At 70.0% G+C, this 56152-nt stretch carries 60 protein-coding genes and 1 pseudogene (2 of these 61 cut by a window edge); 33 read left to right on the top strand and 28 right to left on the bottom strand.

Translation table 11 applies throughout. The features are described 5' to 3' along the window. From AB0383_RS18605 to AB0383_RS18595, 3 genes are all read left to right on the top strand, one after another. Nucleotides 1-874: the 3' end of a BTAD domain-containing putative transcriptional regulator gene (locus tag AB0383_RS18605; protein ID WP_366187983.1), read on the top strand. The gene continues 2231 nt to the left of window position 1, outside the view; 874 of the gene's 3105 nt are visible here — the last part of the coding sequence; its start codon lies off the left edge, out of view; it ends in the stop codon at nucleotides 872-874. 539 nt (nucleotides 875-1413) lie between these two features. Next, entirely contained in the window at nucleotides 1414-2298 is an 885-nt protein-coding gene (locus tag AB0383_RS18600; RefSeq protein WP_366187982.1) for a LysR family transcriptional regulator, read from the top strand. A 108-nt stretch (nucleotides 2299-2406) separates the two neighbouring features. Continuing rightward, on the top strand, nucleotides 2407-3153 hold the full coding sequence (locus AB0383_RS18595; protein ID WP_364180798.1) for an SDR family oxidoreductase: 747 nt from the start codon (nucleotides 2407-2409) through the stop codon (nucleotides 3151-3153). Between the two features lie 68 nt (nucleotides 3154-3221). Here the strand turns inward: AB0383_RS18595 and AB0383_RS18590 are convergent, their stop codons facing one another. The 3 genes from AB0383_RS18590 to AB0383_RS18580 form a co-directional block, all read right to left on the bottom strand. Further along, nucleotides 3222-4136, bottom strand: a complete 915-nt coding sequence (locus AB0383_RS18590) for a DJ-1/PfpI family protein (RefSeq protein ID WP_364180795.1) — start codon at nucleotides 4134-4136, stop codon at nucleotides 3222-3224. A 108-nt stretch (nucleotides 4137-4244) separates the two neighbouring features. Beyond that, nucleotides 4245-5237 carry a glutathione S-transferase C-terminal domain-containing protein gene (locus tag AB0383_RS18585; protein ID WP_364180792.1) on the bottom strand — a complete coding sequence of 331 codons (993 nt, stop codon included), beginning with the start codon at nucleotides 5235-5237 and terminating at the stop codon, nucleotides 4245-4247. 28 nt (nucleotides 5238-5265) lie between these two features. Beyond that, complete coding sequence (locus AB0383_RS18580) at nucleotides 5266-5745, bottom strand: MarR family transcriptional regulator (protein ID WP_364180789.1); 480 nt, start codon at nucleotides 5743-5745, stop codon at nucleotides 5266-5268. Nucleotides 5746-5855: 110 nt separating this feature from the next. Here AB0383_RS18580 and AB0383_RS18575 point away from each other — a divergent pair, with 110 nt between their 5' ends. After that, nucleotides 5856-6416, top strand: coding sequence for a YceI family protein (locus AB0383_RS18575; protein WP_364180786.1), 561 nt, complete (start codon nucleotides 5856-5858; stop codon nucleotides 6414-6416). Between the two features lie 87 nt (nucleotides 6417-6503). Here the strand turns inward: AB0383_RS18575 and AB0383_RS18570 are convergent, their stop codons facing one another. From AB0383_RS18570 to AB0383_RS18560, 3 genes are all read right to left on the bottom strand, one after another. Continuing rightward, nucleotides 6504-7388: a TIGR03620 family F420-dependent LLM class oxidoreductase gene (locus tag AB0383_RS18570; protein ID WP_364180784.1), complete on the bottom strand. Its 885-nt coding sequence runs from the start codon at nucleotides 7386-7388 to the stop codon at nucleotides 6504-6506. A gap of 67 nt (nucleotides 7389-7455) precedes the next feature. Next, entirely contained in the window at nucleotides 7456-7770 is a 315-nt protein-coding gene (locus tag AB0383_RS18565; protein WP_354881496.1) for a metalloregulator ArsR/SmtB family transcription factor, read from the bottom strand. Nucleotides 7771-7813: 43 nt separating this feature from the next. Then, entirely contained in the window at nucleotides 7814-8407 is a 594-nt protein-coding gene (locus AB0383_RS18560; RefSeq protein ID WP_364180781.1) for a TetR/AcrR family transcriptional regulator, read from the bottom strand. A gap of 85 nt (nucleotides 8408-8492) precedes the next feature. Between AB0383_RS18560 and AB0383_RS18555 the strand changes: the two genes are divergently transcribed. Beyond that, on the top strand, nucleotides 8493-9263 hold the full coding sequence (locus AB0383_RS18555) for an SDR family oxidoreductase (protein WP_364180778.1): 771 nt from the start codon (nucleotides 8493-8495) through the stop codon (nucleotides 9261-9263). Between the two features lies 1 nt (nucleotide 9264). On the opposite strand, the gene AB0383_RS18550 is transcribed toward AB0383_RS18555, so the two are convergent. The 3 genes from AB0383_RS18550 to AB0383_RS18540 form a co-directional block, all read right to left on the bottom strand. Continuing rightward, a complete protein-coding gene (locus tag AB0383_RS18550; protein WP_364180775.1) occupies nucleotides 9265-9816 on the bottom strand; it encodes a hypothetical protein in 552 nt (183 codons plus the stop codon). Between the two features lie 71 nt (nucleotides 9817-9887). Continuing rightward, on the bottom strand, nucleotides 9888-11438 hold the full coding sequence (locus AB0383_RS18545; protein WP_366187981.1) for an alpha/beta hydrolase: 1551 nt from the start codon (nucleotides 11436-11438) through the stop codon (nucleotides 9888-9890). A gap of 14 nt (nucleotides 11439-11452) precedes the next feature. Next, nucleotides 11453-11752: a hypothetical protein gene (locus AB0383_RS18540; RefSeq protein ID WP_364180771.1), complete on the bottom strand. Its 300-nt coding sequence runs from the start codon at nucleotides 11750-11752 to the stop codon at nucleotides 11453-11455. 359 nt (nucleotides 11753-12111) lie between these two features. Here AB0383_RS18540 and AB0383_RS18535 point away from each other — a divergent pair, with 359 nt between their 5' ends. From AB0383_RS18535 to AB0383_RS18520, 4 genes are all read left to right on the top strand, one after another. Further along, a complete protein-coding gene (locus AB0383_RS18535; RefSeq protein WP_366187980.1) occupies nucleotides 12112-13512 on the top strand; it encodes a sugar porter family MFS transporter in 1401 nt (466 codons plus the stop codon). A 163-nt stretch (nucleotides 13513-13675) separates the two neighbouring features. After that, nucleotides 13676-14086: a DUF742 domain-containing protein gene (locus AB0383_RS18530; protein ID WP_364180765.1), complete on the top strand. Its 411-nt coding sequence runs from the start codon at nucleotides 13676-13678 to the stop codon at nucleotides 14084-14086. A 22-nt stretch (nucleotides 14087-14108) separates the two neighbouring features. Beyond that, nucleotides 14109-15320, top strand: a complete 1212-nt coding sequence (locus tag AB0383_RS18525) for a monodechloroaminopyrrolnitrin synthase PrnB family protein (protein WP_366187979.1) — start codon at nucleotides 14109-14111, stop codon at nucleotides 15318-15320. Nucleotides 15321-15437: 117 nt separating this feature from the next. Next, on the top strand, nucleotides 15438-18065 hold the full coding sequence (locus AB0383_RS18520) for a PKD domain-containing protein (RefSeq protein WP_366187978.1): 2628 nt from the start codon (nucleotides 15438-15440) through the stop codon (nucleotides 18063-18065). 340 nt (nucleotides 18066-18405) lie between these two features. On the opposite strand, the gene AB0383_RS18515 is transcribed toward AB0383_RS18520, so the two are convergent. The 4 genes from AB0383_RS18515 to AB0383_RS18500 all read right to left on the bottom strand — a co-directional run bounded on the left by AB0383_RS18515 (nucleotide 18406) and on the right by AB0383_RS18500 (nucleotide 22355). Beyond that, nucleotides 18406-19260, bottom strand: a complete 855-nt coding sequence (locus tag AB0383_RS18515; protein WP_366187977.1) for a hypothetical protein — start codon at nucleotides 19258-19260, stop codon at nucleotides 18406-18408. 173 nt (nucleotides 19261-19433) lie between these two features. Further along, nucleotides 19434-20630, bottom strand: a complete 1197-nt coding sequence (dinB, locus tag AB0383_RS18510) for a DNA polymerase IV (RefSeq protein ID WP_364180754.1) — start codon at nucleotides 20628-20630, stop codon at nucleotides 19434-19436. A 56-nt stretch (nucleotides 20631-20686) separates the two neighbouring features. After that, on the bottom strand, nucleotides 20687-21682 hold the full coding sequence (locus AB0383_RS18505; RefSeq protein ID WP_366187976.1) for a HEAT repeat domain-containing protein: 996 nt from the start codon (nucleotides 21680-21682) through the stop codon (nucleotides 20687-20689). After that, complete coding sequence (locus AB0383_RS18500; protein WP_366187975.1) at nucleotides 21669-22355, bottom strand: HEAT repeat domain-containing protein; 687 nt, start codon at nucleotides 22353-22355, stop codon at nucleotides 21669-21671. Before AB0383_RS18500 ends, AB0383_RS18505 begins: the two co-directional genes overlap by 14 nt. A 102-nt stretch (nucleotides 22356-22457) precedes the next feature. On the opposite strand from AB0383_RS18500, the gene AB0383_RS18495 reads away from it, so the two are divergent. Continuing rightward, complete coding sequence (locus tag AB0383_RS18495) at nucleotides 22458-22829, top strand: hypothetical protein (RefSeq protein ID WP_366187974.1); 372 nt, start codon at nucleotides 22458-22460, stop codon at nucleotides 22827-22829. 9 nt (nucleotides 22830-22838) lie between these two features. Here the strand turns inward: AB0383_RS18495 and AB0383_RS18490 are convergent, their stop codons facing one another. Next, nucleotides 22839-23399, bottom strand: a complete 561-nt coding sequence (locus AB0383_RS18490) for a helix-turn-helix domain-containing protein (protein WP_364180743.1) — start codon at nucleotides 23397-23399, stop codon at nucleotides 22839-22841. A 68-nt stretch (nucleotides 23400-23467) separates the two neighbouring features. Here AB0383_RS18490 and AB0383_RS18485 point away from each other — a divergent pair, with 68 nt between their 5' ends. From AB0383_RS18485 to AB0383_RS18475, 3 genes are all read left to right on the top strand, one after another. Further along, complete coding sequence (locus AB0383_RS18485; RefSeq protein WP_366187973.1) at nucleotides 23468-23770, top strand: hypothetical protein; 303 nt, start codon at nucleotides 23468-23470, stop codon at nucleotides 23768-23770. A 103-nt stretch (nucleotides 23771-23873) separates the two neighbouring features. Next, a complete protein-coding gene (locus tag AB0383_RS18480) occupies nucleotides 23874-24224 on the top strand; it encodes a hypothetical protein (protein WP_366187972.1) in 351 nt (116 codons plus the stop codon). An 82-nt stretch (nucleotides 24225-24306) separates the two neighbouring features. Continuing rightward, complete coding sequence (locus AB0383_RS18475) at nucleotides 24307-24948, top strand: HAD family hydrolase (RefSeq protein ID WP_366187971.1); 642 nt, start codon at nucleotides 24307-24309, stop codon at nucleotides 24946-24948. A gap of 3 nt (nucleotides 24949-24951) precedes the next feature. On the opposite strand, the gene AB0383_RS18470 is transcribed toward AB0383_RS18475, so the two are convergent. Continuing rightward, nucleotides 24952-26439 (bottom strand): serine/threonine-protein kinase, encoded by a 1488-nt coding sequence (locus AB0383_RS18470; RefSeq protein WP_364180737.1) that lies wholly within the window; start codon nucleotides 26437-26439, stop codon nucleotides 24952-24954. Between the two features lie 173 nt (nucleotides 26440-26612). On the opposite strand from AB0383_RS18470, the gene AB0383_RS18465 reads away from it, so the two are divergent. From AB0383_RS18465 to AB0383_RS18440, 6 genes are all read left to right on the top strand, one after another. Beyond that, nucleotides 26613-27815, top strand: a complete 1203-nt coding sequence (locus AB0383_RS18465) for an MFS transporter (RefSeq protein ID WP_364180734.1) — start codon at nucleotides 26613-26615, stop codon at nucleotides 27813-27815. Between the two features lie 1130 nt (nucleotides 27816-28945). Continuing rightward, nucleotides 28946-30184, top strand: coding sequence for a GGDEF domain-containing protein (locus AB0383_RS18460; RefSeq protein WP_366187970.1), 1239 nt, complete (start codon nucleotides 28946-28948; stop codon nucleotides 30182-30184). Nucleotides 30185-30242: 58 nt separating this feature from the next. Beyond that, nucleotides 30243-31085 carry a heavy metal-binding domain-containing protein gene (locus tag AB0383_RS18455; RefSeq protein WP_364180728.1) on the top strand — a complete coding sequence of 281 codons (843 nt, stop codon included), beginning with the start codon at nucleotides 30243-30245 and terminating at the stop codon, nucleotides 31083-31085. 10 nt (nucleotides 31086-31095) lie between these two features. Continuing rightward, nucleotides 31096-31914: a heavy metal-binding domain-containing protein gene (locus AB0383_RS18450; RefSeq protein WP_364180726.1), complete on the top strand. Its 819-nt coding sequence runs from the start codon at nucleotides 31096-31098 to the stop codon at nucleotides 31912-31914. Continuing rightward, nucleotides 31914-32330 (top strand): hypothetical protein, encoded by a 417-nt coding sequence (locus AB0383_RS18445; RefSeq protein WP_366187969.1) that lies wholly within the window; start codon nucleotides 31914-31916, stop codon nucleotides 32328-32330. Before AB0383_RS18450 ends, AB0383_RS18445 begins: the two co-directional genes overlap by 1 nt. Before the next feature lie 61 nt (nucleotides 32331-32391). Further along, nucleotides 32392-32808 (top strand): VOC family protein, encoded by a 417-nt coding sequence (locus AB0383_RS18440; RefSeq protein ID WP_364180723.1) that lies wholly within the window; start codon nucleotides 32392-32394, stop codon nucleotides 32806-32808. 6 nt (nucleotides 32809-32814) lie between these two features. On the opposite strand, the gene AB0383_RS18435 is transcribed toward AB0383_RS18440, so the two are convergent. From AB0383_RS18435 to AB0383_RS18420, 4 genes are all read right to left on the bottom strand, one after another. Next, a complete protein-coding gene (locus AB0383_RS18435; protein WP_364180721.1) occupies nucleotides 32815-33570 on the bottom strand; it encodes an SDR family oxidoreductase in 756 nt (251 codons plus the stop codon). A 52-nt stretch (nucleotides 33571-33622) separates the two neighbouring features. Next, a complete protein-coding gene (locus tag AB0383_RS18430) occupies nucleotides 33623-34582 on the bottom strand; it encodes a zinc-binding dehydrogenase (RefSeq protein WP_366187968.1) in 960 nt (319 codons plus the stop codon). Between the two features lie 116 nt (nucleotides 34583-34698). Further along, nucleotides 34699-35553 (bottom strand): hypothetical protein, encoded by an 855-nt coding sequence (locus AB0383_RS18425; protein WP_366187967.1) that lies wholly within the window; start codon nucleotides 35551-35553, stop codon nucleotides 34699-34701. A gap of 65 nt (nucleotides 35554-35618) precedes the next feature. After that, nucleotides 35619-36635: a S1 family peptidase gene (locus AB0383_RS18420; RefSeq protein WP_364180716.1), complete on the bottom strand. Its 1017-nt coding sequence runs from the start codon at nucleotides 36633-36635 to the stop codon at nucleotides 35619-35621. 270 nt (nucleotides 36636-36905) lie between these two features. Here AB0383_RS18420 and AB0383_RS18415 point away from each other — a divergent pair, with 270 nt between their 5' ends. Both AB0383_RS18415 and AB0383_RS18410 read left to right on the top strand, forming a co-directional pair. Continuing rightward, nucleotides 36906-37166, top strand: coding sequence for a hypothetical protein (locus AB0383_RS18415; protein ID WP_366187966.1), 261 nt, complete (start codon nucleotides 36906-36908; stop codon nucleotides 37164-37166). 9 nt (nucleotides 37167-37175) lie between these two features. Next, nucleotides 37176-37340: a hypothetical protein gene (locus AB0383_RS18410; RefSeq protein ID WP_366187965.1), complete on the top strand. Its 165-nt coding sequence runs from the start codon at nucleotides 37176-37178 to the stop codon at nucleotides 37338-37340. A gap of 13 nt (nucleotides 37341-37353) precedes the next feature. Here AB0383_RS18410 and AB0383_RS18405 read toward each other — a convergent pair whose 3' ends face one another. Beyond that, complete coding sequence (locus AB0383_RS18405; protein WP_366187964.1) at nucleotides 37354-37665, bottom strand: GNAT family N-acetyltransferase; 312 nt, start codon at nucleotides 37663-37665, stop codon at nucleotides 37354-37356. Nucleotides 37666-37918: 253 nt separating this feature from the next. Here AB0383_RS18405 and AB0383_RS18400 point away from each other — a divergent pair, with 253 nt between their 5' ends. The 7 genes and pseudogenes from AB0383_RS18400 to AB0383_RS18370 form a co-directional block, all read left to right on the top strand. Then, nucleotides 37919-40153, top strand: coding sequence for a germacradienol/geosmin synthase (locus AB0383_RS18400; RefSeq protein ID WP_366187963.1), 2235 nt, complete (start codon nucleotides 37919-37921; stop codon nucleotides 40151-40153). Between the two features lie 910 nt (nucleotides 40154-41063). After that, complete coding sequence (locus tag AB0383_RS18395) at nucleotides 41064-41852, top strand: MBL fold metallo-hydrolase (RefSeq protein WP_366187962.1); 789 nt, start codon at nucleotides 41064-41066, stop codon at nucleotides 41850-41852. Next, on the top strand, nucleotides 41849-42442 hold the full coding sequence (locus tag AB0383_RS18390; RefSeq protein WP_364180706.1) for a VTT domain-containing protein: 594 nt from the start codon (nucleotides 41849-41851) through the stop codon (nucleotides 42440-42442). Before AB0383_RS18395 ends, AB0383_RS18390 begins: the two co-directional genes overlap by 4 nt. Continuing rightward, the gene (locus tag AB0383_RS18385; protein ID WP_366187961.1) at nucleotides 42439-44559 is read left to right on the top strand and encodes a phage holin family protein; all 2121 of its coding nucleotides are present in this window, start codon (nucleotides 42439-42441) and stop codon (nucleotides 44557-44559) included. The genes AB0383_RS18390 and AB0383_RS18385 overlap by 4 nt, the downstream gene beginning before the upstream one ends. Continuing rightward, a complete protein-coding gene (locus AB0383_RS18380) occupies nucleotides 44556-44780 on the top strand; it encodes a glutaredoxin domain-containing protein (RefSeq protein ID WP_364180702.1) in 225 nt (74 codons plus the stop codon). Before AB0383_RS18385 ends, AB0383_RS18380 begins: the two co-directional genes overlap by 4 nt. Further along, complete coding sequence (locus tag AB0383_RS18375) at nucleotides 44777-45013, top strand: ferrous iron transport protein A (protein ID WP_364180700.1); 237 nt, start codon at nucleotides 44777-44779, stop codon at nucleotides 45011-45013. The genes AB0383_RS18380 and AB0383_RS18375 overlap by 4 nt, the downstream gene beginning before the upstream one ends. 21 nt (nucleotides 45014-45034) lie before the next feature. Then, nucleotides 45035-45288: pseudogene (locus AB0383_RS18370) on the top strand (SAM-dependent methyltransferase); the annotation flags it as partial. Nucleotides 45289-45334: 46 nt separating this feature from the next. On the opposite strand, the gene AB0383_RS18365 reads toward AB0383_RS18370, so the two are convergent. The 5 genes from AB0383_RS18365 to AB0383_RS18345 form a co-directional block, all read right to left on the bottom strand. After that, entirely contained in the window at nucleotides 45335-46120 is a 786-nt protein-coding gene (locus tag AB0383_RS18365) for a TetR/AcrR family transcriptional regulator C-terminal domain-containing protein (protein WP_366187960.1), read from the bottom strand. Nucleotides 46121-46165: 45 nt separating this feature from the next. Continuing rightward, on the bottom strand, nucleotides 46166-46687 hold the full coding sequence (locus AB0383_RS18360) for a hypothetical protein (RefSeq protein WP_364180697.1): 522 nt from the start codon (nucleotides 46685-46687) through the stop codon (nucleotides 46166-46168). A gap of 124 nt (nucleotides 46688-46811) precedes the next feature. After that, nucleotides 46812-47006, bottom strand: coding sequence for a ferredoxin (locus tag AB0383_RS18355; protein ID WP_366187959.1), 195 nt, complete (start codon nucleotides 47004-47006; stop codon nucleotides 46812-46814). A gap of 24 nt (nucleotides 47007-47030) precedes the next feature. Next, a complete protein-coding gene (locus tag AB0383_RS18350; protein ID WP_366187958.1) occupies nucleotides 47031-48269 on the bottom strand; it encodes a cytochrome P450 in 1239 nt (412 codons plus the stop codon). A 154-nt stretch (nucleotides 48270-48423) separates the two neighbouring features. Further along, the gene (locus tag AB0383_RS18345; protein ID WP_364180691.1) at nucleotides 48424-49050 is read right to left on the bottom strand and encodes a TetR/AcrR family transcriptional regulator; all 627 of its coding nucleotides are present in this window, start codon (nucleotides 49048-49050) and stop codon (nucleotides 48424-48426) included. 116 nt (nucleotides 49051-49166) lie between these two features. Here AB0383_RS18345 and AB0383_RS18340 point away from each other — a divergent pair, with 116 nt between their 5' ends. The 3 genes from AB0383_RS18340 to AB0383_RS18330 are packed head-to-tail and all read left to right on the top strand — an operon-like array spanning nucleotide 49167 to nucleotide 52574. Continuing rightward, nucleotides 49167-49826 carry a YbaB/EbfC family nucleoid-associated protein gene (locus AB0383_RS18340; protein WP_366187957.1) on the top strand — a complete coding sequence of 220 codons (660 nt, stop codon included), beginning with the start codon at nucleotides 49167-49169 and terminating at the stop codon, nucleotides 49824-49826. 16 nt (nucleotides 49827-49842) lie between these two features. Then, complete coding sequence (locus AB0383_RS18335) at nucleotides 49843-50160, top strand: type VII secretion target (RefSeq protein ID WP_366187956.1); 318 nt, start codon at nucleotides 49843-49845, stop codon at nucleotides 50158-50160. Next, nucleotides 50157-52574 (top strand): hypothetical protein, encoded by a 2418-nt coding sequence (locus tag AB0383_RS18330; protein WP_366187955.1) that lies wholly within the window; start codon nucleotides 50157-50159, stop codon nucleotides 52572-52574. The genes AB0383_RS18335 and AB0383_RS18330 overlap by 4 nt, the downstream gene beginning before the upstream one ends. Before the next feature lie 667 nt (nucleotides 52575-53241). Here the strand turns inward: AB0383_RS18330 and AB0383_RS18325 are convergent. Beyond that, a complete protein-coding gene (locus AB0383_RS18325; protein ID WP_364180684.1) occupies nucleotides 53242-53946 on the bottom strand; it encodes an SDR family oxidoreductase in 705 nt (234 codons plus the stop codon). A 99-nt stretch (nucleotides 53947-54045) separates the two neighbouring features. Here AB0383_RS18325 and AB0383_RS18320 point away from each other — a divergent pair, with 99 nt between their 5' ends. Next, on the top strand, nucleotides 54046-54534 hold the full coding sequence (locus AB0383_RS18320; RefSeq protein ID WP_364180682.1) for a helix-turn-helix domain-containing protein: 489 nt from the start codon (nucleotides 54046-54048) through the stop codon (nucleotides 54532-54534). A 142-nt stretch (nucleotides 54535-54676) separates the two neighbouring features. After that, nucleotides 54677-55255 carry a snapalysin family zinc-dependent metalloprotease gene (locus AB0383_RS18315; protein ID WP_364180680.1) on the top strand — a complete coding sequence of 193 codons (579 nt, stop codon included), beginning with the start codon at nucleotides 54677-54679 and terminating at the stop codon, nucleotides 55253-55255. Nucleotides 55256-55298: 43 nt separating this feature from the next. Here AB0383_RS18315 and AB0383_RS18310 read toward each other — a convergent pair whose 3' ends face one another. Together AB0383_RS18310 and AB0383_RS18305 are read right to left on the bottom strand one after the other, a co-directional pair. Next, on the bottom strand, nucleotides 55299-55976 hold the full coding sequence (locus AB0383_RS18310; protein ID WP_364180678.1) for a GntR family transcriptional regulator: 678 nt from the start codon (nucleotides 55974-55976) through the stop codon (nucleotides 55299-55301). Further along, nucleotides 55973-56152: the final stretch of an alpha-galactosidase gene (locus AB0383_RS18305; protein ID WP_366187954.1), read on the bottom strand. It continues 1980 nt past the right edge of the window; only the last 180 of its 2160 coding nucleotides appear in the window; the start codon falls outside the window, past its right edge; it ends in the stop codon at nucleotides 55973-55975. Before AB0383_RS18305 ends, AB0383_RS18310 begins: the two co-directional genes overlap by 4 nt.

Below are 56152 nucleotides of genomic sequence, written 5' to 3'. Positions count from 1 at the left end.
GGACACCCTCCTGGCCGACGAAGACCCCTGGCTCCGCGCCCACGCCCGCCTCACCCGCGCCCGCCTGCAGTTCAACACCAGCCACGGCCGCGCCTCCACCGAAGCCGACCTCGAAGAATCCGTGCGCTTGTTCCGCCTCACCGGCGAACGCTGGGGCCGCTCCCTCGCGCTGAGCAGCCTCGCCGAACTCATCGCCCGCAACGGCGAACTCCAGCGAGCCCTCGGCCACTACTCCGAAGCCATCGACGTCGTCACGGAAATCGGCACGCTCGAAGACGTCCTGTACATCTGGGGCCGCCAAGCCCAACTCTTCTGGCTAGTCGGCGATCCCGCTTCTGCCGAAGCCGCCCTCGCCGCCGCCGACCGTGACGCGGCGATGGTGGTCTCTCCGGACGCACTCGCCGGACTGGCACAGGCCAAGGGCGACCTGGCCCGGTGGCGCGGAGACCCCGGTGCCGCGGTGAGGTTCTTTGATCGAGCCGAGGGCTTGGTTCAGCACCTTCCCCTGCACCCCCTGTTCCAAGCAATGATGGCTCAGTCGCGAGCATTCGTGGATGCGGACACCGGCGACCTCGCCAAGGCCGCAATCCGACGGCGCGCCGCGTTCGGCCTGACCACCAAAGCCGGCGACGCGATGTATTTGTCACAAGTGGTTGTCGGGATCGCGGACCACGCTCTTCGCATCGGCCAACCGGAAAATGCGGCACACCTACTGAAGACAGCCTACGAACTGAGCGGCGGCCCAGACCACAGCTCGCCCGACGCAGTGCGGTTGGGCCACCTGATCACCGTGGCTGACGTGAATGACGTGAATGACGTGGTACCGATGACCATCGATGAGCTGGGAGCAATGGTCACCTCGGTTCTCGAGTAACACCCAGGTTCACCCGTCGCCGCGCGAACCCGCAATAACCCTCCACCGACGGCCGACCACCACGTTCCGCCAGCCAAATCCATCTACCGGGCACACGGCGGGTCTACCCAACCCAATTTCTCCTCAACCAATCCCCCGACCTTTCCCCGGCCGGCCCCCGACGAAGGTGAAACAACACGGCTTGGGGTAGCTTGTCAAGGTACTCTTTCCCGCCTTGACAAGCTACCCCAAGCCGTAGTGACAATTGAACTTCGGGGAGCCATCTGCAGGTCATCTTTTAGTCTTTTTATCTTTCTTTGTCGGGTGGTTGAGCTGGGAGTCGTGTCTGCCGATGGGTGGCCATTGGGAGGATGGTTGGCTCGCTGGTCCGGTGCGTTCCAGAAATGGCTGAGCCGCGTGACGGTCGGAATGTGACCGTTGGATAGGTGGGTCACCAAGGGGCCGCACGATCCGTCCCCCACCACGCCCAGGCGCCGAGACACTGCCACCCGCCACCTCACCTCCACCCCCTCATAGACAGCCATGGTGCGATGAACACCATGGAGATCCGAGAAATGCGCGCCTTCGTCGCCGTGGTCGAGGAGGGTGGGCTGTCGGCGGCGGCGCGGCGGTTGCACGTGAGCCAGCCGTCGGTGTCGCAGACGGTGCAGGCGCTGGAGCGGCAGCTGGGGGTGCAGTTGCTGGTGCGCAGCAGCGCGGGTGTGCAGCCCACCGAGGCCGGGATGACGTTGGCTGGTGAGGCGCGTGCGGTGCTGGCGCGGCATGACCAGGCGGTGGCGGCGGTGACGCGGCATGCGTCGGGGAGTCTGTTGCGCGTCGGGATGCCGTTGGAGTTGCCGCCGGATTTGATGTCGCGGGCGTTGGCCGATCTGGCCGCCGCGTTTCCGGACACGAGGGTGCAGGTGGTGCACGCGTCGACGACCGGGCAGTTCGGGCTGTTGCAGAAGGGCGAGCTCGAGTTGGGCCTGGTGCGCGAGCGGCCGGTGGGGCCGGAGCTCGACGCGATGCCGGTGCTGGAGGAGAAGCTCGGGGTGCTGCTGTCGAAGGAGCAGGCCGGCAAGCTCGCGGGGCCCGACGGAATCCGGCTCGACGCGCTGGCCGGGCTGGAGTGGATCGGGTTCCCGAGGGAGGGCAGCCCGGCCTGGTACGACGAGGTGACCGCGATCTTCCGTTCGCACGGTCTCGAAATCGGCCCCGATCCGACGGCCGGGCACTCGCTGATCTCCGAGCTCAAGTTCGCCGCCGTGAGCGCGGGTGGCACGTTCACGCTCGCGCCGCCGAACTGGACGCAGCCCATCCCCGAGCACCTGGCGTGGTGTCCGCTGCTCGGGTCGCCACTCGTGCGGCGGACGTGGGCGGTGTGGGCGGCGTCGTCGCACCGGCGTGACCTCGGCCATCTGGTGGCGGCACTGGACGTCTTATAGGGGTCATAAGCGAGCGGTATCGCCAGGTCGGAAGGCTGGTCGGGCCGTTTCGCTTGAACGAGGTGGCTGCGCACCACGGCGCGGCCGGACTCGAGAGAAGTGACTGAAATGACGGCAGAACTGTCGGGAACCACCGCTCTGGTCACGGGCGCGACGAGCGGCATCGGGCGCGCGACGGCGGTGGCGCTGGCGAAGCTCGGCGCCCACGTGCTGGTGAGCGGTCGCGACGCCGGCCGTGGTGAGCAGGTGGTGAAGGAGATCGTCGCCGAGGGCGGTCAGGCCGCGTTCCTGGCTTCCGACCTCGCCGACGCGGCCTCGGCGCAGGACCTCGCTTCGCGCGCCCTCGCGGTGACGGGACGAGTGGACGTGCTGGTGAACAGCGCCGGCGTGTTTCCCTTCGGCCCCACCGAGGACACGTCGGAGCAGGACTTCGACGCGGTGTACGCGCTGAACGTGAAGGCGCCGTACTTCCTCGTCGCGGCTCTCGCGCCGGCGATGGCGACGCGCGGTGCGGGGTCGATCGTGAACGTGTCCACCATGGTCGCCGAGTTCGGCGCCGCGGGTATGGGTCTCTACGGCTCCAGCAAGGCGGCGCTGGAGCTGCTGACGAAGTCGTGGTCCGCGGAATTCGGCCCGCGCGGCGTGCGCGTGAACGCCGTCAGCCCCGGCCCGACACGCACCGAAGGCACGGCCGTGATGGGCGAAAGCCTGGACCAGCTGGCGTCGCTCGCCCCCGCCGGCCGCCCCGCCGGCCCGGAGGAGATCGCGGCGGCGATCGTGTTCCTGGTGACCGGCGGCGCGAGCTTCATCCACGGCGCGGTGCTGCCGGTGGATGGCGGACGGGTTGCGGTGTAAGGAATTCTCGGATGGGTGAGCCGGCGCTTGTCGGGCGCCGGCACCCCATCGATCCGTTGTGGACAAGCCTATTGGTGCTGCAGTTCCTTCGACTTCCGCAACGAGCGCAGCGACCGCGAGTCCGCAAAGCCGGCACTGCGAGCCGCGGCCTCGAGAGTCGACCCGTCGGCCAGCAGGTGCTCGGCGTGTTCCAACCGCAGCGTTTGCTGATAGCGCAACGGAGTCATCCCCACCGCGTCGACGAAATGCCGCGTGACCGTCCGTTCGCTGCAGCCCAGTTCCCGCGCCAGGGACGAAAGCCGCAGGGGTTCCGCGTAGCGCGTCTCGATCAGGTCCTGCACGCGGTGCACCAGATCGGACAGGTGGTTGCGGTGGCGGAGCAGGCCGGTGACGGGCTGCTGGCCGTTGCGGCGCGCGTAGAAGACGAGCGACCGCGCGATGCGGCCCGCGACGCCGGGGCCGTGGGCGGTGGCGACGAGGTGCAGCGCCAGGTCGATGCCGCTGGCCATGCCGGCGGAGGAGGCGACGCGGCCGTCGACGACGTAGAGCACATCGCGGACCACGGTGGTGGCCGGGTAGCGCAGGGCGAGGCCGTCCTGAAGGTCATGGTGGGTGGTGCAGCGGCGGCCGTCGAGCAGGCCCGCCTCGGCGAGGGCGACGGTGCCCGCGCACACGCTCGCGACGAGGCCGCCCGCGGAGTGGTGGACGCGCAGCAGGTCGAGCCCGCGCGGCATGGCCGGGGCGACGCCCGGGGTGAAACCGGCACCGCCGGGGACCACGAGGATGTCGTCGCGGCCGAGGACGGGGACGCGAGTCGAAGCGCGCACAGGCAGGCCCTCGGCGGTGGGCACGTCGGGTTCCTCGGCGAAGTAGGCCAGCTCGTAGGGCAGGCCCAGCGAGCGCGCGGCGAGGAAAACGTCGGCCGCGCCCGCGATGTCCAGCAGGTACGCCTGAGGTGCGAGCAGGAACACCACCCTCGTCATGAGCGCGACGCTACCCGCGAGCGTCTCCCGGACCGGCGGCATCGGCGCAGGTCCGGGAGACCTCGGGTAAGGGTGCTGCCCTCGTGGGCCCAGCAGTGGCGAAACCCGTCACGCCGCCAGCGAGGGCACCTGCTCGCCTTCGATCGGCGGCCCCGGCGGGGTGCCGTCGCCGAACGGACGGCCGCCCAGCTCCTCGCGGCCGTGCGGAGTCAGCCAGCCCGACAGGTCGGGTCCGGCGGGGATGACACCCGTCGGGTTGATGGAGCGGTGCACCACGTAGTAGTGCTCCTTGACCTGGTCGAAGTCGATCGTGTCGCCGAAACCGGGGGTCTGGAACAGGTCACGTGTGTAGGCCCACAGCACTGGCATCTCGGTGAGCTTCTCGCGGTTGCACTTGAAGTGGCCGTGGTACACCGCGTCGAAGCGGACGAGCGTGGTGAACAGCCGCACGTCGGCCTCGGTGATGGTGTCGCCGACTAGGTAACGCTGGTTCGCGAGGCGCTCGGAGAGCCAGTCGAGGCGGGCGAAGAGCGCGTTGTACGCCTTCTCGTACGCCTCCTGCGAACCGGCGAAACCGGCCTGGTAGACGCCGTTGTTCACGTCGCGGAACACCTTGTCGGCGACGTCGTCGATCTCGTCACGAAGGGGTTCCGGGTACAGGTCGGGCGCGCCTTCGCGGTGGTACGCGCGCCACTCCAGGGAGAAGTCGAGCGTCATCTGCTTGAAGTCGTTGGTCACGACCTGGCCGGTCGGCACGTCGACGATCGCCGGCACGGTGATGCCGCGCGGGTACTGCGGGTCGCGCTTGAAGAAGGCCTCCTGCAGGCGCTCGATGCCCAGCACGGGGTCGCGCCCGCCCGGGTCGAGGTCGAACGTCCAGCTGCGCTGGTCGTGCGTCGGCCCGCAGATGCCCATGGACAGCACGTCATCGAGGCCCAGCAGCCGGCGCACGATCGACGCGCGGTTGGCCCACGGGCACGCGCGGGCGATCACGAGGCGGTAGCGGCCGGGCTCCACGGGCCAGCCGTCGCGGCCGTCGGCGGTGATGCGGTCAGGAATGTAGTTCTGGTCGCGCTTGAACTCGCCCTTGTCGGCGGTCATGACACCACTTTCGTCGAAGGGTTGCAGGTCACTCGGGGCACGGCTGGGCGCCGTCCGGCTCCAGCGCCGCGGCCACCCGCGCGAGGATCGGGCCCGCGCCGCGGATCTCGTCGGGGGTCAGGTGGTCGAACAGGTGCGACCGTACGCGCGCGAGGTGCCCTGGGTAGGCCCCCGCGAGTTTCGACCGACCCGATTCGGTGAGCGACGCGTTGGCCGCGCGGCCGTCACTCTCGCACTTGACCTTCTCCACCAGACCGCGCTTGACCAGGCTGTCGACGACGCGGCTGATGCGGCTGAGCGAGAGCGCCGTGGCCTTGGCCAGGTCGGACAGCCGCAGCCACCCCTCCTCGGCCTCGGACAGGGACACGAGCACGGTGTAGTCGGTCATCGAGATGCCGGTCTCGTTCACGAAATGGTCTTCCAGCACGCGCGGCAACACGGTGATGATCCGCGTCAACGGCCGCCACACGGCCTCTTCTTCCCTGCTCAACGGCACTCTGTCCACCATATGGGCAGTCTACCGGAATACTTGCTCGCGCAATCAGGTTATGTGGGCTAGAGTCTTGTTGAGCCCTCAACCAAGCGGTTGGGGGAGCGAACCCCGAAGGAAGAGATCTCATGACCAGCGCGACCACCACTTACCCCCAGCTGACCGGCGAGTACACGATCGACGCCGCCCACAGCCGCATCGGCTTCGTCGCCCGCCACGCGATGGTGACGAAGGTCCGCGGCGCGTTCAACGAGTTCGACGGCAGCTTCACCGTCGACGGTGAGAACCCGGCGAACTCGAGCGCCAAGGTCACCATCCAGGCGCACAGCATCGACACCCGCAACGCCGACCGCGACGGTCACATCCGCAGCAACGACTTCCTCTCGATGGACGAGTACCCGCAGATCACCTTCGTGTCCACCGGGATCACCCAGACCGGCGACACCAGCTTCGACGTGACCGGCGACCTCACCATCAAGGGCGTTGCCAAGTCCATCACCATCCCCTTCGAGTTCGAGGGTTCGGCGAAGGACCCGTTCGGCAACGACCGCGTGGGCTTCGAGGGCTCCACCACGATCTCCCGCAAGGACTACGGCATCACCTGGAACGCCGCGCTCGAGACCGGCGGCGTGCTGGTGTCCGACAAGGTCACCCTCGAGTTCGAGGTCTCGGCGATCAAGAGCGCCTGAACCTCACCTCAGGCCCCGGGTAACCGGGTCGCGCAAGGCCGGCTCACCGACTTCGGTCGATGAGCCGGCCTGTCGGCGTTTGTGGGGTCAGTCGTCCGACAGCAGGGCTTCGCCGAGACGGCGCCAGTGCGGCATCGCCGACTTGCCCGGCGGGGTGCCGATGACCTGGATCCCGACGTGGTCCGCGCCCGCCATGAGGTGGCCTCGGAGCTTCTCCACGACGGTGTCGGCGTCGCCCCAGAAGACGAGCGCGTCGATGAGGCGGTCGGAGCCGCCGTTCGAGATTTCGGCTTCGGTGTAGCCGAGGCGGCGGAACTTGGCGACGTTGTACGTCGACGTCAGGTAGCGCGCGAGGTGGTCCCGCGCGGTGGCGCGGGCGAGAACCGGGTCGGGTTCGAAGAGGACGGCGTGCTCGACACCCAGGAAGGCGTCCGGGCCGAGGATCTCGCGTGCCTGGGCGGTGTGGTCGACGGTGACGTGGTAGGCGTGGGCGCCGGAAGCGCGGTCGCGGGCCAGTTGCAGCATCTTGGGTCCGTAGGCGGCCAGGATACGGCGAATCGGCGACGCGGGAGCGGGGTTCGGGCTCTGCACCGCGTCCATCTCGTCCAGGTACGCGGCCATGGCGGCCAGCGGTTTGACCTCGGAACGAGCGCCGCCGTAACCGAGGCCGAGGACGTGGCGGCCGGGGTAGGCGTCGGCGAGCAGGTGGGCAGCGCCTTGCGTCCAGCGGGCCTCGCGAGACCAGATCTGCGCGATGCCGTTGACGACGTGCATCCGCTGGGTCGCAGCGAGCAGGAAACCCGCGTGCGTCAGGGCTTCGCGGCCCAGCAGCTCCGGTACCCAGATCGCGCGCCAGCCCTGGTCTTCCAGCTCCTGCACCGAGTCCCGGATGAAACCAGCGGGCTGGTGTTCGAAGTCGAACGTCCAGATCCCGAACTTCCCCAGCCCGTCTACAGCATCTCCTCGAGTCACACATCGAAGTATCGCAGAATTACGATATGAAGTGCAACCAAGAAGGCGCCCAGCCAGAAACAGAGACCTACAACGTCTGCCCCAGCACCGAAACCAGCGAGGCGATCCGCTCTTCGTCGCGCCGGTAGTGCGTCCACTTCCCCACCCGTGTGGACCGCACCAGGCCCGCACGCTCCAGCTCCGCGAGGTACGCCGACACCGTCGACTGCGCCAAGCCCGCCTTCGCCTGGATGTGGCTCACGCAGACGCCGACATCGAGCACCCCGCCGTCGAGCGGGAAGTGCTGCGCGGGCTCGCGCAGCCACGCGAGCAGCTGCAGCCGCACGGGGTTGGCCAGCGCGCGCAACGCCCGGACGACCTCGGGGTCCGCGACTGTTTCCACACGGCAAGGATACCGCGCACGTTTCGCGGTATCCCGATCCGACCTAGCTCCGCCGCAGGTTCTCGATCGCCACGTCCAGCGCGGCTTCCAGGTGTGCCGACGATCCCGTGGACAGCAGCATCATCACCCCACCCTGCAGCCCGGCCAGCAGCGCCGAAGCCGCACGCGAAGGGTCGACCGACGGCCCCACCTCGCCGGCCGCCTGCAGGTGGCGGATCCCGGCCGCGAGCTCGGCGAGCCAGCGCTCCATCAGCTGCGTCGACACCGCCTGCGCGCCCGGGGTGTTGCGGCCGAGCTGCGACATCACGACGTTGAGCGGGCAGAGCTGCCCCTGCTCGGTGTAGTGCGCCACCACGGTGTCGCGCCACGACTGCCACGCGTCCCACGTGTGCAGTGCGCCGAGGTAGGGCTGCTGCGAACCGAGCACGCGCTCGGCCTCGAACTCCGCGACGGCCAGCAGCAGCCGCTCCTTGCCCTCGGGAAAGTAGTGGAACAGCTGGCTTTTGCTGGTGCCGGTGCGTGCACGGACGTCGTCGAGCGTGGTGTCGAACACGCCGCGCTCGCGGATCTCCGCGGCGGCACCCTCGACGATGCGCTGCCGGGTCGCGGCACCCTTGGCGGTGAGTGTCTGGGTCACGAGCGCACCTTTCTGGACTTGCCAGTCCATTTTAGCGCGGGCACGGTTGAACCCGCCAGTCCATTCCACGAAAGGAAGATCCACCGTGACCTCACGTTTCGAAGGCCGCACCGCGCTCGTCACCGGGTCGACGGGCGGGATCGGCGTCGCCATCGCGCGCGCGTTCGCCGCCGAGGGCGCCCACGTGCTGGTGAGCGGCCGTGACGCCGAACGCGGCGAGAAGGTGACCGCCGGCATCGCCGAAGAAGGCGGCCGCGCCACGTTCCTGCGCGCCGACCTCACCACCGGCGCGGCCGTGCGCGAGCTCGCCGAAGCCGCCGAACGGGCAGCCGGCGGCGCGCTCGACATCCTCGTCAACAACGCCGCCTTGCTGATCTTCCCGTCGCCGACCACGGATCTGGCCGAAGAACTCATCGACGCCGCGCTCGCCGTGAACATCAAGGCGCCGATGCTGCTCACCGGCCTGCTCGCGCCGGGCATGGCCGCGCGCGGCAGCGGCGCGATCGTGAACCTCGGCTCCATCAACGGTCTCGACGGCATGGCCGGCTCCGCCCTCTACAGCACCACCAAGGCCGCCGTGCACTCGCTGACCAAGTCGTGGGCCGCCGAGTACGGGCCGTCGGGCGTGCGCGTCAACACCGTCGCGCCCGGGCCCACGTTCACCGAGCGCATCGCCGGGTCCGACGAGGCCTTGGAGCGCGTGCAACCGATGCTCGCGACCATCCCGTCGCGGCGCGCGAGCACGCCGGAGGAGATCGCGAACGCCGTGCTGTTCCTGGCGGGCGACGACGCGCTGAACATCCACGGCACCACGCTCAGCGTCGACGGCGGCTATTCGGCCGTGCGGTCGGCCTGAGTCAGAAGGCCGTGCCGCCGTCCGACCAGTTCGTCTCGCCGAAGTCCTCGTCGTCCACCGCCGCACGACGAGGACGCGGCTGCGGTTTCGGAGCCGGCTCGGGCTCGGGCGCCGAGGCCACAGCGGTTTCCGCGGGCTCCCCCGCGGCTTCCGGTACTCCGTTCGGCCACACGCACGGCGAGGTCGCCCCGAGGTACAGCTTGCCGAGCTCGTTGGCCTGGATCGACATGTCGAAGCTGTCGGAAGCGTTGCGCACGAACACGTATTGGTCGGTCGGCCGCCGATCGGTGACGACGGTGAAGCCGTGCGCCCGCCACCAGGTGACGACGGCGTCGAAGTGCTCGCCGAACGCCGCCACCTGCACGCCGGTGATCTCGTACGTCACCGAGATCTCGAAGCGCCCCCGCGGGCCGTCGTCGGTCGGGTCCGTGCACTCGGACCGGTTCTGCGAGAACAAGGTGCGCGACGCCGTGCCCGGCAACGCCTCGAACGCGGCGCGCACATAGTCCTCGACGCGGTCGTGGGCTTGTTTCTCGGTCATCGTGGTTTCCATGGCCCCACCTCCGGGGGAGCAGGCGACACAGGTCAGCAGGACGGTCAGCGCGGCGATCGCGCGGCAGGCCCTCACCCCGGTTTCCCCGCGATGATGCGGCCGAAGCTGCGCAGCGAGGGGTTGTTGTCCTCCCAGTACTGGCTGTGCGCCGCACCGGAAAGCCCGCCCTCGTACCACGGGCCCTTGGTACCGGGCGCGGAGTCGAAGACCTGGCCGCCGAAGCCCGAGCCCGCCGGGTTCGGCCCCAGCGGGTCGTGGCCGGCGACACCGACGTTGGTGATCTTGATCATGTCGTGCTCGGCGACGGTGGAGTGCACGTGCTGCGCCACCTGGTCCTGCGGCACGCCGTCGAGGTGCAGCTGGTTCGCGTGGTCGACGCCGACGCCCGGGCTCGCGACGAACACGAGCTCATCCGCGTCGAGGCCACCGTCGCGCGCGGCGTGGCCGACGACCGTGGTGCCGTAGCTGTGCCCGAGCACGGTGTTGTGCGAAGGCGCTCCGTCGTGCGAGGCGCGCAGGCCTTCCTCGAACTTCGAGAGGTCGGCTTTTCCGTGGTCCGCATCGCTTTCGCCGGCCGCGTCCCACAGTTCGTCCGGCGCGTCGTAGCCGACCCACGTGATCACGGACGGCGAGGGCGAGCCCGCCATCGTCGCCGAATGCCACATCTTGTCCGAACGTCCGAGGTCGCCGCCGATCTTCGAGAGCTCGCTGCCGGTGCCGGGCACGTACGTGGCGACATCCGTTGCGGTGTCGGGGTTTCCCGCGGCGACCACGGCTTTGCCGTCGCCGCTGGTGTCGAGCTGGACCAGGTACGCCTGCGGCTTGCCGGGGCCGGTGCCGTTGAGCCGGTTGTCGATGTCGGTGAGCCCACGCAGCTTCGCCTTCGCGCCGTCGCTCGGATCGTTGCGCAGCCGGGTCATTTCCCGTTGCAGGACAAGGCGGTTGGCGGCGTCACGGTCTTTGACGGGGATACCGTCGAGGTTGCGCACGAGGTCCGGGTTGTCGCGCAGGATCGTGCCCTGCGAGGTGGTCGAGAGGCTGTCCCACCACGCGCGGTTGTCGCCGGGCGTGCCGCCCTGCGGCGGGCCGATAGTGGACAGGCCGCTCTGCGCGGCGCCGGCGTCGGCCGCTTGCGCAAGCGTTGTGGCGCCCTGGTCGGTGATCTCGCCGCGCGCTGCGCGCGTGAGGATGGCCGCGAAATCGGCGTCGACGTCGGTGGCCTGGCGCAGGATCTGCTCGATCCGGTCGGACAGCTCGACGCGGACGCGCTCGTCGGGCGCCGCTCCCGGGCCAGGCACGGTGGTGACCCAGCCGCTGTCGTCGATGGCGAACCCGTTGTGCGAAGCCAAATCGTCGGTGTCGCGGACGTCGGCGGTGATGCGTTCGACCGCCAGCTGCGTCTCGTGCGCGCCGCGCCGCACGGCCGAGGCCTCGGCGACGAGCTGTTCGAGCCGCGTGGTCAACGCGGTGCCGCGAGCCCGCGCGGCCGTCGCGGCGTCGCCGGTCCAGCCGTCGAGGCGCGTCATGCCTTCGACGTCGCCGTCGGCGGCCAGGAGCTGCTCGCAGCGTTGGTTCAGCAGATCGGCCACCGTGCCGATCGCCCCGGCGTTCCAGCTCCGCACAACGCCCCAGGTGATCACCGGCCCGCCCCGTTCACGTCGTCCGCGGCCTGCTGCTCGGCGCCGCGGTAACCGCGCGCGGCGTCGTCGAGCTGTTCGCCGTATGCGTCCGTGTCGGTCGCCCACTGCGGCACGGCCTCGTGCCAGACATCGCTCAGCTGCGCCGCCGCGGTCACGCTCGTGCCACCAGGCATTCCGGCCGGAATCCCACTGAGCGGGCCGGCCAGGTCCACCGGACGCACGGTCGCGGCCGCGCGGTGGGCGTGGCCCGCCGCTTCGCTCACCGTCGCCGGAACGACTTCGAACCCCGCACCCATGCGTACCTCGTCTTCCCCAGGTGACCAGACGACACCGTACGACGATCGACGTATGCGCGCGGTTCCGAGACGACACCGGAAATCCGGATTGTCTGTACCACCGCGCCTGACCTGGGCACTCTTGCCCTTATCGCGTCCACATATGTGAACGCCAGTCACGTGACTGAATAGTTATCAGCCGGTGTATTGCCCACGGATGGGCCGCGTGTGACTGTGTACGGCGAAGTTCGTCGGAACGCGTCCGGCGCCCAGCCAGGAAAAAACCGGCTATTCGAGACCCACCATGCTCGGCCGAACGGCGCTGGTCCCCACCGGCGAGCCGGACCGGCCGGCCAGCACCGGAAAGAGACGGCTCGGTTATGACACAAACTGCCGCGGCGCGGCGGCCCATCAACAGGACCACGTTGTACTTCTTCGGTGCCCTCGGCGGCATCCTGTTCGGTTACGACCTCGGTGTCATTTCGGGTGTGCTGCCGTTCATCGGCAAGACCTGGAACCTGACCGGGTGGGACAAGGGCGTGATCACCGCCAGCCTGTCGGTCGGCGCGATCGTCGGTGCCCTCTTCTCCTCGCGGATGAACGAGAAACTGGGCCGGCGTCGCACGATCATGGTGGCCGCGGTCATCGTCATCATCGGCACGATCGCGGCGAGCGTCTCGCCGAGCTTCGCGCTGCTGATCATCTCGCGGCTCGTGATCGGCGTCGGCATCGGATTTTCCTCGTCCACGGTGCCGACCTACCTGTCCGAGCTGGCCCCGGCCCGCCAGCGCGGCGCCATGGGCGCGCTGAACCAGATCTTCATCGTGCTCGGCATCCTGATCGCGTTCCTCGTGAGCTACGGCCTCGGCCCGTCCGGCAACTGGCGGCTGATGTTCGCCGGTGCCGTCGTGCCGGCCGTGATCCTGCTCGTGGGCCTGATCTTCCTGCCCGAGACGCCGCGGTGGCTGCTCGCCAACGGCCAGGAGGAGCAGGCGCGCTCGGTGCTCAAGAGCTCGCACGGCAACTCGGTGAACGTCGACGAGGAGATCAGCACCATCCGCGAGGTCATCCGCCTCGACACGGAATCGGCCAAGACGCGCTTCCGCGACCTGTGGGCGCCGATGGTGCGCCCGATGCTGATCGTGGCTCTGCTGCTCGCCGTCGGCCAGCAGTTCAGCGGTGTCAACGCGGTCAACGCGTACTTCCCGACGATGCTGATCGGCCTCGGCTTCGCCACGCAGGCGGCGCTGCTGTCCGGTGTGCTGCTGGGTGTCACGAAGTTCCTGTTCACCGCGTGGGTGGTGTTCGTCGTCGACCGCTGGGGCCGCAAGCCGCTGCTGCTGATCGGCAACGTGCTCATGGTCCTCACGCTCGTCGCGGCCGGGTTCATCGTGATCGAGGTGGACGACGTGACCACCAAGGGCATCCTGATGCTCGTCGCGATGGTGCTCTACCTGGTGGGCTACGAGCTCGGCTGGGGCGCGGTCGTGTGGGTCATGATGGCCGAGGTCTTCCCGCTCAAGGTCCGTGCGGCGGGCATGGGCATCAGCAGTGTGGTGCTGTGGGCCGCCACCGGCATCATCAGCGCGATCTTCCCGATCATCTCCGATCCGGGAGCGCTCGGGCTCGGCGGTTCGATGTTCCTGTTCGCGGGCATCAACGTCGTGCTGTTCGGTCTCACCAAGTGGCTGGTCCCCGAGACCAAGGGCCGCACGCTCGAGCAGATCGAGCTCGACCTGCGCGGGCGCCACAAGGCGCGCGCCAAGGCCGAAGCGGCCTGATCACCTCCGCCCGGACAGCCGGGGTGCGGCATTCACGCCGCACCCCGGCTGCCGTCGTTTTCAGGTCCACGTCAGGTCCACTTCGGACAGAATTTGTCGCGCGGAGTTGGCACAGCGGTGATCACGGTGCTGTACTGCCACCAGAGCGCGAGGAGGTGGCGGCATGACCGAGCCGGACGGGACACCGGGCCGGCACCGCGTGTCCGATCCCGCCGAAGGCGCCGGCGAACCCGACGACCTGCCGCTCGTGCGGCCGTACGCGCGCACCCGCACGCCCGTGCACGTCAGCCACGACCTCGCGCTTGAGACACTGGTCTCGACCACCGAGCTGGGCCGCCGGCTGAGCCGCCTGCTGCGGGAGCCCTACGGCAGCGCGTGCGAGCTGTGCGTGTCCACGGTGTCGGTCGCCGAGCTGTCGGCGTACCTCAACCTCTCGATCGGCACCGCGCGCGAACTCGTGGAGGAACTGCTCAACGAGGAGCTGCTCTACGCCCACCCGCCGGTCGGCGCGTACGACGCCCAGGCCCGCACGCAGGCGCTCGCCCGCATGCTCGGCGGGCTCGACCGGCTGTAGCACCGCGGATATCCTCGGCGCGGTGACGTCTTCCGTGGCCCGGTTCGACCGGTGGATCAGGAACGAGTTCGTCGAGTACAACACCGCGCTGGAAGAGGCGTACTTCGCCGAGCGGCGCGAGGTCCTCGACGGCCGTCCCGAGCTGGACGAGCTCAAGCGCGCCATCGTCGCCGAGGGCCACCACCTGATCGGCCGCATCCTCGACGAGGGCGCGCTACCCGTGGTAGAGCGGGAGAAGTACCAACTTCTCGGAATGGTGGGCTACCACCTCGCTGCCTGCCGGAGGCACGAATCGGTTGCGCCGGGTGCCGAGGATCTGTCGTCCGCCTGGTCGCTGGCATCGTTGCTCGGGTCCTCGCTGGGCGTGGCGCCGCGGTTCGTTTTCGCGCACCAGGCGATGTACAACCCGGCCAGTGGCGGACAGTTCCAGACCTTCACCTCGCTCGAAGACGAGGCTGTTTTTCTGACCGGCAACGGGCTGGCGGTCTTCGCTTACCAACGCGCGGCCGAGGCCGTTCGGCGGGTTGTTCCGATCGGGGTGTCGAGCCCGCTTTCGGCGTATTTGCTCGAGACGGCGCGGACGGCACTGGAAGACGTGCTGCAGTTCAACCGGACGCTGTCGAAGACGTTGGACGTGGAGCGGTTCTTCTTCAACGTGCGGCCGTATTTCAAAACCTATCGTGTGGGCAATGCCGAATACCGTGGCGCGAACGCCGGCGACTTCTCCGCGATCAACGAGCTCGACGTCCTGCTGGGACTGGCGACCACGCGGGATCCCTTCTACCAGAACGTGGTGGTGGAGAAGTATCCGTACCTGACCCCCGGCGACCAGGCGCGACTGCGGGCGATCGGCGACGAGGAATCACTGCTCACGCGATTCCTGAGGGAAGCCGAGAGCTCGCCCAACCCGCAGCTGAGCCGCAACGCGGAACTGTTTCTCGCCGTGTGCCGCGCCCATGGTGCCGCGTACACCTACCACCACCACAAGCTCGTTTTGCCGTTCCTCGTCGAACCCGCGAAAACGGCGCCACCGGAACGGATTTCGGAGCTCACCGCGAGCGGTCCGCCGTTGGAGGTCGTGGTTTCCGGTCTTTCGTACTTGGCGGATCTGCGTTCGGCCCGCGACCGGCCCGGAAAACCGTCGGCTCGAAAAGACCTCGACCGGCTCCGGGAACTGGTTTCGTCCGCAACCGGTGACGGCCACCCTGCGTCACTCACCGCATCGGCCGAGTAACTCCGCGGGTCCGGCGGCGACTTTCCCACCGTTGATTCCGATCGACGAAAGGGAAGTGAAGCCTTGAGACCGAGAATGTGGGCCGGCGCCGCAACGCTGGCCGTGACGGCTCTTGCCATGAGTGCGATACCGGCCGCGGCCGTGACCGGGAACCTGCCGGGCGGAACGAGCATCGCGGTCACCGTGACCGCGCCGGCCGAGGACACCGTGATCCCCCAGGGACCCGCGACTGTCACCGGCACCGCGTCGGTGGGTACCGGCGCGGCGGTGAAGGACACCGGGCTCACCTACGTGCTCGACGTGTCCGGCAGCACCGGCTCCGGCTGCGCGAACACCACCGTGCTGGGCTGCGAGATCGCGGCGGCCAAGGCCCTCAACAACGACGCGGCGGCCCCGAACACCGTGATCGGCAGCGTCGGCGCGGCCGTGTTCGGCAGCGGCGGCGAGGCGGCCGACGTGCGTCCCGCGGCCGGCGACCAGCCCCTGACCACCCCGACCGCCGACGACAACGGCAACGGCGCCCGGGACATCAACGAGGTGCTCGACTCGGCCGTGATCGGCGGCGTCGGCAAGTTCACCGCGAAGAGCTTCCCGAGCGGCACGGACTACGTCGCCGGGATCAACGCCGCGAAGACCGTGACGAACGCGCAGACCGAGAACCGCAAGGTCGTGGTCTTCCTCTCCGACGGCATCGCGGGCGGTGACGTGCGGCCGCCGCTGAGCTCGGTGCCCGCGAGCGTCACGTACTACACGTTCGCCGTCGGCGCGGGTGCGAGCTGCGCCGGGACCTCGTACCCGGCGAGCCTGCAGGCCATCGCCGACCTCACCGGCGGCACCTGCACCGCCGTGCCCGACCCCGCGAACCTGCCCAACGTGCTCCCGGGCGTGATCGACTCGCAGCTCAGCGCACTGACGCTGTCGGTGGACGGCGGCGGCGCGACCCCTGTGACGAACGTGAATCCCGGGCTGCCCCGCACGGGTCCGGCGGCCGTCACGTACTCCGTGGCCACCGGCGACCTCGCGCCGGGGCGCCACGAGCTGTGCGTGACCGCGCACGGCACCGACGGCGGCGGACCGGGCACCGTGGCCGACTGCACGCACGTGATCGTGAACGCGCCGCCGGTCGTCGCTCCGGGCGGTCCGTACGCGGGTCAGGAGGGCACGGCGATCTCGCTGGCCGGCACGGTCACCGATCCGGACGGGCCTGCCGGCACGCGGCACTGGAGCGTCGCGCCGGGCTCGGGCGTCGACGCCGGTGCGACGTGCTCCTTCGGCGACGCGGCAGCGCTGAGCACCACCGTGACGTGTGACGACGACGGGGTGTGGACCCTCACGCTGACCGCCGACGACGGCGTGAACCCACCGGTCTCGCGCACGACGAACCTGACCGTGTCGAACGTGGCCCCGCACGTGAGCGTCACCGCGCCGGCCACGGACGCGGTGTTCAACCACGGGACGGCGGTGGCGGTGACCGCGCTGTTTACCGACGTCGGCGAGCACGACACGCACACGTGCACCGTCGACTACGCGGACGGTTCGCCGCTCGTGACGGGTTCGGTCTCGGAGGCCCCCGGCTCGGGCACATGCACGGCTTCGCACGCGTACACGGTTTCGGGCACGTACAACGTGCTGGCGCGCGTGACCGACGACGACGGTGGTGCGGCGACCGCGATCGTGCGGATCATCGTGAACGATCCGCCGGTGGTGGTGGCCGGTGGCCCGTACGCGGGCCAGGAGGGCACGGCGGTTTCGCTGGCCGGTTCGGTGTCCGATCCGGACGGTCCCACGCTCGCCACGCACTGGAGCGCGGCGCCGCAGTCCGGTGTGGACAGTGGGACTTCCTGTGTCTTCGGGGATCCCGCCGCGTTGTCCACTATGGTGACCTGTGACGACGACGGCGTGTGGACGCTGACGCTCTCGGCCGACGACAGCCTGCACCCGACCGTGCTGAAGACGACCACGCTGACGCTGACGAACGTCGCGCCGCACGTGAGCATCTCGTCGCCGCCCGACGGGCAGCTCGTGCTGCGCAACCCCTCCATCGGCGTCACCGCGCCGTTCACCGACATCGGCCGGCACGACACGCACACCTGCACGGTCGACTTCGGTGACGGTTCGCCGGTGGCCACGGGCGCCGTTGCCGAGACGCCGGGTTCGGGCACCTGCACCGCTTCGCACGCCTTCACCGGCGTCGGCGCGCACAATGTGCTGGTCACCGTGACCGACGACGACGGTGGCGCGGCCACCGCCGTGGTCAAGATCGTGTCGTACGTGCGGGCCGAGGCGTGGTCGCTCAGCGCGAGCGGCTTGATCAACGTCGGCAAGACGCCGCTCGCCGGCTGCCCGCCGAACAGCGACCACACCACGGCTTCGCTGAACGTGCTCGGGCTGGCCTCCGTCCAGGCCGTTCACGCCGACTGCACCCTCGACGCGGCCACCGGCCGCACCGACGCGGGCGCCCTCGTCTCGGGCGCGTCGCTGCTGGGTGGGGTGATCTTGCTGAAGGACATCCAGACGTCCTGCGTCGCCGACGAGACCGGCCTGCACGGGTCTTCCCGCGTGGGCACGCTCAACGGCCAGCCGATCGGGGCCGGGCCGGTCACCATCGGCATCCCCGGCGTGGCGACCGTGCACCTCAACGAGACGGTCACCGGACCGAACGGCCAGCTCGCGCAGTACGCCGTGCGCGTGGTGACGCTGCTCGGCCAGGAGATCGTGCTGTCGGGCTGCCGGATGGGCTTCTGACGGCGAGGGTTCCGGGGATCGATGGTGGTCCCCGGAACCCGTTCGGCTCTTGCCGGTTGCCTGAACCACCCAGGTTCAGGACTTCGGCAGCGGGCTGAACGGTGCCCGGCTTGCGTGAAGACGTGCGTCCCGGAACTCATTCGAGTGCGTGTGACGAGGGAAATGGGACCGGGGATGAATTGTTATCCCGGCAGGCTGGACAGACCGCGTGGAAAATGGCTTGTCGACCCGATCGGGTGAGTAAGGAAAAAAGTCCACCGGCGCATTAGGCGAGGAGGCAGAGAACGTGAATCGGCCCGGCACCCGTCAAGAGGGCGCCGGGCCGGTTCGCGGGGAACGGTCAGCAGCTGATGAGCAGGCTGGTGACGGCGTGGCAGGAGCGCGACGCCTTGTCGTTGGCTGCGTTGGGGTCCGTCGGGGAGCTCGCCTGGCGCTGGGCCGTGGTGGTGAGCGTGCCGAGGGTCAGGAGGCCGGCGCGGGCCGTGAAGCTCGCCTTGGCCGAGGTGCCCGAGGGCAGCGACGCGATGTTGCAGTTGACCGTGCGGCCGGAAGCCGTGCAGTTGGAAGACTTCGAGTACTGCAGGCCGTTGGCCAGCGTCGCCTGGAGCTTGACGCCGGTAGCGGTGGCGGGGCCGGCGTTCTTGGCGGTGATCGTGTACGTGATCTCCGAGCTGAGGACGCCCGCGGGAGCGGCGCTCAGCGACACGGCGATGTCGGCGGAGTCGGTGGCCGGGGTGATGGTGATGGCCGGGCCGTCGAGGGTTTCGAAGGCGAAGTTGTCGCCCACGAACTGGTCCTGCAGGGTGACCGAGCCGGTCGGGGCGGTGTCCTTGACCTTGAGGGTGAAGATGACCGTGGCACTCTGGCTCGGCGCGAGGTCGCCGACGGTCGCGCGGAGGCTGCTGCCGAGCACGCCGCAAGCGACGTTGCAGGACACCACGTCGGCGACGTCGGTGATCGGCGTCTCCTTGCCGTACAGCGCGGCCTTGGCGCCGGTGACGACGAAGTCCTGCGTGTTGTACAGCGTCTCGGTGACCGTGAAGGTCTCACCGCGCTGCAGGCTCGTGGGGCTCACGTCGATCGCGCTGCTGGGCGGGGCCGCGAGCGCCGCGCCGGGCGCCACGAACAGCATCGCGGCGGAGGCCGCCACCACCGAGAGAATGGTGATACCACGCCGACGTCTTTGCTTGTCCATGCTTTCTCACTATTTCGTCCGAGGGGTACCGCTCTGGCATTTTCGGAAAGACTCGGGAAAACGTAGCTGCCCCTCCGTCGCCCGAGGCCCTTCGTTCGTTACAGGGCCATTCAGAGCATCCGCCGCTGATCCACAGTGAGTTTTTCACCTGATGCACCCGCGACCGGTGGAGATCAATCGGGCAGCAGCGGCACCGACATCCCCGGGTCGTGCCCCAGCAACGACCCCCGCGTGATCGCCGCGCTCCCGAACCGGTCGCGGATCCCGTCGACGGCCGAATCCACCGCGACCCCGTCCTCGATCTCGAACGGCAGCACGAGCTGCACCGACCCGTGCGGCGTCAGGTTCGAGAACGAGATCCCCAGCAGCGTGAGCCCGCGGTCGTAGACCAGCGATTGGGCCTCCACCAACAACTTCCGCGCCGCGGCCAGCAACGTCTCGGTGTGATCAGTGGCCTCGACCAGCGTCCGCGACCGCGTGGCCCGCGTGAAGTCGGCGAACCGCATGCGCAGCACCACCGTGCGCGTGAGCCGCGACGCCGACCGCAGCCGCCGCGCCAGGCGGTCCACAATGGACACCAGAAGTTCGTCCAGCTCCGCCATCGTCCGCCGCCGGCGCCCCAACGCCCGCTGCGAACCCATGGACCGCCGGCGTCGCCCGACCTGCACCGGACGCGGATCCAGACCGTGCGACAGCGCGTGGAGGTGGTGCCCGGCTCCCCGCCCGAGCATCGAAACCAGGTCCACCTCCGGCAGTTGCGCCACCTGCCGCACGGTGCGGATCCCGCGTGAGCGCAGCTTTTCCGACGTCACCTTCCCCACGCCCCACAGCCGCTCCACCGGCAGCGGGTGCAGGAACTCCAGCTCCCCGTCGGGCGGCACGACCAGCAACCCGTCCGGCTTCGCCACCGCGCTGGCCACCTTCGCGAGGAACTTCGTGCGCGCCACCCCCACCGTGATCGGCAGCCCGACGCGCGCCAGCACCTCGGCCCGCAGCCGCCGCGCGATCTCCGACGGACTCCCCGCGATGCGCCGCAGCCCGCCCACGTCGAGGAACGCCTCGTCGATCGACAGCCCCTCCACGACCGGCGTGGTGTCGCGGAAGACCTCGAACACGGCCTTGCTCGCCGCACTGTACGCCGCCATCCGGGGCGGCACCACCACCGCGTGCGGGCACAGCCGCAGAGCCTGCGCACCGCCCATGGCCGTGCGCACGCCCAACCTCTTCGCCTCGTAACTCGCCGCCAGCACCACCCCGCCCCCGACGATCACGGGCCGGCCGCGCAGGCGCGGATCGTCGCGCTGCTCGACCGACGCGTAGAACGCGTCGAGGTCGGCGTGGAGGATGGGGCCTTCAGTCGACACGAACACATGTTCGCATCGAACACCGACAAAAACGGTCCCCTTGTCACCTGAACGGCCCAATATCAGCCGTCAGACCGCCGCATTCGCGCGAGAGCCGAGGCGACGAGGGCGACGGCCGGGTCGCCGTCCTGGGTCAGCCGCTGGAGGAGATCTTCGGCCGCCGGGAGCTCGGCGAGCGCCTGCGTCAACCGGATCCGCACGGCCGAATCCGACGGGTGGGCGGCGAGCTCGTCGGCCAGCGCGGCCTTGATCGGGCCGGCGCACGAGGCGGCCAGCGACAGCGCGCCCAGGACCTCGGCCGCCTCGACGTCGTTGGGCCCGTCCACCACCATGGCGACGAGCGTCGGCACGGCCTCGGGAAAACCGCGGCCGCCCAACGCCAGAGCCGCCCGCGTCCGCACCGTCGGGTCCGAGTCCCCGAGCGCTTCACGAAGCACCGCCGTCGCGTCCTCCCCCGGCAGCGAGGCGATCGCCCGGACCGCGCGCCGCCGGACTTCGACGTCGTCGGAACGCACGCCCGCCGCCAGGCTCGCCAGCCCGTCGCCACCGGCGCGCGCGAGCGCCCACCGCAGGGCACCCGCGACGTTCTGGTCGGGTTCGGCGAGCACCGCCTCCGCCAGCAGCTCCGGCGGCACCTCCTCCGCCGGGGCCAGCGCGGCCTGCTGCCGGCGCGCGGCATCCGGCGAGTCGAGCCCGTGCAGCAGCTCGACCAGGCGCAGCACGTCCTGCCAGCCCGGCGGCGCCGACGCGTCGACCCGGCGCAGCCGCTCCAGCAGCTCCTGCTCGCGCTTCAGCCGGTCTTCCGTCCGCCGGATCAGCTCACCGACCAATGTGGACGGTGCAAACGCCGGATCCTCCAGCGCCCGGCCGATCTCTCGCAGCGACAACCCCAGCGACCGCAGGCTTTCCACGTGGAAGATCCGCCGGATGTCCTCGGCGGAGTACTCGCGGTAGCCACCGACGGTACGGCCGGTGGGACGCACCAGCCCGAGGGTGTCGTAGTGCCGGAGCATCCGGGCACTCACCCCCGAGCGGCGCGCCACCTCACCGATCAGCACCGGCCACCTCCGCCGCACGTTCCGGTCCGAGCGCGGCGATCCGCTTCGCCTCGTCGACGGCCGGGTCGAACGCCGCCTCTGGGTCGCGCAGCAGCCGCTCCGTCGCGCGGGCGTGCGCCCGCACCACGGGGTCGGCACTCGCCAGCGCCGTCAGCAGCATCGGCTCGATCACGTCCCCGAGCGCGACGAGCGCCCGGCTCAGGCTCAGCTTCACGTTCCGGTCCCCGCGTCCGAGCTGCGCTGCCAGCTCCTCGGCCAGCGCGGGCTTTTCCACCTCGGGCACGAGCACGACGGCCGCCCGCCACGCACTCCGCGCGACCTCGTCGTCGGCGTCGCGCAGCAGCGACCACGTGATCTCGGGCCAGACTCTCCCGTCGCCGATCTTGGACAGCGTGTGCAGCGCCTGGCTCCGGGCCTGCGCACCGTCGGACCGCAGCTCCCCGACGAGCGTGGGCACGGTGAGCTCCGCCGGCAGCCGGGTCAACGCCCACGTGAGCATGTCGCGCACGAAGAAATCCGGCTCCACCGCGCACCGCGCCACGAGCGTCTCGAGGAGCCCAGGGTCGGCGTCCGTGCCGGCCGCAAGCGCCGCCTGCAGCCGCACCGACGAGTTACCGGCGCTGAGTGCTTCGAGCAGGTTGGGGTTCTTGTGTGGCGTGTTGATCGGGACCACCTCCTGCGACCCAGTGAAGACCTTGTCACGATGTCAAGGTCAAGTTCGGCGCGCGACTTCACCACCGGGACCAGTCCCCCCAAGCCGAGCTACCGTGCGCGCATGCCGAGGATTCGGGCCCACCGATCCGCGATCTTCGCGGCCATCGGCCTCGCGTGCGCACTCGGCCTCGGCGCGTGCCGACAGCCGGCGCCCGCGAACGACGATCCCACCGACGTTCGCTGGCTCGCGGTCGGCGACTGCATCGGCGGCGTCACCGTCAACGAGAAGATGGCCACCGGCCACCCGAGGATCGTCGACTGCGCCGACCCCGACGCCAAGCTCCGCGTCGACGCCGAGGTCGCCCCGGGAACCCAGTGCAACGCGCTCGACTACACCTTCTCCGCCACCGACGACAAGGACGCCCCGACGGTCTTCTGTCTCACCGATGAGCTGAAGGCACCGCTACCGACCACCCCGCTGACCCTGCCGTGACCCGGCCGCTCAGCCGCGGAAGCGCAGCCCGTCCAGCAGCAGGTCGAGCAGCCGCCCGGCTTGCTCGCGTTGCGAAGGCTCGCCTGCCGCCAGGGCGATGCCGCTGAGTCCGATGAGGACGTCGTCCACGAGGACGTCGCCGCGGAGGGTGCCGGCGGCGATCAGCGGGGAGACCAGCTGCTCGATGGTCGAGTTCAGGCGGTCGCGGCTGTGGGCGTAGGGGTTGCCGCCGGAGGCGATGACGGCGCGCAGGGCGTCGGACATGCCGATCTTCGTGGTCATGTAGTCCACGAAGCGGTCCATCCACGTGCGCAACGCCTCGTAGTGCGGCAGCTCCTGCAGCAGCGCGGGGCCGGCGTCGCACAGCTGGTCCAGCTCATTGCGGTACGCGGCCTCGATCAAGGCCTCGCGCGTCGGAAAGTGGCGGTACAACGTGCCGATGCCGACGCCGGCGTCCTTGGCGATCGCGTCGAGCGTGGCGTCGAGGCCCTTCTCGGAGAACAGCCGCACCGCGGACGCGAGCAGGAGGTCGCGGTTGCGCCGCGCGTCCGCGCGCAGTGGCTTGGTCACCTCTCACCCCTTCCGTCTCGTCAACTCAAGCATACTTGCGAGCGGAGGATCCTCCGGTTAATGTCCGCGTGATCGTCACCGAGGCCGGGCACCGCACCGCCGACGCGATCACAGCGGCCACGGGCAACGCGGCGGTCGACGTCAAGCACCTCGAGCTGGCCGATCGCGATTCCGTCGCCAAGCTGGCGAGCGACTGGCAGGGCCCGCTCCACATCCTCGTGAACAACGCCGGCGTGATGGCCGAACCGCTCAATCGCACGCCGGAAGGCGGGAGCACCAGTTCGCCATCAATCACCTCGGCCACTTCGGCCTCGCGCTCGGCCTGCACGACGCCCTCGCCCGAGCCGGCGACGCGCGCATCGTGTCCGTGAGCTCCAGTGCCCACCTGCGCTCGGGCATCGTCTTCGACGACGTCCACTTCGAGCGCCGCGAGTACGACCCTGGTCCGCCTACGGCCAGTCGAAGTCCGCGAACGTGCTCTTCGCCGTCGAGGCCACGCGGCGCTGGGCCGCCGACGGGATCACCACCAACGCCCTCATGCCCGGCGGCATCCGCACCAACCTGCAGCGCCACCAGGCGGCCGACCCCGAGTTCGCCGAGATCGCCAGGACCTACGCGTGGAAGACCACCGAGCAGGGCGCGTCGACCTCGGTGCTGCTCGCGGCGTCTCCCCTGCTGGACGGCGTCGGCGGCCGTTACTTCGAGGACAACAACGAAGCCGAGCCCCACCTCCCCCCGTCACGCGACGGCGTCGCGGCCCACGCGCTCGACCCCGAAGCCGCGACGCTGCTGTGGGAGGTCTCGCTGGAGCTGCTCGCGCGCTGACCCGACGGTCGGCCTGCGCCGCTCGGGTCGTTCGGGCCGGATCAGCGTGCGGGTGCGCGCGATGTCTGCTTAGGGTCGTTCGGTGCGGCTCGTGCTGTTCGACCTCGACAACACCCTCGTCGACCGGGCGGAGGGGTTCCGGCGCTGGGTTTGGGAGTTCTGCGCGGAACACCGCCTGACGCCCGACGACGCCGCCTGGCTCACGTCCGCCGACCAGGACGGGCTCGCCCCGCGCGACGTCTTCTTCAAGGACGTGCGCGACCGGTTCGCCCTACGGGACACTGCCGCTGAGCTGCTCGAGTCGTACCGGCAGCGGCACCCGACTTTGATCCCCGCCGCGCCGGGCGTGCTGGCCGGCCTGCCGCGGCTGCGGGCGGCGGGCTGGCGGATCGGCGTCGTGACCAACGGCAACGCCGATCAGCAGCTCGCAACTCTCCTGTGTACGGGTGTCGCGGGGCTCGTGGACGGGTGGGCGATCTCCGAGCACGAAGGCGTCGGCAAGCCGGACCGGCGGTTGTTCGAGATCGCGGCGGCACGCTGCGAGGCGCCGTTGCGCGACGGCTGGATGGTCGGCGACGGCGAGGAGACCGACGTCGCGGGCGGCCGGGCCGCGGGGCTGCACACCGTGTGGGTCGATCGGGGGCGCGCGTGGAGCGGGGACGAAAAGGCCCCGGACCACGTCGTCGCCGACGCGGCCGGGGCCATCGAACTGCTGCTGGAGTGAGCGCTACTTGCTTTCGGAGTCGATCTTCCAGACGCCGTTGTCGTTGACCATGTGGTAGGTGTGGCGCTCTGTCGTGTTGACCCTGCCGCCGTAGGTGATCTCGGCGCTGAGGGTGTCGGGCCCGATCTGCTTGACGTCGCTCGCACGAGCGGTGCGACCGCTCCAAAAACTCTGGTACCTGGCGTAGTCCTGGTCGTTGGTCGTCTTGAAGTTGTCCGTCAAGAGACCAAAGCTCGTCTTCAGGTCGCCCGGGATGAGCGTGAAGTAGTGCGTCAGCGCGGCTGCCATGTCCTGCGGTGAGCTGACCGAACTGCTGCTCGGCGACGACGGCGGGGTGCTCGGCACGGACGGCTTGCTCGGCGGCGGTGTCGTCGGAGTAGTCGGTGCCGTCGGCGGGTTCGTGGTCGGCCCCGGGGAGTTCGCGGACGACGAGTTGATCACCGGCGCCGCGCCACCGGCGGTCGGGGTCGTGCCGCTGTTGCGGTTCACCAGCACGATCACCACGACGACGACCACCACGAGCACGGCGCCGAGGCCGGCGAGGACCATCGAGCGCCGTCTTCGGTCGACGGGTGCCGGGGCGGGAGTCGTCGGAGCGACGGCCGGAGCCGGAGCAGCCGGGAGCGGCGCGGGCACCGTCAGCGGAATCGGCACCGCCGCGACGGGCGTGACGCCGCCGTCGAGCTCCCTCAGCTCGGTGAGCACCTCGGCCATCGACGGCCGGTCCTCGGGCTTGAGCTCCAGCAGCTTGAGCAGCAGCGGCTCCAGCTTCCCCGCCTGCTTCGGCGGGTTGATCGAACCGCTGGACACGCGGTACAGCAATGCGATCGCGTTGTCCGCCGTGCCGAACGGCGGCGCGCCCTCCACCGCCATGTAGAGCGTGGCGCCGAGGGCGAAGACGTCGGAAGCGAACATGGCTTCTTCGCCGCGCGCGACTTCGGGCGCGAGGAACGCGGGCGTACCGGAGATTTCGCCCGTCGCCGTCAGCGTGACGTCGCCGACCGCGCGGGAGATGCCGAAGTCGGTGACCTTGACCGTGCCGTCTTCGCCGAGCAGGACGTTGCCCGGCTTCACGTCGCGGTGGACGATGCCGGCGCGATGCGCGGCGGCGAGCACGCCGGCCAGCTGCACGGCGATGGGGATGACCTCGTCGACGGTCAGCGGACCATCGTCGTGCAGCTTCGCCGAGAGGCTGCGCGAGGGCAGGTACTCCATGATCAGCCACGGCCGGTCTTCGTACTCGACCACGTTGAACACGGAGATGGCGTTGGGATGCTGCAGGCGCGCGGCGATGCGAGCCTCGCGCATCGCGCGGCTCTTCGCCTCGGCGACCTTCTCCTCGCCCTGGTTCATCGGCATGAGGAGTTCTTTCACCGCGACGACGCGGCCGAGGATCTTGTCCTCGCCGCGCCAGACCATGCCCATGGCGCCGCTGCCGATGAGCTCGACGAGCTGGTAGCGACCGGCGATCTGCCGGCTCTCCTCGGTCAACGAAAAAACCCCTCAGTGCGACGTTCACGGACGGCGATCGCCAAGTTTTTCACGGCGCTCGCCCGGGTGTCCCTACGACCCACCGGTGGGTGCGGGGGTTGCTCCGCGTGGCCGACCCGGGACACTGTGATCATATGACCGCCGAGGCCCCGTCATTCCGAAACGTGTTAGGCGTGACCGAATTCCGGGCCCTGTGGCTCGCGCACGTGCTGTCGGTCGCCGGTGATCAACTGGCTCGCGTCGCGCTCACGGTTCTCGTGTTCGACCGTACCGAATCCGCGGGCTGGGCGGCGCTCACGTACGCGCTGACTTACCTGCCGGATCTGCTGGGCGGCGCGCTCGGCGGCCTCGCCGACCGGTTCCCGCGCCGCACGGTGCTCGTGGTGGCCGATGTGCTGCGAGCCGTGCTCGTGGCCGTGATGGCGATCCCCGGGCTGCCGTGGCCGGTCGCGGCGGCGTTGCTGGTGGTCGTGCAGCTGGCAGCGGGCCCGTTCCAGGCGGCGCGACAGGCCGTGCTGCCGGACATCCTCGGGCCGGACCGGTTGCCCGTCGGCCAGGCGATGTTGTCCTCGACCTACCAGGCGGCGCTCGTGATCGGCTTCGGCGCCGGCGCGGCGGTGGTCGCGTGGCTCGGGGTGACGGGCGCGCTGGCGGTGGACGCGGTGACGTTCGCCGTGTCGGCGCTCGCATTGCGCTGCGGGCTGCGGCCGCACCCGGTCGACGTCGTCAAGCGGGGTCCCGCGGCGGCTTCCCAGTGGGCTTCGCTCGTCGCGGGCTGCCGGCTGGTCGGGCGAGACCGGCGGCTGCGGTCGTTGCTGGCGATCGCCTGCTGCAGCGGGTTCTACGTGGTGCCCGAAGGCCTGGCCGTGCCGATCGCCGCGCAGCTCGGCGGCACGGGGGTGCTGCCGTGGCTGCTCATCGCCAACCCCGTCGGGTCACTGCTCGGCGCGGTGCTGCTGAGCCGCGTGCCGCGCGTGCGCCAGGCGCGGCTGCTGGGGCCGCTCGCGGTGGCCACCAGCCTCGTGCTGCTGCCGACGGGCTGGACCCCCGGGCTCGTCGTGATGGTGGTTTTGTGGACGTTGTCCGGAATGTTCTCCGCGCACGACTTGATCACGCAGGTGCAGTACAGCCTGGCCGCCCCGCCCGAGCAGCGTGGCCAGGTGATCGGCGTCGCGATCGCGGCGCTGCGGGCGTCGCAGGGCCTCGCCATCGCGGCCGCCGGAGCACTCACCCAGGTGCTCGCGCCCACCACCGTGGTGGCCGTCGCGGCCGTCGCCGGTGCGACGGTCGCCGCCCTCGCAGCCACGGCGTGGCTGCGCGCGGCGTGGCCCCGTCGAAGTCCTCTCGACGAGGCCACGCCACCTGCTGCGTCCTGAACCTCACGGCTCACGTCCGGTGACCGGCCCACCTCCTCGTGGTTGTCGTGGCGCTCGTGGTTCGCGTGCACAGTCGGGCTCTCTCGCGGGCAGGACTCACGTCCAGTTGTTGTCACGCATGCCTTTCACCCCCTCGTCGGGTGTTCGCCGGGCTTCGGTTCAGCAGGTCCAGTTGTTGTCGCGCACCTGGCGCTCCTCTCGGCCGGTCGGGGTTCGTCGGGGTTGTCGGGCGGGGTTCAGCAGGTCCAGTTGTTGTCGCGCACGTGCTTCTCCTCTCGGGCTCGTCGGGGTCGCCTACGGGGATCAGCGGGTCCAGTTGTTGTCACGCACCGACGTCTCCTCTCCACTCGTCACGGACGTTGACCACTCGCCTCAGCGGGTCCAGTTGTTGTCACGCACCGACGTCTCCTCTCCGCTCGTTGTGTTCGTTGGTCTGACCTCAGGACCTCAGCGGGTCCAGTTGTTGTCACGCATCGCCGAAACCTCCTTCCCTGCCGGTGCTTCGCCGGGCTCGTCGGTCACCAGTTGTTGTCACGCACGGCTCTACCCCCTTTCACCTCGGCTGATCAGCGGACTTCGGCCGTCACCAGTTGTTGTCCCGCACCGCCGGACCTCCTTTCCGCGTAGCGGTTCGCCAACAGTTCGGACTCACCAGTTGTTGTCCTGCACCGTGGACACCTCCTCCCGCAGAACGCATCGAAACACCGGAACTCTCGACCTCAAGTCGAGCTCAACGGTCCAGACCACTCAGGCGGACACCGTCCAGTTGTTGTCGCGCACCGTCGTCACCTCCTCGCCGGGGCCGCGCCGACCGGCGGTTTCGCGGAGCCCGCCGGTCACCGATCGTGGTTGTCGCACGTCAGTGGCTTCAGTGGCCGGAGGCCGCGGATTCCCAGGTACGCCAAGGAATCGCGGCGGGCCACCACTACGCTCAGTGGTCACCTCCCCTCTGCGCGGGCCGGGCGCTGGGCTGTCCGGGCGAAATTCCCCGGCCAGGTCCCAGAGTCCGGACCACGGGCGGCACACGGCGCGCCCCGTCGTTTACGGTAGAAGCCAACCGGGTGAGGTGAAGAGTGCGCGGACGAGCAAACCGGTCTGCCGGATGGTTCACGGGCTGGCGCCTTTGGCGGTTGCCCTCTCATGTCCGCACTTATGTGCTCCTCGTCAACTTCCTGGCGATCCTGGCGTCGGTGAGCACCGCGTGGCTGGCGCCGGTGCACCAGCAGGACCTGATCCGCTTCGGCGTGCTGGCCGTGTGCGCGGCAGCCGCCATCGAGGCCACTCGCCACATCGAGCGCCAGCGCGAGTACAACCGCGCGCCCACGGTCGCGTACGTCGACACCAAGGCCGTGTGGAGCATCGCGGCCGTGGTGGCGCTGCCGGCAGTGCTGGCCACGGCGATGGTCGTGTTCACCTACGCGATGGCGTGGTGGCGCGTCTGGCCGCGCGAACGGCCCGTGCTCCCCCACCGCTGGATCTTCTCCGCCGCGACCGTGCTGTGCGGCACGCAGGCGGCGGTCGCCGTGCTCGCGCTGGGCATGCACCACTACCCCGGTGTGCCGGTCACGGGCTTCCTGCCCGGCCTCACCGACCTGGTCGTCGTCATCTTCGCGGCCGCCCTGCGCTGGGCCATCAACACGGCGCTGGTGATGGTCGCCATCGCGCTCTCGAGCCCGCCGCGCTCGCTGTCGGACCTGTTCTCCGGCTTCGGCGACCAACTGCTGGAAGCCGGTGCGATCGGCCTGGGCCTGGTCACCGCCGCGCTGCTCCTGCTGGCCAACCCACTGGTGCTCACCGGCGTGGTCGTGGCGCTGGTGGCGCTGCACCGCGGCCTGCTGCTCGCGCAGTTCCAGCGCGACGCGCGCACCGACGTGACCACGGGACTGGCCACCAAGCGCTGGTGGCGCACGCTGGCCGAGCAATACCTCGAGCGCGCCCGCACCGGCAACGGCACCGTCGGCGTGCTGCTGCTCGACCTCGACCACTTCAAGGCCATCAACGACACCTACGGCCACCCGACCGGCGACGTCGTGCTGCGCGAGATCGCCATCGCGCTGCGCAGCGAAGTGCGCGACCAGGACATCTGCGGCCGCTGGGGCGGCGAGGAGTTCGCGATCGTGCTGCCCAACGTGCCGACGATGGAGCAACTCGGCCAGCTCGCCGACCGCATCCGCCGGCGCATCCCGCAGGTCGTCGTGCCGCTGCCCGAGCGCGACACGGTGATCAGCGACCTGACCGTGTCGATCGGCTGCGCGCTCTACCCGGCCGAGCACCTCACCGGCGTCGACGACGTGCTGGTCGCCACCGACACCGCGCTCTACCGGGCGAAGCAGGCGGGCCGCAACCGCGTGGAGCTCGCCACACACTGAAGGACGTTCCGGACAACCCCGCCTTCTCGTTCCGACTTCGCCTCCCCCGCGTGCCACGATGGACGCTGAGGGCCGCGCCGAGGCCCGCGAGGAGGTCCGAGTGCCCGACTGGGATGGCCGTGGACTGCCGCCGGTCGCGCGGGCGCGCGTCGACCGGTTCGCTTCGTCCGGCCTGCGCACCTCCCTGCTGAGCGTCCCCGGCGCGGTCGGCGCGGAAGTCGCCGGATTCACCCCCGTGGGGGAGGTCATGGGGTGCGTCGTGGAGCGCCTCGGCTGGACCTCCGGCTTCGGCATCACGCCCAACCAGCAGGCCGCCATCTACGCCGACGCGCTCCGTCAGGGCTACCGCGTCGCGCTGGACCGGCTGCGGCTGGAGGCCGAGGCGATCGGCGCCGACGGCATCCTCGGCATCACGACGTCGGTGACGCGGCTCGACGAGACCATGCAGGAGTTCGTGGCGCTCGGCACCGCGGTGCGCGCGGAGACGGGGCAACGGCCCGGGCGCGTGTTCACCACCGAGCTGCCGGGCCAGGACGTCGGCAAGCTGATGCAGGCCGGCTGGGTGCCCGCGGCCGTCGCGATCGGCATCTCGGCGCACACCACGTTCGACTACAACATGCAGTACCAGACCACGATGTGGGCCGGGAATGTCGAGGTCGACGCCCACACCCGGCTCGTCACCGAGGTGCGGGCCGACGCGCGCAGCCAGTTCCGCAAGACCGTGCAGACCACCGGCGCCGACGGGGCGATCGTCTCGCGGATGTCGCTCGACACGTGGCAGCTGGGCGAGGTGGCCGTGGCCGGGGTGGCGAGCGTGTTCGGCACCGCCATCGCCCGATTCCACGTCGGCAGCGCCGCGCCCACGTCCGCGCTCACGATCCTGCCGCTCAACCGAGTTTGAAGGAGGCCCTGTGACGACCACGGACCCCGCCGCACAGCACATCCCCGAGGATGCGATGCGCCGGCTCGCCGAGATGCGGCCGGGGCAGGCGACGAGCCTGTTCACGTCCGACTTGAGCGTGAACGAGTTCCTGCTCGTGCGCGAGGCCGGCTTCCGCCCGCTGGGCCTGGTGCTCGGATCGAGCATTTACCACGTCGGGTTCCAGATGGGGCGTTGGAGCAAGAACCAAGAGATGGACCGCCTGTCGGCGGCGATGTACCACGCGCGCGAGCTCGCGATGACGCGCATGGAGACCGAGGCCGATCTGCTGGGCGCCGACGGGATCGTGGCCGTGCGCCTGGAGATCGAGTTCAAGGAGTTCGGCAGCGACCTGGCGGAGTTCATCGCCGTGGGCACCGCGGTGAAGGCCGACGAGCCCGGCGCGTGGCGCAACAACACCGGCAAGCCGTTCACGTCCGACCTGTCCGGCCAGGACTTCTGGACGCTCGTGCAAGCCGGCTACGCGCCGCTGGGCATGGTGATGGGCACGTGCGTCTACCACATCGCGCACCAGCGCTTCCGCCAGGCGATGAGCAACATCGGGCAGAACGTCGAGATCCCCCAGTACACCGAGGCCCTCTACGACGCGCGCGAGCTGGCGATGTCCCGCATGCAGGCCGAGGCCGAGCAGCTGAAGGCCGAAGGCATCGTGGGGGTGCAGTTGCTGTCACTGCCGCATCGATGGGGCGGGCACACGACGGAGTTCTTCGCCATCGGCACCGCCGTGAAGCCACTGCGCCCCGACCACCGCATCACCAAGCCGCAGCTCGTGCTGCCCCTCACCGACTGATGTCCGGGTCAGAGCTCGGCCCGGCCGGCGAGTTCCACCTTCTGGTGGCCGCCCTGCGCGCCGATCGCGCCGACGTCGAGTCCTACACACGCGTGCTGTCCGAGACTCTCGGCGACGCCCTCCCGCCGGGCATGGTCGAGATCGACCGCCGGCGCAGCTTCGCCGACCGCGTGGCCGGGCGCCTCGGGCAGCCGGTCCAGGTGCGCGTGTCGACGCCGCACCAGCTGCTCGTGCTCACGGCCGACCGGTCCGGCGGGGTCACGGGCGAGATTCGCCAGGTGGTGCGCGGGGTCGTGATCAGCCGCCGGGACACCGACGTCGAGGAGTGGGTGACGGTGCTCGCCGAGGAGCTGCAGGCGCTGGCTTCTCGGGATGCCAGGGCGCGCGAAGCGTTGTCGCGGTTCCTGGGTAGCTGACACCGGCGTGGTTGAACCGCCGAACCTTGACCCGCCTGGTTTGCCCGATTAGAACTCGGGGATGGACTGGACACTCGAGGTCGTCATCGTTCCCGTGTCCGATGTGGACCGCGCGAAGGCGTTTTACGCCGAGCAGTGCGGCTTCCACGTCGACCACGATACCGTGGTGGGGCCCAGTGCGCGCGTCGTGCAGCTGACCCCGCAGGGCTCCGGGTGCTCGATCGTCGTCGGCGAGGGCGTGGTGCCCCCGATGCCGCCCGGGTCACTCAAGGGCCTGCAGCTCGTGGTCGCCGACCTGCCGCGCGCCCGCGAGACGCTGCTCGCGGGCGGCGTCGACGTCAGCGAGATCCAGCTCCTCGGGCCCGACCCTGCCACCGGCCGGCCCGAGGACCTCGACAACATCGGCTTCTTCCACTTCTCCGACCCGGATGGCAACGCCTGGGCCGTGCAGCAGATCTCGGCGCGAGGCAAGGGTTAGTCAGTGTTAGTCGACGAGTGCGCCGCAGCTGATGTTGGTCGTCGCGGCGGTCATGGTGCGAGCGCGATCGGAGGCGACGAACGCGGCGACCGCGCCCACGTCGGCGAGCGTCGCGGGGCGGCCGAGCATCGTGCTCTTCGCGATTCCTTCCGTGACCGCCTCGGTGTGCGCGAAATCCGCCGGGAGCGATTCGGGAATGCCGCCGGACCGCAGGGTTACGGTGCGGACGCCGTAGCCGCCCAGCTCCGCGGCGAGTTGCCGGCGCATCGCCTCGAGCGCGGCGAACGCCACCTGCAGACCGCCGACCGGGTGCGTGCGCACCGGGTCCCCGTCGCCGCCGAAGACGAGCACGACGCCGCCGCGTGCGCGCTTCATGTGCCGCCCGGCCGCGCGCATGGTGAGGAACGTCGTGCGCACGGCCGTGACCACGGGCTGTTCGTAGTCGGCCAGGGACATCTCCAGGAACGGGGTGCCCTGCACGTCGCCGTGGGTGATGGCGTTGACCGAGATGTCGAGGCTGCCGCCGGCGGCGACCACGGCGTCGGCGTGCCTGTCGACGGCCTGCTCGTCGAGGGCGTCGAACTCCTCGACATCGGCGCGCCCGCCCGCCGCCCGGATCTCGTCGGCGACCTTCTCGAGCTTCGCGCGCGTACGGCCGGCCAGGAAGACGCGCGCGCCTTCTTCAGCGAACGCGCGCGCGATGGCGCCGCCGATCGCTCCGCCAGCGCCGTAGACCACTGCGTTCTTTCCTTCGAGCAGCATGGGCTCTCCGTTCGTCGGGTTTGCGCTTCCACCCGTGCGTCGAACGAGGTGCTCAGGAATCGACAGGATCCGCGGCGACGAGCACGATCCGGCGCCCGTGCAGCTCACCACGTTCCATTCGCCCGTGCGCGTCGGCTGCTTCGGCGAGCGGCACCCGCTCCACCGCCCGCGGACGCAGGCCACCGGCGGTGAAGCGCTCGTTCAGCGCCGCCGCCGCGTCGGCCAGTTCCGCGGCCGTCGCCCGGGAGATGACGAACCCGACCACGGACTGGTCGTTCAGGTACAGCGCCCCGGCAGGCAGCACCGGCCGGCTGCGCGGCCCCGCGAGCAGCACGATCCGGCCGCGGAAAGCCAGGTGCGCCACGGCCGTTACGAGGTCGTTCGTGCCGGAGGTGTCCACGTAGAGGTCGATGCCGTCCGGCAGGTCGGTCTTGCGGTAGTCCAGCGCCACATCGGCGCCGCGAGACACGCAGTGGTCCAGATCCGCCGCCGACGCCGTGGCCACCACGCGCGCACCCGCCCCGGCGGCGAGCTCGATCAACGCGGTCCCGACGTTACCGCCACCGCCGACGACCAGCACGGTCTGCCCGGCGCGCAGCCCACCGTGTGTGAACAACGCCAGGTACGCCGTGGCCGCGGGGTGCACCACGGCGACGGCGTCGAACGGATCGACGCCGGCGGGCAGGCGGTACAACCGATCCGCCGCCACGGCCACGCGTTGGGCCGCCGCACCCTGTCGTCCGCCATGCCCGAGGCTGTTGCCCCACACCGTTTCCCCGGCCGCGAAGCCGTTCGCCGAGCCCACGACGTGGCCGACGAAATCCCGGCTCAGCACGAGCGGCCACGGTCCCGGCACCGGCCACATCCCGTTGCGCACGAACGTGTCCACAGGGTTCACGGTGCTCGCGACGACCTCGACGAGCACCTCACCGAGCGCCGGCACGGGATCGGGGAGCTCGCCGAAGCGGATTTCCTCGACCGGGCCGGGCCTCTCGACGAACGCAGCCTTCACTCAGGCGAAGCTACCAGCGGTGAGGATCGCGTGGCCGTGTCGTTCTATGGCTTCGAGGTAGTGAACTCTCCGATCGAGGGGTTGGTGGCCATGGCTGTCACTGCATAGCGCAGCGCTTACGGCCGGACCGCACCCATCGGGTTCGGGATCGGGAGGCCACCCGCGTCGACGACCGCACGGCTGAGCGGTACGGCCAGCTCCAGCACGCGGTCCACCGCGTCGGGACCGAGCGCGTCGAGCGGGTCCGCGGCCAGGCGGTCGGTCATCACCTCGACGTCGTGGCGGACGGCGGCGCCGCTCGCCGTGAGCCGGCCGGCGGGGTCGAGCAGGCCACGGGAAAGCAGGCGGGCCGTCGAGTCGTCCCATTCCTCGTCGGTCCAGCCTCGGGCGCGCTGGACGATCTCGCGCGTCGTGGCGCCGGCGGCGATGTGGGTGAGGCTCGCGTCGAGGCCGGACAGCCCGGCGGAGACGCCGGCGAGCACGTGGCCGTCGCCGCGGTGTTCCCGCAGGGCGCAGGTGGCGAGCCAGAGGCGGGCGAGCGGGCGGTCGGGACGCATCGCCGACGCCCACGCGGCGGCGAGCGGACGGCCGTCGAAGCGGCAGCCGGCGACGGCGCGTTCGAGCAGCCCGGTGAGTTCATCCACCGCCGAGTCCGGTGGCAGCAGCCGCGTCAAAGCGGCTTCCACGGCGAGAATCCGGCTCTGCAGCACGTCTTCCGGCTTCGCGAACGTCCACGCGTCGGGCAGGGCGCGCGCGACCATCCCGGGCGCGAAGCCGAAGAACATCGACGTGACCGGCCCCGGGCCGATCGGGCCCAGCGGCGCCGCGCGGCCCGCGAAGTACCCCATCCACCAGCCGCGCAGGCCCACTTCCTTCGCCGCGGCGGCGGGCTCGGAAGCGAAGTAGACCACGGCGTGCAGCGGCTCCAGCGCGACCCAGAGCCGCCTGGCCAGGCTCGAATTCGGCTCCATGACGGTCAGCGTACGCACGAAGAAGGCCCCTTCACCGCGTGGTGAAGGGGCCTCCGGGAAAACGATCAGGCGAGCTCGAGCCCGTAGGACTGCAGCTCGAGGGTGAGCGGGTAGAAGTAGCTGGTCACGGTGTCGCCGCCGGACAGCGTGCCGAGGCCCTTCGATCCGTCGTACGCCGGGCCGCCCGAGTCACCGTGGTCGGTGTGCGCGGTGGTGCCGAACTCGTGGTTGAGCACGCCCACGTCGAAGTTCACGGACTCGTCGACCGAGGTGACCTCGCCGCTGCCGCCACCGGTGGTCTGGCCCTGCTTCTGGATCTGCTCGCCGACGGTCGGCGTGCCGGCGCTGCTGATGGTCTGGCCGGTGTTGATGGCGCCGTCACCCGAGCCGTTCGGGCGGGTCAGGAGACCGGAGTCCGCACCCGGGCAGTCGCTCTCCACCACGCGGGCGCCGGAGACGTCGCCGCCCGACCAGGTGCCGCCCTCGTTGGTGCAGTGGCCGGCCGTGAGCATCATCGGCTCGCCGCCACGGGTGACGTTGAAGCCGAGGGAGCAGGTGAACTGGCCGTTGTTGATCGAGTCGCCGTCGGCGATGTAGGTCGACAGCTTACCGGCGCGGTGCTCGATGCGGGCGGAGTCGCCCAGCTTCGCGGCGGCCGCGGTGACCTTGGCGACGGTGGCCGGCGAGGCCGCGTCGTAGATCTTCACGACGACCTGGTTGTTCTTGGTGTCGATGCCCCACGCGGTCTGCGGCACGTTCTTCACGGCGTCGAGGGAGTTCTTGGCGTTGGTCAGCGCGGCGAAGCTGTTCTTCACCAGCTTCGTGGCGAAGCCGGCGGCTTCGGCCTTCTGCTGGGCGGCCGCGTCGGTGACGTTGACGATGGCCTTGCCGTTGTCGAGGTAGATGCCACCGCCCGACAGGCCGAGGCTGTCGACGACCTGCGTCGCCTGGGTGATGGCCTGGGCCTGCATCTGCGCGAAGGCGAGCGGGCTGGCCGAAGCGGCGTTCACGCAAAGGCCGGCGGTGAGCGCCGCCGCCGAGAACACGGTGAAACCGGCGACGAACGTTTTCCGGGAAGTCATCGAATCTTCCTCCAGTTGAGCTGGACGGATCCTGCGCGAACGGCTCGCGCGACCACGGTGGGACTCCCCACACTTTTGTTGCCAGGCAACCAACGCACCACCGACGAAGGTTGGTTAATAACCAATTCATCCGGAGAAATCGGACCGTCGCGCCCGTTCGGCTCAGGCCACTACGCCGAACAGCCGTGCGACCGCACCGTTCACCGGGATGAGTGACCCACCGGGCGCCACAGGGCAATCGCGGGGCGGGCTTCCGGTTAAGGTCGGCGCGTGCCCGACACCGAGCTGAGCCACGCGTTCACCGTGGCCGCACCGCCCGCGGACGTCGTCGACCACCTCGCGGAGCCTTCGAACTACGTCGGCTTGTCACCGCTGGTGGTGGAGGTGCGCGACGTCGCGCGGGAAGAGGGCTTGACGCGGTACACCGCGGTGGAGCGGTTCCGCTTCTTCGGCTTTCTGCGCCACGACAACCCGATCGTCGTCACGCTCCGCACCACCGGCACGGCGGCGGTCCACGGCGACGTGGTGTAGCCCGGCGGCGTGCGGATGGGTTACCGGTTCGACCTCGAGCCCGACGGCGGCGGCACACACGTGACCGACACGCTGCGGCTGCACACACCGCCGGGCCTGCTTCGCTTCGCCGCTTCACGGGCCCGCGCGGTGCAACTTGCCCGCGCGGGCATCCTCGCCGAGCGGCTCGGCTGAGTCCACAAAGGACTTACTTCGCGGCGGAAGTGCCTTCCGGCCACTGGACGTGCTCTTCGTAGCCGGTGTGCTTGCGCAGGAACGCCGCGATGAACGGGCAAACCGGCACGATCACCCCACCGTTGGCCACGACGTCGTCGAGCGCGTACGTGGCCAGCGTGGTGCCGAGGCCGCGACCGCCGAAGGCCTTGTCGATCTCGGTGTGGGTGAACACCGTCTGGTTGTCGCGCAGCAGGTACTGCGTGAAGCCGGCCAGCTGGTCGTCCGCGTACACCTCGTAGCGGTGCTTCTCGTCGTTGCGGACCACGCGGGTCTCGTCGCTCATTCGTCGCTCCTCGAAGTCTGGGCATTCAGGTCAACGCCGGACAGCCTGCCGTACTTCCCCGGCGTGCGTTGATCTTCACCGAAGAATGACGCGGCGGCCCGGGAAACGACTCAGGCGTGATCCGGGCTGGGCCGCCCGGGCGACACGGTGCGAGCGATCGGGTGGAACGCCCGCGCGGACCTTACGGGGCGCCCGGCGCGTTTGGTTGATTCTCTAGGTCGGTGACCACCACTGGGAAGGCCAGGACCGCGCTGTGCAGCCGTTCGCTCTGCCCGAGTTCTACATGCCCTACCCGGCCCGGCTGAACCCGCACCTCGACGGTGCGCGGGAGCACAGCAAGGCGTGGGCGTACACGATGGACATGATCGACGTCCCCCAGCACGGCACCGTGATCTGGGACGAACACGACTTCGACTCCCACGACTACGCGCTGCTGTGCGCCTACACCCACCCGGACGCCGGCGCGACGGAGCTCGACCTCATCACCGACTGGTACGTCTGGGTCTTCTACTTCGACGACCACTTCCTGGAGCTGTTCAAGCGCACCGGCGACATCGACAGCGCCCGCGCCTACCTCGACCGGATCGCCCTGTTCATGCCGGTCACGGGCGACATCACGGCGACTGCGGAGAACCCCGTCGAGCGCGGACTCGAGGACCTGTGGAACCGCACCGTCCCGCATCGTTCCGAGGGCTGGCGCCGCCGCTTCGTGGAGAGCACGCGCAACCTGCTGGACGAGTCCTTGTGGGAACTCGCCAACATCAACGAGGGCCGCGTCTCCAACCCCATCGAGTACATCGAAATGCGCCGCAAGGTCGGCGGCGCACCCTGGTCCGCGAACCTCATCGAGCACTCGGTCCACGCCGAGGTCCCCGACGCCATCGCCGCCTCCCGCCCCATGGAGGTCCTGCGCGACTGCTTCGCCGACGCCGTCCACCTCCGCAACGACTTGTTCTCCTACCAGCGCGAGGTCGAAGACGAGGGCGAGCTTTCGAACGGCGTCCTCGTCTTCGAGAAGTTCCTCGGCTGCACCACCCAGGAAGCCGCCGACGCCGTCAACGACCTCCTCACGTCCCGGTTGCACCAGTTCGAACACACCGCCCTCACCGAAGTCCCGGCCCTGTTCGACGAACACGCCGTGGACCTGTCCGGCCGCGCCGAGACCTTCGCCTACGTCAAGGGCCTCCAGGACTGGCAGTCCGGCGGCCACGAATGGCACCTGCGCTCCAGCCGCTACATGAACGAAGGCGCGCTCGACTCCCGTGGCGGCCCCGAGCTGCTGGGCGGCCCCACCGGCCTGGGCACCTCGGCTGCCCGCATCTTCTCTTCCTTGGTGAGCACCGCTCCCCAGCGTTTGCGGTCCTTCTCCCACCAGTCGCACGAGGTCGTGGGCCCGATCGTCCGGCCCGAGATCTACATGCCTTTCGAGCTCCGCCTGAGCCCGCACCTGGCTGCCGCCCGCGACCACCTGGCCGAGTGGTGCACCGAGACGGGCTTCCTCGACGGCGTGGTCTGGGACGAGCACAAGATGCGGGCCATGGACCTCCCCCTGTGCTCGGCCGGCATCCACCCGGACGCTTCCCCCGAGCAACTGGACCTGACCAGCGCCTGGCTGGCCTGGGGCACTTACGGGGACGACTACTACCCCGTGGTCTTCGGCGCTTCCCACAACCTGGGTGCGGCGAAGGTGGCTACGGAGCGCTTCAAGCTCTTCATGCCACTCGAGGACGAGCCCATGCCCACTCCGGAGGGCTCACTGGAGACCGGCCTCGCCGACCTGTGGCTTCGGACAGCCGGCCCGATCAGCCTGGATTCGCGCCGCGCCTTCCGTAAGGCCGTCGTCGACATGTGCGAAAGCTGGCTCTGGGAACTGGCGAACCAGGCCGAAAACCGAATCCCTGATCCAATCGACTATGTCGAGATGCGGCGCAAGACTTTCGGCTCGGACCTCACGATGAGCCTGTCCCGGATTTCCCACGGGCGGTTGATACCGCCGGAGATCTACCGGACTCGAACCATCCAGGCCATCGAACACTCGGCCATGGATTATGCCTGCCTGCTCAACGACGTGTTCTCGTACAAGAAGGAAATCCAGTACGAAGGCGAACTTCACAACTCGGTACTGGTCGTCCGCAATTTCCTCGACGTGGACGAGCAGACAGCTTTCGAGATTGTGAACGACCTGATGACCGCCCGAATGAAAGAATTCGAACACGCCGTCGACGTGGGATTGCCAGGCCTGTTCTCGGACTTCTCCCTCGACGAGGACGTCCGAGCCGCACTGACGGCTTACGCGGACGAGCTGAAGGACTGGATGGCGGGAATCCTCAACTGGCACGAAGGCTGCGCCAGGTACACGGAAGAGGAAATCCGCCGCCGCCCTGGCGTTCCGGAGAATACTCCCGCCGCCCCGGCCTTCTCAGCAGGCCCAACAGGGCTGGGAACGGGCTCACTGAGGATCTCCTCCATCCTCCCTGCCGCCAGGTAACCCACCCCCAGGACAGCTACCTACCACTCAACCACCCACCGTCTGCCACCCAAACCCATCTGCCCAACAGGCGGCGGGTCTACCCAACCCAAGATCTCCTCAACCGATCCCCCGCCGACCACCCACTTTCCGCCAGATAACGCCATCTACCCAACAGACAGCGGGTCCACCCCACCCAACTTCTCCCTAACCAATCCCCCGACCTTTCCCCGGCCGGCCCCCGACGAAGGTGAAACAACACGGCTCGGGGTAGCTTGTCAAGGTACTCTTTCCCGCCTTGACAAGCTACCCCGAGCCGTAGTGACAATTGAACTTCGGGGAGCCATCTGCAGGTCATCTTTTAATCTTTTCATCTTTAAAAACAAAGACAAAAGATCAAGAGAAGATGTATATGGCTAGCCCCCGTGCACTCAATGGTTCTACGGGACTTGCTTTGTGTCAAGGCTGGAAAGAGTACCTTGACACAAAGCAAGTCCCGTAGAAGAAAGTGCTTCGCCGGGGGCCGGCCGAGGAAAGGTTAGCCGGAGAGACCGACGGCTTTGTCGGGTGGTTGAGTTGGGAGTCGTGTCTGCCGATCGGTGACCATTGAGAGGATGGTTGGCCCGCTCAGCCGGTGCGTCCGGGAGGTGGTTCAGCTGCGTGACGGCGGGTAAGTGACCTTGGGCAAATGGTTGGCCGCCTGTGCCGGTGCGTCCGGTAGGTGGCCAAGCTGCTTGACGGTGGATCGGTGGCCATTCGGAAGACGGTTGTCCAGCCGCGCCCGGCGGCTCCGTAGGTAGCCGAGCCGTCCGACCGCGTCCACCACGCCACCCACGCACCCGCGCACCAACAGCCCCCAAGATCGACCCGAAAAGGGTGCAACCCACCACTCCTCCGGGCGTTTTCGCCCTCATCAGGTGATACTCGAAGCGTGAGAGGCTTGAACCTGCACTTCCTCGGCCACGCGACGACGCGAGTGGAGCTCGGTGGGCGGGTGGTGCTGACGGACCCGGTGCTCACGAAGCGTGTGGGGCCGTTGACAAGGGTGGTGCCGCTGCCGGATTCGTCGGCTTGGGCTGGGGTGGACACCGTCCTCATCTCGCACCTCCACGGTGACCACCTGCACCTTCCCTCACTCCGTCTGCTCAGCAAGGCGCGAATCGTCGTCCCCCGCGGCGCCGGCGTGTGGCTGAGGAAGCGCGGGGTCCACAACGTCGAAGAGATCGCCCCTGGGGAAACCATCCAGGACGGCGAGCTCCGGATCACCGCGACAGAAGCCATCCACTCCGGCCACCGCTGGGGGCCGCGGCTCACCCACGGGCCGCAGAGCCCCGCCCTCGGCCACCTCCTCGAAGCGGACGGCACCAGGGTCTATTCGGCCGGAGACACCGACCTCTTCGAAGGCATGAAGCAACTCGGCCCGGTCGAAGTCGCTCTGCTGCCCGTCTGGGGTTGGGGCCCGAACCTCGGCCCCGGGCACCTCACCCCGGAACGCGCCGCCGTGGCCGCGGGGTTGCTGAAAGCCGCGGCGGTCGTCCCGGTCCATTGGGGGACGCTGGCGGTCCCCGGAATCCACCTGACGAAGCAGATGAAGAAGCTCCTCGAAGAGCCGCCGGAAACCTTCGCCGAGCACGTGGTCGAAGCGGGCCTGCCGACGGACGTCCTGATCACCCGGCCCGGCGCCGAAGTGACGTTGCCCGCCCCTGAGGAACGGGCGTGAACTGGTCGGACCCGTCGGCGATCGGCTACCCGGCGCTGTTCGGCGGGGTTCTGCTGGGGTCGGTGATCCCGATCGTGCCGACGGGAGCATTGGTGGGTGCGGCGGCGGCCGTCGCGACGACGACGGATCACCTGTCGCTGCCCCTGGTCATCCTGCTGGCGATCGCCGGCGCGTATCTCGGGGACGTGCTGACGTTCGCCGTGCCCAGGTTCGGGAGCGAACCGCTGCTGCGGTGGGTGGAGAAGCGCCAGCAGGCCGAACGGCTGGCCAAGGGGCGGGAGCAGTTCGCGCGCCGCGGCTGGCAGCTCGTCGTGATCGGAAGGCTCGTGCCGGCCGGGCGCATCCCGGTGCTGCTGGCCGCCGGCACGCTGGGGTACCCGTGGCGCAAGCTGCTGCCGGCGGGGCTCGTGGCCTGCGTGTTGTGGGCCGTTGCCTATTCTCTGCTCGGCATCGTGAGCGGCGGCATCTTCGATTCGCCGTTGATCGCCACGCTGCTGGCCACCGTGCTCGTGCTGCTGGTGACCGTGTTGTTGACGGTGATCAGCAGGCTGCGCGCGCGGGCGGCCGAACGGACTGGAGGACATCAGTGACGACACCCGCTCCGTCGAAGGGGCGCCTGCTGGGCGGCGGCCGGGTCGTCGCCCGCGTGGTGCTGGTGTGGGCTGCGGTGACGGGCGCGTTACGGCTGCTCGACATGTGGCTCGACGGGTTCACCATGCAGTCGTGGTGGCAGCCCACCGTGTGCGCGCTGATCCTCGGGCTGCTCACGTCCGTGGTGTGGCCGTGGGTGGTGCGGGTCGCGTGGCCGATCGCGTACTTCACGCTCGGCGTGGGCACCTACCTGCTGCTGGGCGCGGCGACGTTGGCGATCCTGCAGGCCGTGCCGGGCGTCGAGCTGTCCGGGTTCGGGACGGCGGTGATCATCACGGTGGTGATGTCGGCCGTCGGCGCGCTGATCTCGAGCGCGCTCGCCGTGGACGAGGACGAGATCTTCTTCCGCCGGGCCGCACGCCGCCGGCGCAAGCACGCGCCCGGTGAGGACCTCGCCGAGGAGCCGCCCGGCGTCGTCTTCCTGCAGATCGACGGGCTGGGCTACGACACCGTGCGCCGTGCGGTGCGCGACGGGGACATGCCGACGTTCGCCGCGTGGCTGTCGGAAGGCTCGCATTCGCTCACGCGCTGGCACACCGACTGGAGCTCGCAGACCGGCGCCAGCGTGTGCGGCATCCTGCACGGCTCCAACCACGACATCCTCGGGTTCCGCTGGTACGAGAAGGACCGCGACCACGTGATGGCGTGCGCGCACCCGAGCGACGCGGCCGAGATCGAGCGGCGCCACACCAACGGCCGCGGCCTGCTCGCGGGCGACGGCGCCAGCCACGGCAACCTGTTCTCCGGCGACGCCGAGCACGTGAGCCTCACCATGAGCTCCATCCCGGTCCTCGTGCCGCGCACGGTCCGCGGCCCGCGGCACGACTCCGTCGGCGCCGGCTACCGCGCGTACTTCGCGAACCCGGTCAACGTCTTGCGGACGTTCGGCGTGGCCCTCATCGACGTCTTCCGTGAGCTGTCCGCGGCCGCCAAGCAGCGCCGCGCCGGCGTGGTGCCGCGAATCCCGCGCGGCGGCTTCTACCCGCTCGCGCGCCCGGGCACCACGGTGATCGCGCGGGATGTGGTCGTCTCCGCGATCATCGGCGACATGCTGGCGGGCCGGCCCGTGGTGTACGCGGACTTCCTCGGCTACGACGAGGTCGCGCACCACTCGGGCATCGAGCGCTTCGACACGCTGGAGGTGCTGCGCTCGATCGACCAGCAGTTCGCGCGGCTGCTGCGCACGAGCCGCATCGCGCCGCGGCGCTACCACATCGTGGGGCTGTCGGACCACGGCCAGACCCAGGGCCAGGCGTTCGTCGACCGCTTCGGCGAAACCATGGAAGCCGTGGTCGGACGCCTGTGCGGTGGCTCGCCCGTGGCCGAGCACGGCAAGCGCCGGCAGGCCGAGAGCTGGCAGGTCAACGCGGCGCTCGCCGAGGCGACCACCACCGGCGGCCTGATCGCGCGCCGGCTGCGCTCGCGCGTCGAGGACGCCGAGTGCGCCGAGAACCGGCCGCGCACCACGAGCGGCTCGCCCGGCGAGGTCACGCGCGTGGCGCCCGGCGTGGTGTGCGTGGTGTCCGGGCACCTGGCGATGGTGTCGTTCACCGAGCACGAGGGCCGCGTGAACCTGGAGACGATCGAGCGCGAGTACCCGGACCTGCTGCCGACGCTGGTCGACCACGACGGCGTCGGGTTCATGCTGGTTCACAGCTCGGAGTTCGGCCCCGTCGTCCTCGGCCGCGACGGCTTGAAGCGCCTCGCGACGGGCGTCGTGATCGGCGAGGACCCGCTGGCGGACTACGGCCCGTACGCCGACGAGCTGGTCAAGCGCGTCGACACGTTCCCGCACTGCGCGGACATCATGATCAACAGCCGCTACGACCCGGAGTCGGACCAGTCGTCGCCGTTCGAACGGCACGTCGGGTCCCACGGCGCCCTCGGCGGCCCGCAGCAGCGCGGTTTCATCCTGCACCCGCGCTCGTTCCCCGCGCCCGGCGAACCGGTCGGGGCAGAGGCGGTGCACCACGTGTTCCGCGACTGGCTGACGTTCCTGGGGCATGGTGTGCCCGCTTCGTCTGCTTCGGTTGCCGTTTCGGAGGTGGCTTCATGATCGTGTACGGCGCTAGCTGGTGCCCGGACGTCAAACGCAGCCGCGCGCTGCTCGACACCCGCGGCGTGGCGTACGACTACGTGGACGTCGAGGCGGACCCCGCCGCCGAGGCGCTGGTGCGCTCCCTCCAGGACGGCGCGCGCCGCATCCCGACCATCGTCTTCACCGACGGCACCCACCTGGTGGAACCGTCGGACGACGAACTCGCGGCACGCCTGTGATTCTCCTGGACCTGCCACTGGGCACCCGCGTCGTGGTCCGCTACCGCGTCGAGGGCGGCTTCACGGACGCCCTCGGTGAGCTGCGGGACCGCGATTCTTCTTCCTGCACAGTGGAAACGAAGCGCGGCCTCGTGGTGGTGCCGCTGTCCGAGGTGGTCGCGGCGAAGCCGGTGCCGCCCGCTCCGGAGCGCCGCCGTCCGAAATCGAGTGGCCCGCCACCCGGCGACCTGTGACGATCGGCGCCCTTCTACGACCTGGTAGCCGAAGCCGCGTCGGTTGCCGTGGCGGGCTGGGACTTCTCCTGGCTCGACGGCCGTGCCACCGAGCGGCGCCCGTCCTGGGGCTACCAACGCCTTATCGGCACCCGGCTCGCCCACGCCCAGTCCGCTTTGGACATCCCGGCGGCGGCGAAGTCCTCGCTGAAATTCCTGCGCTGCCGCCGCGCACCGTCGCCACGGAGTCGTGGCCCCCGAACGTGGCCAAAGCGGCTTCCTTATTGCACCCCCGCATCGCCACCACCACGCGGCTCCTGATCGAAGCCCGAACGCCGTGAATCAGCTCTCCCGAGCGATGGCCGCCTCGATACCGTCCAGGAGGAGGTCCAGGCCCGACTCGAGGCTGAGCCGGGCCTCACGCTCGAGGTAAGGCTCGTCCGACGCGGCCGGAGGCTGCCCCGAGCCCAATCGGCCCACCAACGGATACCGCGAAACCAAATCCGGCACCAGCTCCCCCAGCACCGCCGCCCGCGAGGACCACCAGTCCTCTTCGGACAGTCCCGTCTCGCGGGAGGCCTGGCGTGATTCGGCGGCGATCTGCACCGAACCGCGGACCGTGTTCAGCAAGGCGCCCACGATCCACCGCACCCGCGCGGCTGGCAGACCGGTCGCGAAGAGGACCCGCAGCACCAGCTGCTGCATCCGGAACTCCCCCGGCCCCAGCACCGGCCGGGCGTAGGACACCTGCAGCACCCACGGGTGCCGCAGGTGGAAGTCCCAGAGCTCGCGCGCCAGAGCGACCACCGCGGGGCGCCAGCCGCCGGACAGGTCGTGGTCGTCGCGCAGCTCGGTCAGCGTCTGGTCGTACATGAGGTCGATGAGCTCGGTCTTGCCCGGCACGTACGTGTACAGCGCCATCGCCGTCCGGCCCAGGCGCTCGCCCACCGCCCGCATGGACAGCGCGCCCATTCCCGAGGCGTCGGCGATTTCCACGGCCGCCGCGACGATGGCGTCCACGCTCAGCGCGGGCTTGGGCCCCGGCCCGCCGCCGCGGGGCGCGACGTCCTTGCGCCACAGGAGCTCCATCGAGCGGCGGGCGTCCCCTTGCCCGGCGAAGACGACCACGAGGAACCCCCTGCGACGGCGACTCCTTACAGCATAAAGCGCGGGTCAGAAGCCGAGCGCGGTGACCGTCAGCACGTACTTGCCCTGCAGCAGTTCACCGCGCATTTCCGGCGTGATGGCGCGCGACGTGTCGGTGTAGGTGCCCGGAGACGCGGTCTGCACGGCGTACACGAAGTTGCTCACGCTCGGGTCCACGACAAGGCTGATCGTCGGCGTCAAAGTGGGCGAGAAGCGGTTCACGGCGCGCACGTAGGTGAAGACCGAGTGCACGACGGTGTCAGCCGCGGCCGAGTCGGTGGCGCAGCCCGTGGCCGGCGCGGCGGGCAGGTCGGCGGTGGCGTCGTTGAACGCCGTGGCCACCGGGTTCGCCGTGGCGTTCGGGTTGGAGCCCATCTCGGCGACGATGGCCTCGACGCGGGAGTCCAGCGTGGCCGCGACGTCACCGACCGCGGCGCACCGCAGCGGCGACGGCGGGATCGGCGCGATGGACGCCGCGGCGGGCACGGCGCCCGCCGCGAGCAGGGCCGGCGCGGCGATCAGCACGGACACGAGACGGCGGAGCGACACGGCGGGTTTCTCCCTTCCCCGGCAACCAGGACGAGTCACCCTAGCCAGCACCGCGCCGAGCACGACATTCCCCGGTCGGGCGTCACACCACCGTGTGGCGCCCGACCGGTTCCACAATGGACAACTACCCCGCCAGCTCGATCGCCAACGCGGGACAGATCTGCGCCGCCTCGCGGGCCTGGTCGTGCAGCTCCTCGGGCGGGTTCTCGTCCAGCAGCACCACGATGCCGTCGTCCTCGCGCTGGTCGAACACCTCCGGCGCCGCGAGCACGCACTGGCCCGCCCCGACGCACCGATCCTGGTCGATGACCACCTTCATCTCAACAGTCCTTTCGCGGGAGGTTCACCAGGTCACGGGCAGCGAGTGCACGCCGTAGACCAGCATGTCGTTCTTGAAGTCCAGCTCCGCCAACGGCGCCGCCAGCTTCAGCGTCGGGATCCGCCGGTATAGCGTGCTGTAGACCACCTGCAGCTCGACGCGCGCGAGCGGCTGCCCGAGACACTGGTGCACGCCGTAGCCGAAAGCCACGTGGTGGCGGGCCTTGCGCGTCACGTCGAGCTTGTCCGGGTCGGGGAACGCCTCGGCGTCGCGGTTGGCGGCGTCGGAAGCGGCGATGAGGCCCTCGCCCTTGCGGATCTGCCGGCCCGCGACCTCCATGTCCTCCAACGCGACGCGCCGGCGTCCCGTGTGGACGATTGTGAGGTAGCGCAGCAGCTCCTCCACAGCGTTGGCGATCAGCGGCGGGTCGCCTTCGCGGACGAGGTCGAGCTGCTCCGGGTGCTCCAGCAGCGCCACGGTGCCGAGCGCGATCATGTTGGCCGTGGTCTCGTGGCCGGCCACGAGCAGGAGCTGGCCCATGGCCGCGACGTCGTCCGCCGTCATCGCGCCGGTGGCCACCTGCTCGGTCGCGAGACGGCTCAGCACGTCGTCGCCCGGGTCCGTCAGCTTCTGCTCCACCAGCCGGCTCAGGTAGGCCAGCAGTTCCTCGACCGCGTCCAGCGACTGCTGCGGCGTGGCCTCCTGCGAGATCAGCACCTTGCTGAGGCGGTGGAACAGCGCGCGGTCCCCGTACGGCACGCCGAGCAGCTCGCAGATCACCAGCGACGGCAGGGGAAGCGCGAAGGCCTGCACGAGGTCCGCGGGCTTCGGGCCGGCCAGCATGTCGTCGATCAGCTCGTCGACGATCTTCTGGATGCGCGGGCGCAGGCGCTCCATCTTCTTGACCATGAAGTCGGCGGTCAGCATCCGACGCTGGGAAGCATGCTCGGGGTCGTCCATGCTGATGAACGCCTTGGCGCGCTTGCGCCGGGCCGCGACGCCCGGCGACTGCGGCGGGTACCCCGGCAGGTCGGTGTCGGCGCTGACGCGCGAGTCACGGAGCAGCGCGCGGACGTCTTCGTAGCGCGTGAACAGCCAGGGCTCGCTGCCGTCCCAGATCCGCACGCGGGACACCGGCTCGTCGTGTAGCCGCCGCTCGAGCTCGGGTGGCGGGTCGAACGGGCAGCGCCCGCGCGACATCGGGTACTCGGGCTCACGGGCGTCGGACACGCCTTGCGACGAGGACGAGAGGACCTCCGTCATCGACAATCCCTCCTACGGAGAGTTACCAAACGAATGTTCGGATACTTACTGAACACATGTTAGGCAATCTGGTGGAGAGTTGGCCACCTTCGTAGACAAGATCACCGGGACGGCCGAGAGCGGTCGGGTGGAAACGGGAGAAAACGCCCGTGGCTCAGGCGAAAACGAGCGAAACGAGCTCGTCGACGAACGGCAGGACGGAGTCGGCGCCGCCCCGCACGGGCGAGTTGTGGAACAGCGCGACGCGGCCGTGGGCGCCGACGAACGCGATCACGCCGGCCCGCTCGGCGGGCACTCTGAGCGAGAATCCCGCCGCGTCGCACCGCGCGAAGCCGGTCGTGAGCAGTTCGATGAGGTCGGGCAACGGTCCCTTCGGGTACGCGTCGGGCGTCGCGCGCGTGGCGCCGTTGGCCATCATCAGCCGGTGGTGGCCCGGGTTGTCCATGGCGAAGCGGCAGTACGCGTGGATCAGCGCACGCACGCGGCCGACGACGTCCGCCGGGTCCTCGCTCGCCTCGGCCGCCTCCATCGCGGCGCGCAGCCGCGCGAACTCGTGGTCGAGTAAGCCCGCGACGAGGGCGGAGCGGTCTGTGAAGTGCTGGTAGATGCTCGCCGGCGCGATGCCGACCGCGCGGGCGACGCCGCGGATCGTCAGGCCGTCCTCACCGCCGAGCTCGGACAGCAGCCGGCTGGCCGCGTCGAGGATCTCCCCGCGCAGCCGGTCGCCCTCGCCCCACCTGTTCCGGGTGCGCCCGGCGCTGACCTCGACTTCTTCCGGCACGTGCCCATTCTTACCGCTTGACCTGCCCGAGCGTCGGATGGGCCGCCTCGTTTCGTCGTTGACCCGTCATCTGCGGTTCACCCCGACAGGTGGGACAGATCGATATTTTTTTCCCGGTGGACGAGCAGGAGTGGCTGGACGACTTCCAGCGGCGCGTGGACGACATGCGCGCGAAAAGCGTGGCGTTGCAAGAGAAACTCACCGAGGCCGAAGGCAAGGCCCGCTCGTCGGACGGACTGATCACGGTCACCGTCACCCCCAACGGCGCGCTGAAGAACCTGCACATCGACGACCGGGCGCTGCGTTCGTCCGGCGGGGCCCAGCTCACCGCCACCATCATGGAGACCTACGGCAAGGCCCAGCGACAGGTGTCGCGCGAGGTCGCCGACGCGCTCGAGCCACTGGCCGGCGGCACCGAGATGATGGACGTGGTCCGGTCCTTCCTGCCCGAACCGGAGCCCGAGGAAGACGAGCCGCAGAACGCGCCGCGCCAGCCCGGTGAACCCGAGGCCGAGGACCGCACCCCGCCGCCGCCCGCGCCGCCGCGGATGCCGCCCGCCGGTGGCCTGCCGCCCGCACAGCCGGGAATGCCGCCGCAGCTGCCTCAGGTTCCGCCCCTGCCGCCGCGGATGCCGCCCGCTCCCCCCGTTCCGCCGGCTCCGCAGCCGGGGCCGCCCGCGCCGCCGCAGCCGCGGCCGGACCAGCAGCCGAGGCCGCAGTCGGGCCCGCACCGCCGCCGCATGGACGGCGACGACGACGAGATGCAGCCGTGGTGACGAGGGAGATGCGCTGATGGACGGGTACACCGTCGAACCCGACGTGCTGACGACGTACGCGAGTGGTCTGGACGACCGCGGCGGCAAGGTGACGGCCGCGGCCAACCGCATCCAAGAGGTCAACGGCGGCGACATCAACGCGTTCGGCGTGGTCGTCGGCCAGGTGCTGGGGATCCCGACGCGCATCGCGCTCGGTGTGCTGCACGACCAGGTCAACGGCGCCGCGAAGGCGATGACGGACCAGGCCAACAACACGCGCACTGCCGCGGACCAGTACCGCACCACGGAAACCAACCACGCGCAGACGATCACGACAGCGGGGACCCTGACGTGACCACGACGTTCGACCCGAACGCCAAGCCCGACTTCGGTGCCGGGGTGGTGATCACCGACTCCAACAAGTTCTCCGGCGCGGGTTTCCTCGACTCGTACTCGTTCCTCATCAAGAGCTGCGAGGACATGAAGACCGCCGACGACTCCGACAAGGCGGCCCTGGGCGTCTCGATCGGGCTCGGCGTGGTGGCTTCGGCCGTGGACACGGTGAAGTTCGCGCTCAACCCGCTGGGCAGCCTGATCTCGGCCGGGCTCGGCTGGCTGATCGAGCACGTGAGCTTCCTGCGCGAGCCGCTCGACATGCTGATGGGCGACCCGGACCAGATCCAGCTGCTGAGCCAGGAAGTGCACACGATCGCCGAGACCATCCGGCAGATCGGCGAGGACCAGAAGTCCTCTTTGGACGGTGACATCAAGGAGTGGCAGGGCAACGCCGGCGACACGTTCCGGCAGCGCATGCAGGAGCTCGCCGCCGACCTGGACAGCAAGGCCCACGGCACCGACATCGTGGCGTACCTGATCCAGACGAACATGGCCATCATCGCGGCCGTGCGAGGTCTGTTCCGCGACCTCATCACCACGGTGCTGGGCGACATGATCTCCACGATGCTGATCGCTTTGGCCGCGGCCATCCCGACGTTCGGCGCGTCCATCGTCGCGGGCGTCGGCTGGTGCGTCACCCAGGCGACGCTCACCGCCACCTCGCTCGGCGCGAAGCTCGCCGCGGTCGTCGCGCAGGCCACCCGCTCGGCCGCGCGCATCGGCAACATCGTCAAGGGCCTCAAAACCCGCCCGGGCGCGAGCGGCGCCGCCGGCAGCGGGGCCCACGCTGGCGACGACATCCCGCTGGGCCCGGTCCCCGGCCGCGGCGGCTCGGGCGGCGGCGCCGGTGGTGGCGCTGGGTCTTCCGGTGCGCACAGTGGTGATGATGCGGCTACTCCGCCGCCGGTGCCGCCGAAGGACGATGTGCCTCCGCCTACGGGTGGTTCGGGTTCGGGTTCGGGTTCTGGATCGGGCTCGGGCTCGGGTGGCGGCAGCGGTTCGGGTTCTGGGTCGGGCTCGGGCTCGGGTAGCGGCAGCGGTTCGGGTTCGGGCTCGGGTAGTGGTTCTGGCAGCGGCTCGGGCAGCGGCTCCCACCCCGGCGACGACGCCGCCACGCCTCCCCCGACCCATAGCGGCGACGACGCTGCGACCCCAGCCCCGGCCTCGCACGCCGGTGACGACGTCCCCACTCCGGTTCCGCCGAAGGACGACGTGCCCCCGCCCGCCGGCGGCAGTGGTTCCGGCAGTGGATCCGGCTCGGGCAGCGGCTCCGGCAGCGGCACCCACGCCGGCGACGACGCCGCCACGCCTCCCCCGGCTTCCCACGCCGGCGACGACGTCCCACCTCCGGTCCCACCGAAGGACGACGTCCCATCCCCGGCAACCCACACCGACGACGCAGCCACGCCCCCACCGGCCTCCCATGCCGACGACGACGTGCCGCCGCCCGTGCCCCCGAAGGACGACGTCCCGCCCCCGGCACCCCACTCCGGCGACGACGCGGCCACCCCGCCACCCGCCTCCCACGCGGGCGACGACGCCGCGACACCTCCACCGGCCTCACCCGCCAACGACGACGTCCCGCCGCCGGCAACCCACGCCGACGACGCGGCCACTCCGCCACCCGCCGGCCACGCGGGCGACGACGTCCCACCGCCCGTCCCGCCCAAGGACGACGTCCCGCCACCGGCAACCCATTCGGGCGACGACGCCGCAGCACCTCCGCCGGCTTCGCACGCCGGTGACGACGTCCCGCCGCCGGTGCCGCCCAAGGACGACGTGCCCCCGCCCGGCACCCACTCCGGCGACGACGCCGCGACACCTCCGCCGAGCAGCCACGCGGGCGACGACGCGCCGCCGCCCGTCCCGCCCAAGGACGACGTGCCCCCGCCCGGCACCCACTCCGGCGACGACGCAGCCTCGGACAGCAGCCACGGCGGAACCCAAGGCAGCCACCATGGCGACGACGGGACGCCGCCTGGCAGCAGCCACCACGGTGACGACGGCACCCCGCCCGCCAGTCACCACGGCGACGACGCCGCCGCGCCCCCGGCCAACCAGCCGCCGAAGACCCCGTGGACGAAGGCGCACGAGGACTGGCTGAAGCAGCACCAGCCGGACGCCTTCGCCAAGTACAAGTACCTCGAGAACCAGCTGAAGGCGAACCACCCGCAAGCCTTCTCGATCCTCAAGCAATGGGTCGCCGACTCCGACAGCGCCAAGGAAATGTGGGCGTGGCCGGTCAAGGGCGGCCAGGAGATCATGAAGCAGATGCTCGACATCCAGAAAACAGCCGAAACCGGCTGGGCCAACGCCAACGCCAACGCCAACACCGGCGGCGGCGACGAGCCCCCAGCAGACGGCGGCCACTAGCCCGCCACAAAGACACCGCGCCCCTGCCAGCCCACAAGGCCGCCGGGGGCGCGGTGCTTTGCCCGCACACCAACGAAAACCGGGCTCCCGCGAGCCATCTGTCCCGGGCTGCCCGGCGGTTCGCCTAAAGGGTCACTCGCCCTCGACAGACCACCGAGCCGCCAAGAAGCGCCCCCGCCCGCCACGAACCGCCATTGGAGCGACCAACCGGAGAAACCGCCACCGACGCGACCGACTGGGCCACACCAGCGGCCCACCGAAAACGCGGCAACGGACCGGCTTCGGCGAGGCCACCGGCAGACAACCAGCGAACCGAAACAACCGAGCCGGCTCGGAGCGCCCCGCCTCACTCCTCCGCAGACCACAAGGCAGCCAAGAAGCGCCCCGGCTGCCGGAGACCGCCGCCTGGGCAACCGGCCAGGAACCCACCAGCGAGCCACCAAAAACCCGGCCCCGGACCAGCGCGGACAGTCGACGGCAAGACGAACCCCCAGGCCCGACAGGGAAGCCGGCTGCTTGCCATCCTTGGCCGAGCCACCCGAAATCCGGCCGCAGCCGCAAACACCCGTCCCGACAGGGCCATCGCCCGGTTCCCGCGCAAGCCGGCAAAAGCCACCGAAAACCCGCCCTGAACCAGCAGCGGATGCCCGCCGAAGCGAGCCGTAAGTCAGGAAACCAGCTGCGGGTACTGCCCCGCGATGTCGCCCGACAGGCTCGCGCGCACGGCGCGGCTGACGTCGTCCGCGACGATCTCGAAGTCGCCCTTTTCGAGGCCGTCCAGGGCCAACGCGGCGATCGACGCCGGGTCGGACTTGGGGCCTGTGATGTCCGAGGCCATGTCCGTGTCCATATAGCCGACGTGCAGGGCCGTCACCAGCGTGCCCTGGTCGCGCAGGGCCAGGCGCAGGCCGTTGGTCAGCTGCAGGCCCGCCGCTTTGCCCGCGGAGTACGCGTTGACTTGGGGTGCGGTGAACCACGACAGCACCGAGAGGATGTTGAGGATCGCGCCGCCGCCGTTGCGGGCCAGCGTGGGAGCGAAGGCGCGCGCCGTTTCCAGTGGGCCGAAGTAGTGCGTCTCCATCTCCAGCCGGACGTCTTCCAGCGAACCGGAAAGGAACGACGCCCCCGTGGAGACGCCGGCGTTGTTGATCAGCAGCGTCACATCGCCGGCCGCTTCGGCGGCCGCGCGGATCGAAGCCGGGTCTGTGACGTCGACCGCAATCGGCACGACACCCGGCAGGTCGACCGATTCCGGACGGCGCACCGCGGCGTAGACCTTCGCCGCCCCGCGCTCCAGCAGAGCGGCGGCCAACTCCCGGCCCAGCCCGCGGTTCGCGCCCGTCACCAGCGCGACAGAACCCTTGATCTCCATCAAAAACACTCCCATCACATCTGACTTGTCACCTGCAAGCTAGCCATCGCCGACACTACGGGCTAAACTTGCTTCAGGCAAGCCAGCGCGGGAGGAAACATGGGCCGACGTTCAAGCTGGGAAGGCACGTCCTGCCCCATCGCTCGCGGCGCCGACGTGCTCGGCGAGCCGTGGACGCTGGTGATCCTTCGCGACGCCCACGCGGGCACCACGCGCTTCGACGAGTTCCGCAGCCGCCTCGGCATCGCGGACAATGTGCTGTCCGCACGGCTCGCGCGAATGGTCGAGACCGGCCTGATGACCCGCGTCCCCTACCGCGACGGCGGCCGCACCCGCGACGAGTACCGCCTCACCCAGGCCGGCGCCGACACGCTGCCGGTGATCCACGCGCTGGGCGCCTGGGGTGACACCTACACCCATTCGCCCACGCCCAGCGAGCCGATGCTGCTGATCCACACCCCGTGCGGTGAGCCCACACGCCCCGGCGAGAAGTGCGACCACTGCGGCGGCGACCTCAACCGCACGGAACTGCGCCGGCTCGAGAAGGACTCACACGAGCAGGTACCGCTGGCCGAACCGATCGCCTGAGTCAACCCGTAGATGGTGTTGGTAAATCACCATTTTCCGGACAGTACGAAAGTCGGGTCACAAGCAGGGCTGAATTGCCTAAATTCGGCGCAGCGCGCGCAAATCAGGCAAAACTCCCCTCACCCACCCGAGGAGCTTTCCGATGTCGAGGAAGTTCTTGCTGTCCGGCGCGATCGCGCTGGCCGTCGCCGCCGCCCCGCTTGTCACGGGCACGGCCACCGCCGCCACGGCCGCCACCGACCAGGCCGCGGCCGTCACCACGGTGTACTACAGCACCTCCGGCGCGCCGACGTTCCGCGCGGCGATCAACGCCGGCGCGGCCAACTGGAACCGCTCGGTCACCAACGTCAAGCTGGTCGAACGCTCCTCCGGCGCCTCGCTGCGCTACACCGAGGGCAACGACCCGCGCGGCTCCTACGCCCAGAGCGACGGCCACGGCACCGGCACCGTCTTCATCGACTACACCCAAGCCCGCGAGTACGACAACACCCGCATCGCCGCCCACGAGACCGGCCACGTGCTCGGCCTGCCCGACCACTACTCCGGCCCGTGCTCCGAGCTGATGTCCGGCGGCGGCCCCGGCCCGTCCTGCACCAACGCCAACCCCAACGCGCAGGAACGCTCCCGCGTGAACTCCCTGTGGGCCAACGGTTTCCGCACGCTGGGCGCCGGCGGACCGCAGGAGCGCATCTACGAGACGCTGCCCGTCCTCACCCACTGACCCGAACCTGTGAAGGGCTCCCCCGACCGTTGAGGGGAGCCCTTCACATGCGGGACAACAGCCGGTCGCGCGCCACTTCCAGGTGCGCGGCCATCGCCTTGCGCGCCGCCGCCGCGCTGCCCGACACGAGCGCCTCGACGATGTCGCGGTGCTCCGAGATCGTCTGCTCGCCGAACGGCTGGTTGTAGTTGAGCCGGAAGAAGTGCAGGTGGCAGTGCGTGCGGGCGAACGCCTGCTCCACCGCCGCGTTGCCCGCGATGCGCAGCACCAGCTCGTGCAAGCGCGCGTCGTGCGCGGTCAACGCCTTGTAGTCGCTGTACGCGTCGTGCGCGGGCGCGGCGGGGCACGTCGCCAGCTCCGCGCGCAACGCCGCCGAATGACCGTCCGACATCGCCTTCGCGGCCAGCCCGGCGCTCGGCGGCTCCAGCAGCATCCGCAGCGAGTACATGTCGTCGACCTCGCGCCTGCTCAGCAGCTCGGTCACGCGGTAGCCGCGCAACGGCAGGCGGCTCACCAGCTCCTCGGATTCCAAGCGCGCCAGCGCTTCCCGCACCGGCGTGCCCGAGACCCCCAGTTCCCGCGCGATCTCGTCGATGTTCACGCGGGCGCCGGGCGCGATGCCGTCGTTCATGATGAGGGCGCGAAGCTGCTCGTAGACGCCGTCGGCGAGCACCTGCCGGGCCGGCAGCGCGACGAGCCTGCGCTCCGCGCCCGGCTTCATGATTGGTCCACAGTGGACAGGTCGACCAGCAGCGCCTGCGCCGGGTCGAGCACCGGCATCGGCAGGCCCGCCGCCGCGAGCACGGCACCCGGAAGTTCCAGCGGCCCGTCGACAGCCCGCGTGAACCACTCCGGCGCCGCCACCTCGCGCAACGAAGGCAGCCCGGCTTCGGTCCG

This window comes from Amycolatopsis sp. NPDC051373, assembly GCF_040689465.1.
Classification (GTDB): Bacteria; Actinomycetota; Actinomycetes; order Mycobacteriales; family Pseudonocardiaceae; genus Amycolatopsis.
The sequence above is the reverse complement of the archived record's forward strand: the minus strand, read 5'-3'. Positions and strand labels throughout refer to the sequence as shown.

Excerpts from the sequence above, each read along its gene's own strand:
- AB0383_RS18600 (WP_366187982.1), top strand. The coding sequence starts at position 1,414 with ATGGAGATCCGAGAAATGCGCGCCTTCGTCGCCGTGGTCGAGGAGGGT.
- AB0383_RS18595 (WP_364180798.1), top strand. The coding sequence starts at position 2,407 with ATGACGGCAGAACTGTCGGGAACCACCGCTCTGGTCACGGGCGCGACG.
- AB0383_RS18590 (WP_364180795.1), bottom strand. The coding sequence starts at position 4,136 with ATGACGAGGGTGGTGTTCCTGCTCGCACCTCAGGCGTACCTGCTGGAC.
- AB0383_RS18585 (WP_364180792.1), bottom strand. The coding sequence starts at position 5,237 with ATGACCGCCGACAAGGGCGAGTTCAAGCGCGACCAGAACTACATTCCT.
- AB0383_RS18580 (WP_364180789.1), bottom strand. The coding sequence starts at position 5,745 with ATGGTGGACAGAGTGCCGTTGAGCAGGGAAGAAGAGGCCGTGTGGCGG.
- AB0383_RS18575 (WP_364180786.1), top strand. The coding sequence starts at position 5,856 with ATGACCAGCGCGACCACCACTTACCCCCAGCTGACCGGCGAGTACACG.
- AB0383_RS18550 (WP_364180775.1), bottom strand. The coding sequence starts at position 9,816 with ATGGAAACCACGATGACCGAGAAACAAGCCCACGACCGCGTCGAGGAC.
- AB0383_RS18540 (WP_364180771.1), bottom strand. The coding sequence starts at position 11,752 with ATGGGTGCGGGGTTCGAAGTCGTTCCGGCGACGGTGAGCGAAGCGGCG.
- AB0383_RS18535 (WP_366187980.1), top strand. The coding sequence starts at position 12,112 with ATGACACAAACTGCCGCGGCGCGGCGGCCCATCAACAGGACCACGTTG.
- AB0383_RS18530 (WP_364180765.1), top strand. The coding sequence starts at position 13,676 with ATGACCGAGCCGGACGGGACACCGGGCCGGCACCGCGTGTCCGATCCC.
- AB0383_RS18520 (WP_366187978.1), top strand. The coding sequence starts at position 15,438 with ATGAGTGCGATACCGGCCGCGGCCGTGACCGGGAACCTGCCGGGCGGA.
- AB0383_RS18515 (WP_366187977.1), bottom strand. The coding sequence starts at position 19,260 with ATGGACAAGCAAAGACGTCGGCGTGGTATCACCATTCTCTCGGTGGTG.
- AB0383_RS18495 (WP_366187974.1), top strand. The coding sequence starts at position 22,458 with ATGCCGAGGATTCGGGCCCACCGATCCGCGATCTTCGCGGCCATCGGC.
- AB0383_RS18455 (WP_364180728.1), top strand. The coding sequence starts at position 30,243 with ATGGACGCTGAGGGCCGCGCCGAGGCCCGCGAGGAGGTCCGAGTGCCC.
- AB0383_RS18445 (WP_366187969.1), top strand. The coding sequence starts at position 31,914 with ATGTCCGGGTCAGAGCTCGGCCCGGCCGGCGAGTTCCACCTTCTGGTG.
- AB0383_RS18440 (WP_364180723.1), top strand. The coding sequence starts at position 32,392 with ATGGACTGGACACTCGAGGTCGTCATCGTTCCCGTGTCCGATGTGGAC.
- AB0383_RS18435 (WP_364180721.1), bottom strand. The coding sequence starts at position 33,570 with ATGCTGCTCGAAGGAAAGAACGCAGTGGTCTACGGCGCTGGCGGAGCG.
- AB0383_RS18425 (WP_366187967.1), bottom strand. The coding sequence starts at position 35,553 with ATGGAGCCGAATTCGAGCCTGGCCAGGCGGCTCTGGGTCGCGCTGGAG.
- AB0383_RS18420 (WP_364180716.1), bottom strand. The coding sequence starts at position 36,635 with ATGACTTCCCGGAAAACGTTCGTCGCCGGTTTCACCGTGTTCTCGGCG.
- AB0383_RS18405 (WP_366187964.1), bottom strand. The coding sequence starts at position 37,665 with ATGAGCGACGAGACCCGCGTGGTCCGCAACGACGAGAAGCACCGCTAC.
- AB0383_RS18380 (WP_364180702.1), top strand. The coding sequence starts at position 44,556 with ATGATCGTGTACGGCGCTAGCTGGTGCCCGGACGTCAAACGCAGCCGC.
- AB0383_RS18355 (WP_366187959.1), bottom strand. The coding sequence starts at position 47,006 with ATGAAGGTGGTCATCGACCAGGATCGGTGCGTCGGGGCGGGCCAGTGC.
- AB0383_RS18350 (WP_366187958.1), bottom strand. The coding sequence starts at position 48,269 with ATGACGGAGGTCCTCTCGTCCTCGTCGCAAGGCGTGTCCGACGCCCGT.
- AB0383_RS18335 (WP_366187956.1), top strand. The coding sequence starts at position 49,843 with ATGGACGGGTACACCGTCGAACCCGACGTGCTGACGACGTACGCGAGT.
- AB0383_RS18325 (WP_364180684.1), bottom strand. The coding sequence starts at position 53,946 with ATGGAGATCAAGGGTTCTGTCGCGCTGGTGACGGGCGCGAACCGCGGG.
- AB0383_RS18320 (WP_364180682.1), top strand. The coding sequence starts at position 54,046 with ATGGGCCGACGTTCAAGCTGGGAAGGCACGTCCTGCCCCATCGCTCGC.
- AB0383_RS18315 (WP_364180680.1), top strand. The coding sequence starts at position 54,677 with ATGTCGAGGAAGTTCTTGCTGTCCGGCGCGATCGCGCTGGCCGTCGCC.
- AB0383_RS18310 (WP_364180678.1), bottom strand. The coding sequence starts at position 55,976 with ATGAAGCCGGGCGCGGAGCGCAGGCTCGTCGCGCTGCCGGCCCGGCAG.